Origin of the sequence: Cryobacterium sp. Y50 (assembly GCF_002929805.1) — a bacterium.
Taxonomy (GTDB): domain Bacteria; phylum Actinomycetota; class Actinomycetes; order Actinomycetales; family Microbacteriaceae; genus Cryobacterium.
Map to the genome: position 1 here is coordinate 1 of NZ_PJJM01000105.1, position 56,445 is coordinate 56,445.

55 protein-coding genes, 3 tRNA genes and 5 pseudogenes (1 of these 63 only partly in view) are annotated in these 56,445 nt (G+C 60.9%); 30 read left to right on the plus strand and 33 right to left on the minus strand.

Annotation, left to right across the window (positions count from 1 at the left end; translation table 11 throughout):
- Positions 1-222: 222 nt before the first annotated feature.
- Positions 223-345 (plus strand): annotated as a pseudogene (locus CXY73_RS19960) (transposase); the annotation flags it as partial.
- A gap of 246 nt (positions 346-591) precedes the next feature.
- Here CXY73_RS19960 and CXY73_RS19965 read toward each other — a convergent pair.
- From CXY73_RS19965 to CXY73_RS19980, 4 genes and pseudogenes are all read right to left on the minus strand, one after another.
- Positions 592-1,137: pseudogene (locus tag CXY73_RS19965) on the minus strand (recombinase family protein); the annotation flags it as partial.
- Between the two features lie 75 nt (positions 1,138-1,212).
- Positions 1,213-1,533 (minus strand): multidrug efflux SMR transporter, encoded by a 321-nt coding sequence (locus tag CXY73_RS19970; RefSeq protein ID WP_104178701.1) that lies wholly within the window; start codon positions 1,531-1,533, stop codon positions 1,213-1,215.
- Complete coding sequence (locus CXY73_RS19975) at positions 1,533-1,877, minus strand: multidrug efflux SMR transporter (protein WP_104178702.1); 345 nt, start codon at positions 1,875-1,877, stop codon at positions 1,533-1,535. Before CXY73_RS19975 ends, CXY73_RS19970 begins: the two co-directional genes overlap by 1 nt.
- A gap of 2 nt (positions 1,878-1,879) precedes the next feature.
- Positions 1,880-2,401: a TetR/AcrR family transcriptional regulator gene (locus tag CXY73_RS19980; protein WP_104178703.1), complete on the minus strand. Its 522-nt coding sequence runs from the start codon at positions 2,399-2,401 to the stop codon at positions 1,880-1,882.
- Between the two features lie 454 nt (positions 2,402-2,855).
- On the opposite strand from CXY73_RS19980, the gene CXY73_RS19985 reads away from it, so the two are divergent.
- The 6 genes and pseudogenes from CXY73_RS19985 (at position 2,856) to CXY73_RS20010 (ending at position 7,503) form a co-directional block, all read left to right on the plus strand.
- Entirely contained in the window at positions 2,856-3,041 is a 186-nt protein-coding gene (locus tag CXY73_RS19985) for a transposase (RefSeq protein WP_104178704.1), read from the plus strand.
- A 39-nt stretch (positions 3,042-3,080) separates the two neighbouring features.
- Positions 3,081-3,471 (plus strand): annotated as a pseudogene (locus CXY73_RS23060) (hypothetical protein); the annotation flags it as partial.
- 466 nt (positions 3,472-3,937) lie between these two features.
- A pseudogene (gene trpS / locus CXY73_RS19995) lies at positions 3,938-4,978 on the plus strand (tryptophan--tRNA ligase).
- A 615-nt stretch (positions 4,979-5,593) separates the two neighbouring features.
- Entirely contained in the window at positions 5,594-5,824 is a 231-nt protein-coding gene (locus tag CXY73_RS20000; protein WP_199185438.1) for a 3'-5' exonuclease, read from the plus strand.
- Positions 5,825-6,052: 228 nt separating this feature from the next.
- On the plus strand, positions 6,053-6,841 hold the full coding sequence (locus CXY73_RS20005) for a metallophosphoesterase (RefSeq protein WP_158254171.1): 789 nt from the start codon (positions 6,053-6,055) through the stop codon (positions 6,839-6,841).
- A gap of 323 nt (positions 6,842-7,164) precedes the next feature.
- Positions 7,165-7,503, plus strand: coding sequence for a hypothetical protein (locus CXY73_RS20010; RefSeq protein ID WP_158254172.1), 339 nt, complete (start codon positions 7,165-7,167; stop codon positions 7,501-7,503).
- 531 nt (positions 7,504-8,034) lie between these two features.
- Here CXY73_RS20010 and CXY73_RS20015 read toward each other — a convergent pair.
- The 9 genes from CXY73_RS20015 to CXY73_RS20055 form a co-directional block, all read right to left on the minus strand.
- Positions 8,035-8,298: a type II toxin-antitoxin system RelE/ParE family toxin gene (locus CXY73_RS20015; RefSeq protein ID WP_104178708.1), complete on the minus strand. Its 264-nt coding sequence runs from the start codon at positions 8,296-8,298 to the stop codon at positions 8,035-8,037.
- 9 nt (positions 8,299-8,307) lie between these two features.
- Positions 8,308-8,535, minus strand: coding sequence for a ribbon-helix-helix protein, CopG family (locus CXY73_RS20020; protein WP_104178815.1), 228 nt, complete (start codon positions 8,533-8,535; stop codon positions 8,308-8,310).
- A gap of 146 nt (positions 8,536-8,681) precedes the next feature.
- Positions 8,682-9,221, minus strand: a complete 540-nt coding sequence (locus CXY73_RS20025) for a hypothetical protein (protein ID WP_104178709.1) — start codon at positions 9,219-9,221, stop codon at positions 8,682-8,684.
- A complete protein-coding gene (locus tag CXY73_RS20030; RefSeq protein WP_146071829.1) occupies positions 9,218-9,658 on the minus strand; it encodes a hypothetical protein in 441 nt (146 codons plus the stop codon). Before CXY73_RS20030 ends, CXY73_RS20025 begins: the two co-directional genes overlap by 4 nt.
- Positions 9,659-9,769: 111 nt before the next feature.
- Positions 9,770-10,000, minus strand: a complete 231-nt coding sequence (locus tag CXY73_RS20035; protein ID WP_104178711.1) for a hypothetical protein — start codon at positions 9,998-10,000, stop codon at positions 9,770-9,772.
- Between the two features lie 102 nt (positions 10,001-10,102).
- Positions 10,103-10,486 carry a hypothetical protein gene (locus tag CXY73_RS20040; protein WP_104178712.1) on the minus strand — a complete coding sequence of 128 codons (384 nt, stop codon included), beginning with the start codon at positions 10,484-10,486 and terminating at the stop codon, positions 10,103-10,105.
- 110 nt (positions 10,487-10,596) lie between these two features.
- Positions 10,597-11,229 (minus strand): helicase associated domain-containing protein, encoded by a 633-nt coding sequence (locus CXY73_RS20045; protein ID WP_104178713.1) that lies wholly within the window; start codon positions 11,227-11,229, stop codon positions 10,597-10,599.
- Positions 11,230-11,472: 243 nt separating this feature from the next.
- On the minus strand, positions 11,473-11,883 hold the full coding sequence (locus CXY73_RS20050; RefSeq protein WP_146071830.1) for a hypothetical protein: 411 nt from the start codon (positions 11,881-11,883) through the stop codon (positions 11,473-11,475).
- Positions 11,884-12,050: 167 nt separating this feature from the next.
- Positions 12,051-12,338 carry a helix-turn-helix transcriptional regulator gene (locus tag CXY73_RS20055; RefSeq protein WP_146071831.1) on the minus strand — a complete coding sequence of 96 codons (288 nt, stop codon included), beginning with the start codon at positions 12,336-12,338 and terminating at the stop codon, positions 12,051-12,053.
- A 114-nt stretch (positions 12,339-12,452) separates the two neighbouring features.
- Here CXY73_RS20055 and CXY73_RS20060 point away from each other — a divergent pair, with 114 nt between their 5' ends.
- Together CXY73_RS20060 and CXY73_RS20065 are read left to right on the plus strand one after the other, a co-directional pair.
- Positions 12,453-13,340 (plus strand): site-specific integrase, encoded by an 888-nt coding sequence (locus CXY73_RS20060; protein WP_146071832.1) that lies wholly within the window; start codon positions 12,453-12,455, stop codon positions 13,338-13,340.
- On the plus strand, positions 13,337-15,091 hold the full coding sequence (locus CXY73_RS20065) for a hypothetical protein (protein WP_104178717.1): 1,755 nt from the start codon (positions 13,337-13,339) through the stop codon (positions 15,089-15,091). The genes CXY73_RS20060 and CXY73_RS20065 overlap by 4 nt, the downstream gene beginning before the upstream one ends.
- A 224-nt stretch (positions 15,092-15,315) precedes the next feature.
- On the opposite strand, the gene CXY73_RS20070 is transcribed toward CXY73_RS20065, so the two are convergent.
- A tRNA-Leu gene (locus tag CXY73_RS20070) sits at positions 15,316-15,399 on the minus strand.
- Between the two features lie 407 nt (positions 15,400-15,806).
- Between CXY73_RS20070 and CXY73_RS20075 the strand changes: the two genes are divergently transcribed.
- From CXY73_RS20075 to pknB, 7 genes are all read left to right on the plus strand, one after another.
- The gene (locus CXY73_RS20075; RefSeq protein WP_104134391.1) at positions 15,807-16,556 is read left to right on the plus strand and encodes a DUF3662 and FHA domain-containing protein; all 750 of its coding nucleotides are present in this window, start codon (positions 15,807-15,809) and stop codon (positions 16,554-16,556) included.
- Positions 16,553-17,110 (plus strand): FHA domain-containing protein, encoded by a 558-nt coding sequence (locus CXY73_RS20080; protein WP_104134392.1) that lies wholly within the window; start codon positions 16,553-16,555, stop codon positions 17,108-17,110. Before CXY73_RS20075 ends, CXY73_RS20080 begins: the two co-directional genes overlap by 4 nt.
- Before the next feature lie 3 nt (positions 17,111-17,113).
- Positions 17,114-18,349: a PP2C family serine/threonine-protein phosphatase gene (locus CXY73_RS20085; RefSeq protein WP_104178718.1), complete on the plus strand. Its 1,236-nt coding sequence runs from the start codon at positions 17,114-17,116 to the stop codon at positions 18,347-18,349.
- Entirely contained in the window at positions 18,342-19,733 is a 1,392-nt protein-coding gene (locus CXY73_RS20090) for an FtsW/RodA/SpoVE family cell cycle protein (RefSeq protein ID WP_233198496.1), read from the plus strand. Before CXY73_RS20085 ends, CXY73_RS20090 begins: the two co-directional genes overlap by 8 nt.
- Positions 19,733-21,184, plus strand: coding sequence for a penicillin-binding protein 2 (locus tag CXY73_RS20095; protein ID WP_104134394.1), 1,452 nt, complete (start codon positions 19,733-19,735; stop codon positions 21,182-21,184). The genes CXY73_RS20090 and CXY73_RS20095 overlap by 1 nt, the downstream gene beginning before the upstream one ends.
- The gene (locus tag CXY73_RS20100; protein ID WP_104178719.1) at positions 21,181-22,902 is read left to right on the plus strand and encodes a protein kinase; all 1,722 of its coding nucleotides are present in this window, start codon (positions 21,181-21,183) and stop codon (positions 22,900-22,902) included. The genes CXY73_RS20095 and CXY73_RS20100 overlap by 4 nt, the downstream gene beginning before the upstream one ends.
- A 77-nt stretch (positions 22,903-22,979) precedes the next feature.
- Positions 22,980-24,674, plus strand: a complete 1,695-nt coding sequence (gene pknB, locus CXY73_RS20105) for a Stk1 family PASTA domain-containing Ser/Thr kinase (protein ID WP_104178720.1) — start codon at positions 22,980-22,982, stop codon at positions 24,672-24,674.
- Between the two features lie 90 nt (positions 24,675-24,764).
- Here the strand turns inward: pknB and CXY73_RS20110 are convergent, their stop codons facing one another.
- Positions 24,765-25,403 carry an aminodeoxychorismate/anthranilate synthase component II gene (locus CXY73_RS20110; RefSeq protein WP_104134397.1) on the minus strand — a complete coding sequence of 213 codons (639 nt, stop codon included), beginning with the start codon at positions 25,401-25,403 and terminating at the stop codon, positions 24,765-24,767.
- A 167-nt stretch (positions 25,404-25,570) separates the two neighbouring features.
- The gene (locus CXY73_RS20115) at positions 25,571-26,428 is read right to left on the minus strand and encodes a class E sortase (protein ID WP_104134398.1); all 858 of its coding nucleotides are present in this window, start codon (positions 26,426-26,428) and stop codon (positions 25,571-25,573) included.
- A gap of 80 nt (positions 26,429-26,508) precedes the next feature.
- Between CXY73_RS20115 and CXY73_RS20120 the strand changes: the two genes are divergently transcribed.
- Entirely contained in the window at positions 26,509-26,754 is a 246-nt protein-coding gene (locus CXY73_RS20120; protein WP_092448026.1) for a cell division protein CrgA, read from the plus strand.
- Positions 26,755-26,906: 152 nt separating this feature from the next.
- On the opposite strand, the gene CXY73_RS20125 is transcribed toward CXY73_RS20120, so the two are convergent.
- Positions 26,907-27,608 (minus strand): rhomboid family intramembrane serine protease, encoded by a 702-nt coding sequence (locus CXY73_RS20125; protein WP_369831266.1) that lies wholly within the window; start codon positions 27,606-27,608, stop codon positions 26,907-26,909.
- Positions 27,609-27,771: 163 nt separating this feature from the next.
- A complete protein-coding gene (locus CXY73_RS20130) occupies positions 27,772-28,311 on the minus strand; it encodes a peptidylprolyl isomerase (RefSeq protein ID WP_104134400.1) in 540 nt (179 codons plus the stop codon).
- A 179-nt stretch (positions 28,312-28,490) separates the two neighbouring features.
- Between CXY73_RS20130 and CXY73_RS20135 the strand changes: the two genes are divergently transcribed.
- Positions 28,491-29,018 (plus strand): hypothetical protein, encoded by a 528-nt coding sequence (locus CXY73_RS20135; protein ID WP_104134401.1) that lies wholly within the window; start codon positions 28,491-28,493, stop codon positions 29,016-29,018.
- A 179-nt stretch (positions 29,019-29,197) separates the two neighbouring features.
- On the opposite strand, the gene CXY73_RS20140 is transcribed toward CXY73_RS20135, so the two are convergent.
- The 9 genes from CXY73_RS20140 to dnaA form a co-directional block, all read right to left on the minus strand.
- Positions 29,198-29,270 (minus strand) — tRNA-Ala (locus CXY73_RS20140).
- Between the two features lie 51 nt (positions 29,271-29,321).
- Positions 29,322-29,395 (minus strand) — tRNA-Ile (locus CXY73_RS20145).
- A 149-nt stretch (positions 29,396-29,544) separates the two neighbouring features.
- A complete protein-coding gene (locus CXY73_RS20150; protein WP_104134402.1) occupies positions 29,545-29,949 on the minus strand; it encodes a DUF3566 domain-containing protein in 405 nt (134 codons plus the stop codon).
- Positions 29,942-32,557: a DNA gyrase subunit A gene (gyrA, locus tag CXY73_RS20155; protein WP_233198518.1), complete on the minus strand. Its 2,616-nt coding sequence runs from the start codon at positions 32,555-32,557 to the stop codon at positions 29,942-29,944. The genes CXY73_RS20150 and gyrA overlap by 8 nt, the downstream gene beginning before the upstream one ends.
- Positions 32,558-32,594: 37 nt before the next feature.
- Positions 32,595-34,613 (minus strand): DNA topoisomerase (ATP-hydrolyzing) subunit B, encoded by a 2,019-nt coding sequence (gene gyrB, locus CXY73_RS20160; protein ID WP_104178722.1) that lies wholly within the window; start codon positions 34,611-34,613, stop codon positions 32,595-32,597.
- A gap of 121 nt (positions 34,614-34,734) precedes the next feature.
- On the minus strand, positions 34,735-35,274 hold the full coding sequence (locus CXY73_RS20165; RefSeq protein ID WP_104134405.1) for a DUF721 domain-containing protein: 540 nt from the start codon (positions 35,272-35,274) through the stop codon (positions 34,735-34,737).
- The gene (recF, locus tag CXY73_RS20170; RefSeq protein WP_104134406.1) at positions 35,267-36,436 is read right to left on the minus strand and encodes a DNA replication/repair protein RecF; all 1,170 of its coding nucleotides are present in this window, start codon (positions 36,434-36,436) and stop codon (positions 35,267-35,269) included. The genes CXY73_RS20165 and recF overlap by 8 nt, the downstream gene beginning before the upstream one ends.
- 5 nt (positions 36,437-36,441) lie before the next feature.
- The gene (gene dnaN / locus CXY73_RS20175) at positions 36,442-37,590 is read right to left on the minus strand and encodes a DNA polymerase III subunit beta (protein ID WP_104178723.1); all 1,149 of its coding nucleotides are present in this window, start codon (positions 37,588-37,590) and stop codon (positions 36,442-36,444) included.
- Positions 37,591-38,085: 495 nt separating this feature from the next.
- Positions 38,086-39,504, minus strand: a complete 1,419-nt coding sequence (gene dnaA / locus CXY73_RS20180) for a chromosomal replication initiator protein DnaA (protein WP_104134408.1) — start codon at positions 39,502-39,504, stop codon at positions 38,086-38,088.
- 420 nt (positions 39,505-39,924) lie between these two features.
- Here dnaA and rpmH point away from each other — a divergent pair, with 420 nt between their 5' ends.
- The 8 genes from rpmH (at position 39,925) to CXY73_RS20220 (ending at position 45,093) form a co-directional block, all read left to right on the plus strand.
- Entirely contained in the window at positions 39,925-40,062 is a 138-nt protein-coding gene (gene rpmH, locus CXY73_RS20185) for a 50S ribosomal protein L34 (RefSeq protein ID WP_010204566.1), read from the plus strand.
- Positions 40,063-40,104: 42 nt separating this feature from the next.
- The gene (rnpA, locus tag CXY73_RS20190) at positions 40,105-40,473 is read left to right on the plus strand and encodes a ribonuclease P protein component (RefSeq protein WP_104134409.1); all 369 of its coding nucleotides are present in this window, start codon (positions 40,105-40,107) and stop codon (positions 40,471-40,473) included.
- Positions 40,473-40,784 (plus strand): membrane protein insertion efficiency factor YidD, encoded by a 312-nt coding sequence (gene yidD, locus CXY73_RS20195; RefSeq protein WP_104134410.1) that lies wholly within the window; start codon positions 40,473-40,475, stop codon positions 40,782-40,784. The genes rnpA and yidD overlap by 1 nt, the downstream gene beginning before the upstream one ends.
- An 8-nt stretch (positions 40,785-40,792) precedes the next feature.
- Positions 40,793-41,767 carry a membrane protein insertase YidC gene (gene yidC / locus CXY73_RS20200; RefSeq protein ID WP_104134411.1) on the plus strand — a complete coding sequence of 325 codons (975 nt, stop codon included), beginning with the start codon at positions 40,793-40,795 and terminating at the stop codon, positions 41,765-41,767.
- Between the two features lie 122 nt (positions 41,768-41,889).
- Entirely contained in the window at positions 41,890-42,405 is a 516-nt protein-coding gene (locus CXY73_RS20205) for a R3H domain-containing nucleic acid-binding protein (protein ID WP_104134416.1), read from the plus strand.
- Positions 42,406-42,417: 12 nt separating this feature from the next.
- Positions 42,418-43,113, plus strand: coding sequence for a 16S rRNA (guanine(527)-N(7))-methyltransferase RsmG (gene rsmG, locus CXY73_RS20210; RefSeq protein WP_104178724.1), 696 nt, complete (start codon positions 42,418-42,420; stop codon positions 43,111-43,113).
- 76 nt (positions 43,114-43,189) lie between these two features.
- Positions 43,190-44,143: a ParA family protein gene (locus tag CXY73_RS20215; protein WP_199185439.1), complete on the plus strand. Its 954-nt coding sequence runs from the start codon at positions 43,190-43,192 to the stop codon at positions 44,141-44,143.
- Positions 44,143-45,093 carry a ParB/RepB/Spo0J family partition protein gene (locus CXY73_RS20220; protein ID WP_104134414.1) on the plus strand — a complete coding sequence of 317 codons (951 nt, stop codon included), beginning with the start codon at positions 44,143-44,145 and terminating at the stop codon, positions 45,091-45,093. The genes CXY73_RS20215 and CXY73_RS20220 overlap by 1 nt, the downstream gene beginning before the upstream one ends.
- A 558-nt stretch (positions 45,094-45,651) precedes the next feature.
- Here CXY73_RS20220 and CXY73_RS20225 read toward each other — a convergent pair.
- The 6 genes from CXY73_RS20225 to CXY73_RS20250 form a co-directional block, all read right to left on the minus strand.
- Complete coding sequence (locus CXY73_RS20225) at positions 45,652-46,608, minus strand: D-alanine--D-alanine ligase (protein WP_104178725.1); 957 nt, start codon at positions 46,606-46,608, stop codon at positions 45,652-45,654.
- A gap of 42 nt (positions 46,609-46,650) precedes the next feature.
- Positions 46,651-48,015: a PLP-dependent aminotransferase family protein gene (locus tag CXY73_RS20230; protein WP_233198497.1), complete on the minus strand. Its 1,365-nt coding sequence runs from the start codon at positions 48,013-48,015 to the stop codon at positions 46,651-46,653.
- 102 nt (positions 48,016-48,117) lie between these two features.
- Positions 48,118-48,441, minus strand: coding sequence for a thioredoxin (trxA, locus tag CXY73_RS20235; protein ID WP_104136020.1), 324 nt, complete (start codon positions 48,439-48,441; stop codon positions 48,118-48,120).
- Between the two features lie 22 nt (positions 48,442-48,463).
- Positions 48,464-49,426 (minus strand): thioredoxin-disulfide reductase, encoded by a 963-nt coding sequence (gene trxB / locus CXY73_RS20240; protein ID WP_104136019.1) that lies wholly within the window; start codon positions 49,424-49,426, stop codon positions 48,464-48,466.
- Positions 49,427-49,606: 180 nt separating this feature from the next.
- Positions 49,607-51,235 (minus strand): murein biosynthesis integral membrane protein MurJ, encoded by a 1,629-nt coding sequence (murJ, locus tag CXY73_RS20245; RefSeq protein ID WP_104136018.1) that lies wholly within the window; start codon positions 51,233-51,235, stop codon positions 49,607-49,609.
- Entirely contained in the window at positions 51,228-53,546 is a 2,319-nt protein-coding gene (locus CXY73_RS20250; RefSeq protein ID WP_104136017.1) for a DUF6049 family protein, read from the minus strand. Before CXY73_RS20250 ends, murJ begins: the two co-directional genes overlap by 8 nt.
- Before the next feature lie 79 nt (positions 53,547-53,625).
- Here CXY73_RS20250 and CXY73_RS20255 point away from each other — a divergent pair, with 79 nt between their 5' ends.
- The 4 genes and pseudogenes from CXY73_RS20255 to rpsR form a co-directional block, all read left to right on the plus strand.
- On the plus strand, positions 53,626-55,056 hold the full coding sequence (locus CXY73_RS20255; protein ID WP_104136016.1) for a CCA tRNA nucleotidyltransferase: 1,431 nt from the start codon (positions 53,626-53,628) through the stop codon (positions 55,054-55,056).
- Positions 55,057-55,204: 148 nt separating this feature from the next.
- Positions 55,205-55,573 (plus strand): annotated as a pseudogene (gene rpsF, locus CXY73_RS20260) (30S ribosomal protein S6); the annotation flags it as partial.
- 183 nt (positions 55,574-55,756) lie between these two features.
- Entirely contained in the window at positions 55,757-56,275 is a 519-nt protein-coding gene (locus CXY73_RS20265; protein WP_092448003.1) for a single-stranded DNA-binding protein, read from the plus strand.
- Positions 56,276-56,324: 49 nt separating this feature from the next.
- Positions 56,325-56,445 carry the beginning of a 30S ribosomal protein S18 gene (gene rpsR, locus CXY73_RS20270; protein WP_035835236.1) on the plus strand. It continues 143 nt past the right edge of the window, so the window shows 121 of its 264 coding nt (coding positions 1-121); it begins with the start codon at positions 56,325-56,327; the stop codon falls past the right edge of the window.

Sequence of the window (56,445 nt, forward strand, 5' to 3'; positions counted from 1 at the left end):
CTGAGACGACGCTATCCGAACAAACTAACCTGGCATGTCTGTCCTGAGACTATCTACGACGGTGTGTATCGCGGGCTGATCGTCGTGGCGACGCCGGCGAGCCTGCGCACGGGACGCACGTACAGGCACCGTCGCGGGCGTGGCAGGTCCAAGTGAGCTGCTGCGGATATCTCGGACAGTGGGCCCTCTTAAAATGAGGGTTCACTGAAAGTAGAGATCAGCATGACCGCAGCGCGGAGAAAATTTACCCAGGAGTTCAAGGACGAGCTGTGTCGCGAGGTGATCAATACCTCGAAGCCGATCAAGGACGTCGCCACCGCGTATCGCGTCGGCCCCGAGACTCTCTCCTTCGTTATCGACAGAGCGCCGCGGTGCGCCGCGTTCCCGTGTCGGCGCGCGGGGCAAGCGCCACGATGCCGCCGACCTGGCAGATCTGGTGCCAGCGTTGCAGCGTCCGCACACTGATCCCAGAATCCCGAACGAGAGACGCAAGAGGCACCTGGTCCTCGACGTGAAGTCGACGAACCCGCCACCGCTCATCGCCGTCCACGGCGGGCTACATCGCTGGCCCTCGCGGGCGGCGAGAACATGTTGATGGCGGTACAGAGTCGCACGGCTGCAGCCGACGAGGCGTGCGGCATCGGCGGCAGTACGTCCACGCTGTCGGGCGGCAGTGACGATCCCGAGCTTCTCGGCGATCACCGTCGAATCCACGGCTGGCCGGCCGAAGCGGGTGCCAGCAGTGCGTGCGGCGGCGATGCCAGCATTGACGCGTTCGACGATGAGTTCGCGCTCATACTCCGCCAGTGTCGCGAGCATATTCAGCATCAGCCGACCGTTCGTCGTCCCGGGGTCGATCCCATCCGAAATAGAACGCACGAGCACACCACGCTCCCGCAGTAGGTTCACCGTGTTAAGGACATCGATGAGAGACCGGCCGAGCCGGTCCACCCGGCACACAACAATAACGTCGCCCGGCTCGGCGTAACCAAGGAGCTTCTTCATCCCCGAGCGCTCACTGGCCGTCTTGCTCCCCGAGGTGATATCCGCAAACACGTCCCGCTTTTGCACCCCAGCGGTAACCAGCGCATGAAGCCTAACCGCCGAAATCCGCGAGCATCGTGATGGAGGATCCAGCCGCGTGACACGCCGCAGCGATGGCAGAAGTGGCCCCCTGCCTGAAAGCCGCTTTTATCTCGTCGCGTGGTGTATTTAGAGAGTGGCGCCGATCTCGATGAGGAGAACGCCGCCACCGATAAGCGCGATGCCGACTCCCATGATGAGGGTGAGTGGTTCTTTGAAAAGGAACTTGCTGAGCACTACGGTGAGAGCAACGCCAGCCGCGACCCAGATGCCATACGCGACGCCGAGGGCCATACCCGTGGATAGAGTAAGCACGAGCATGCCGAACGCGATGAGGTAGCCGATCCCCACGCCGACGAACCAGTTCTTCTTACCGGTGGACGCCATACGTAGAGAGATAGTGCCGAACACTTCGAAGATGATCGCGCCGGCCAGGTATAGCCCACCCATCAGACCACCTCGGTTTTCGTGTGTGCAGCTTGAGAACCGATTTCAACGCACAGCACTCCGCCGATTACGAGCACAATGCCGATACTCATGAGGACGGTGAGCGGCTCACCGAACAAAAGCGTCGAAAAGATCGCGGTGAGCGCGACCCCGGATGCTCCCCAGATGCCATAGGCAACACCAAGCGCCATGCCGGCTCGCAAGACGAAAGAGAGGGCAACGAACGATCCGAGGTAGCCGACCACTACAACGACGTACAACCCGGGCAATTCCATCGCTCCCTTGAGCGACAGCGTGGCTGTCACTTCAAGGGCTATCGCCCCGGCGAGGAAAAGCCATTTGTTCATGGTTATGCCTTTGATGAGATGAGGTGTTGGGCAACCGCGAGAATCGCGGCGCGTTCGGGTTCGGTAAAGTTCACGGTGCCGAGAGCCCGATCAAACCAAGCGCCGTCGGCTAACAGCCGGGCCGCACGGATGGACGCAAGCGCGACACGATCAGCCGTGATGCTCTCCCCAAACCACGGCGTGAGCCGTTCCACCCACAGCTCATTGAGCTTGCCCCGCAACCGGGCGTCAGCGAGCAGAGCGAGGTCACTCAGGTCCATCTCTGCAGTAAACGCGAAGTCGATATACGCGCGAAGACGAGCGCGACTGTCGCCGCCCTCGTCGACGCGGGAAGTGAGATCCAGCTCCCAACGATCCATCAGTCGCTCAACAACTGCGATCGTCAAAACCTCTTTCGTCGCGAAGTGGTGCACCACCCCCGGCTTCGTCAGTCCCGCGTGCCGGGCGACCGCATCAAGCGTAAGCAGCTCTCCCTGACGCAACGCGACGAGTGCTGCATCCAAAATTTCCGTCTTCGTGGCCACAAAAACAACTTACCATACGGTTGGTAAGGAACAATCTAGTCCTAACCCTCCCGCCGCAGCGATGAACTACCTCCCGGGTTGCGACCCCGCGAATCAATTGACGAAAGGGCAATAGCGGCAACGTCAAGCGCCGCAAAAACACCGCCCTCTAAAGTTGTGATATTTAATAAATATGACTTATGCCTAGTTGGGGTCCACCCTAATTAGGCGTCTCGCTCGGAGGCACCCCCGAGGGAGCGTTGAGTTGCAAGCCTGATCGCCTCCATCCATTAGGCATTCTCAACGTCCGTCCAGCCGATCCAGAATTTCTCAACTTCACCCTCACTGGTTTCGCGAGAGAGATAGCCCTTCATCGCCAGCGAATTCTTGCGCCTGAAGACGGCAGCGATACCGAGACGTTCTGGCCTAGCTTCCTTCGCTCGCTGAAGACCCGCGGCTTCGAGGGTATCTCGTTATCTCCGACGCGCACACCGGGCTGAAGAAGCCATTTCCCGTGTTCCAAGGCGCCAGCTGGCAACGCTGCCGAGTCCACCAAACGCGCAACATTCTCTCGATCGTGCGGTTTGCCAGCCCGGAGATGGTCGCCAGCGTCATCCGCACTATCTGTGCCCAGCTCAACGAGAAGCGCGTCAAGGCCTAGTTTGCCGACGTCACCCGTACACCCCGCGACGCCCGCGGTGATGGACGTGACAATCCCGACGCCTACCGACTCCTGACCACGATCCGGGATCCGGGATCCTGGATCCTGGCGAGGCATCGGCCGAAGAACTCGCGACCGGGTACTCCCCACGGTGGGAAATCGAGTCGGTGTTTGACGAGTTGAAAACCCACCATCGCGGCCCGCGCATGGTGATGCGATCCAAATCCCCCGACCTGGTCAAACAGGACATCTGGGGCCACCAATGCTGCCACTATGCGATCTGCACCTTCATGGTCGAGGCTGCCCAGCACGCTCACCGAGACCCCGACCGAGTCTCTTTGTTGCCGCATTTCGGATCGCCCGCCGCCCAGTCCGTCAGGGCACCTTCCCCCTCCGCAGCCTGACCGCGCCACACGCCCAGGTCCGCTAGTACTCCGTTCAGCTCGCCTCAGGCGCGTTCGGCCGCATCGAAACGTCACGACTGCTCCGCGATTATTACCTCCCGCAACGGATGGAACGACTGCTTCGAACAACCCTTTCTTCGTGGAACATCGCTGAGGAACGTGTCGGCGACCTCTTCGCAACTTAAACCGCGATTTCACCCGCACGCCTGGCTGTGCGGTATGACGTTGCCTTGGATCTGCAGGGTTTGATCCGGCGCCATTCGGAGAGAACGCGGCCGAGTCCCGCGATCCTGTGATGTGTTGGCAGTTTCAGCTGGGACCATTGATCGCCGCGGCCTCCCGCACGGTGAAGTAGGATTTCTTCATGAACTTCAACCGATCCGCTTGGTGGTGGCTGCGATAGCAGCCGGTTGAAACATTTCTACGGGCTGCACGGCGGCCCGTAGAAAGTTCCGAGGACTTCGTGTAGCTCCTAATTCTCGGGAGAAACAAATGAAGTCTTTCACTGCAACCGTGCGGCGTTCAGCAGAGGTCGCAGCTGATGTTGTTCAGCATCCAGAGCGCTTTTGAGTGCTGACCGGCGAGAGGCCGACGGGGCCTCTGCATCTGGGATATTATTTCGGCACGATTAGAGAACGGGTGCGACTGCAGCAGGCCGGAGTCGAGACGTTCCTCGTGCTGGCGGATTAGCAGGTCATCACCGACCGCGACACCACCGCGCATGTCCGCGAGAATGTTTATGGGGCAGTGCTCGATTACTCAGCAGCAGGCTTGGACCCGGCACTCACAACAATCTTCACTCATTCGTCCGTGCCAGCTTTGAACCAGTTGGTGCTGCCATTTCTGAGCCTCGTCACGGAAGCGGAACTGCATCGGAATCCGACGGTCAAGGCCGAGTTGGCGGCGTCGGGGCGCGCGTTGAGTGCGTTGCTTCTGACCTATCCGGTACATCAGGCCGCCGACATCCTGTTCTGTAAGGGCAACCTGGTGCCTGTCGACAAGGACAATCTTCCCCACGTTGAGATGACTCGCTTGATCTCCCGACGGTTCAACGAGCGTTATGGCACGGTATTCCCAATCCCCGATGCTTTGCTGACGTCGACCCCGGAGGTTCCAGGCCTTGATGGGCGGAAAATGTCGAAAAGCTATGGAAACGCGATCGCTCTGTCGATGACCCCTGATGAGACTGTTGCCGCGATTCGGGGGACCAAGACGGATCAGGACCGCCGAATAACATTTGACCCGGAGCACCGACCCGGCGTGTCTGCTCTGTTGTCCACCGCGGCCTTATGTCTCGGTATCGGATCTGCAGTACTGGCCGATGACATCGGTGATGCGGGCAGCAGCGAGCTGAAGTCCGCGACCGCCACTGCGGTGAATGATTTCTTAGGACCACTGCGTGAGCGACGTCGACAATTGGCAGCCGACGAGGATCTTGTGCGGGCAGTCCTGCGGCAGGGAAACGAAGCGGCGAATCTCGTGGCTGAGGCCACTCTTGATCAGGTGCGCGAGGCGATGGGCACCGTCTATTAGAGTCAACCGTCCTACGATTCGGCCGAGGTCGGAAGATGACAGTGCACTTAAATCCCAGGCGACCGTCACCCCAGCCACAGGGGGGGATGTGATGGGCCAGTTCGACCTTCGCCGACACCCCGCCCGCCGTTGAGTACCCGGGCCTCGACAATATAATTCTCTCCTCACGGTCGGGCCTCGTAGAGGCATGCACGCCGCAGTGGTGATCATGTCGGTCGTCCTCATCAGAATGAGCAAACGTCCGCCAGTCCGGGGTTGGGAAGTAGCGAAAAGACTTAGAGGACGATCAATTGACACCGAAATCACTAGCGTCCGAACTCAACGTTGCATCCGGTTCCATCGTCGTAGTTCGAGACGCAGGTCGCTGGTCACTGCCATCACCCCAGCGCCGAAGGATAGCTCGTACATTACCAAGGCCTGTCCAAGCTCGTGCGCGACAAGATCGTGGCTCGAGACCGGCGGTGAACCCGAGCCCATCGGGATTCTCGTTCGCGATCGTGGTCAGCGAGACCGTGTCGTCTCTGGGCTCGCCGAATGCGGTGCTACGGTGCGCGCACTCGATTCCGACAAGGCCACAACCGGATATCCGCAGGCTCTCACGATGCACGATGCACGATGCACCGGGCAAAGGGGATGGAGTTCGCCCGGGTATTGCTCTTCGGCCTCGGAGACCAAACTCTGCCCAACATCAACTTACTGAAGCAACTCGCCGAGGCGGAATGCCCCGATGCTCTTCTTCGCGAGCGGTCATTGCTCTACGTTGCGGCAACGCGGGCCCGCGACGAGTTGGTCGTGTCGTGGAGTGGGGAGCCGTCGGCGCTGCTGTGCTCTGCGCCAGCCAGCTGAGAGTTGCCGATCGCGCTGAATCCCTGACCAGGGATGGCCCTGACTCGCGGGAAAAACAGGTTGCGGTCATCTGCGTGGCGAAATTTTCCATCATTGGGTCGCTATGGTTCGAGGCATGACGCCTCAGGCAAAATCCCGCCGGGATGGCACGAGGTCTCTCAATGCTCTCGGCAACTTCAAAGGCCCCAGTATTGCCCCGCGCAACTCGCCCAGGACAGGACTCAACCAATGATGGACCGTTCACTCGACACGCTCGTCGGGTTTGCCGGCGACTGGCACGGCAATTCGAGTTGGGCCGCCATGACAATCCCTGCCCTTCGCCGGGCGGGGGTGCGCACACTCTTTCACGTCGGTGACTTTGGAATCTGGCCAGGCGATGCTTCCTTCATCGACACCGTCGAATACTGGGCGAAAACTGCGGACGTGACGATCTGGGTGACTCCCGGAAACCACGAGGATTACGACCAGATCGACGAGTTGTTCACCACAAAACCGGATGCCCCAGCCCAACTCTCCGACCACATCTGGCTGCTGCCACGGGGCTACCGGTGGAGCCAATCCGGCCGGAGCTTCGTGTCGCTGGGCGGGGCCGCATCCATCGACTACCGCGACAGGACTCCCGGCAGGAGCTGGTGGATACAAGAGCAAATTCTTCCCTCTGACGTTGAGCGGACAACCAGGGGTGGGCGCGCCGACATCCTGATCACGCATGAGGCTCCCCTTGAGGGCACCGAGGCCGTCGCAGGTATTCGTCGAACGAACCCTCAGGGGTGGCCAGCCGAGACCGTGGCCTACGCCCGTTCCGGTCAGGAACTTATCACCACTGCAGCCGAGGTGATCAAGCCGGCCCTCCATGTCCACGGGCATTGGCATGCCCCCGATGAGGTGCAGTTTCACGACGGGCGCCGCGTGTATTCCATGGGAATGGATTTCCAGGCCCACAACCTCGCCACACTCGATCTCAACGACATGCAATGGAACTGGATCAGTGACCGCAAGCTTGGCCCTGTGAGATAGTCACTACGAGGCTCGTCAAGTTCACTCCGTTGGACGGCTGGACCCCGTTGAAAACAGCTGGCGTATCTTCGCCCAATCATCCAAATTGATCACCCTCCATAGAGGCTGGTGGCCCTGTTTTCAAGGCAGTACTGGCCCTATTTTCAGTCGGCGTCAACACCAGCGGAGAAACAGCATGCGAGCATCTTCGCGGCGAATTTTTCAACTGCGGAGTCGCTATGGTTCGAAGCATGACATCCATAGCGAAATTGACGCGGTCTGGCCACAGTCACACAAAGTCACCGGTACCCGAAACAGTCCTCGCGGCCCGAAATGCCCTCCCATTGGCCATGATCACGGGGATCACTGACGCTTTGAACGCCGCTGGGGAAGTCGCGGGCCTGGCCCCCTTGACTTGGAAAATCATGTTCGAAGGAGACGTGCTTTTAGAGGGTACGCATGTCGGCGGCGTAACCCACCCCGACGGTCAACTCCTTTGCGAGAATTGGGGCAACTTCTTGGGCATCGATGAGTCCTCCGATTTGACCGGTGATGGCTGCCGGTATTGGTATGGAAACCTCGAAGACTGGACCATCTCTCTTTACTCCATTCACGATGCCGCTCTTTACTCGACGCATTACCCTGACGACCCGGCGGGCTTTCCGGTATCGAACTCAAACTGACCTTTGCGAGCGGGCCGTCCGTTTGGCCGCGGCACGATACTAGGCGTCGCAGAACTGGACCCGTGCCTTGCGTCGAGCTTTTCGTGTTTCGCGGCATTCGCCCCGTACGAGCCACAAACCGTTCAAGGAGTCGAGCCTGCTCGTTCCAGTTGTCAATCTTGCAAGAGGATGCCATTTTCCACTCCTCGGAGGGGGCCAGCTCTCGGACGCGCACCATGCGTCGAGTGTCGTGTCACGGCAGGCCACTGCCATGCCCACGGCGCCGCTCCAGTACTGCCAAGAGCTCAGGGGAACCCCAATCCATTTTCCACTCCAAACTGATGTAAACCTGAAAAGCTATTACCGAAGAGATACGCCTGCTTCCACAGGCGCGCGTATTCTCAGTCAAATATCAGGGTTCAAGTTGGGCCGCGCGGCGTTCATCGGAATCATCAGCGTCAGGCGGTTATGGCGTGGCCTCGGACTGCCGAACTACAGTCGGACGGCGTGGGACACACGATTTCCGGAACTCACGAACAGTTCAAGGGCGCCCTAAATGTAGATTTTCGAGCGGTGCCCGAGGTCCACAGCCACGATGACTAATTCCTGATCATGGAGATCGCAGAGGATTCGGTAGTCGCCCACCCTGTAGCGCCAGAGTCCGGCAAGATGCCCAGTCAGGCCCTTACCCCGGGCGCGCGGGTCATCGAGCGCCGCGACGTCGTCGAGGTAGTCAGCGATGGTGGATGCTACCGATTTGTCTAGCTTCTTGAGGGTCCTGAGCGCATCTCGGTCAAACTCAATTGTCCAGCTCACTCGACGAGCTCACTCGTCCAGGCCAAGTTCGCGCCGCGCTTCTGCGCGTGAAACGGTCGTGCGACGCCCAGCTCGAATGTCTACAGCGTTCTGGGCTACGGAGTATTCCCATTCCAGCTGGTCGAGGCCCGACGTGATCAGCTCTCGCAGGTAGAACGCTTTGGAACGTCCCGTTGCACGGGCCAGCCGGTCCAGGCGTTCTTCGGTTTCTTCGGGCAGCCGAATCGAGGTGGGCATCAGCATCTCCTTGAGTGAGTACGTGTAGTCATTGTAGTACACATCCATGATGTCGGCTGGATGACACCAGGGCCGGTCGATCACGGCGATGAACCGACCCGGCGGCAGCCGCCCGGAGTCAGACTTCAGCGAACGTCACTCACGACCTACGACCCCCGAACTTTCGCTTCGGTATGCTGCTGATCGCGAAGCCATTGGAAAATGCTCCGCTGACTGCTTGTATCCAGAAGTTGGGTGCGGCGTTCATCCGCTGTTGTACCGGGCAGCTCCCGGACCACACCCAAAATCTGCGCGACCCTCACCGCCTTCCCCGGGTTCAAAGCGCCGCCAGCAGCCCAGCCAGCAACGGTTCGCCCCGTCACCCCGAGCAGACTCCCGACCTGATTCACGGTCAGGCCGGAGAGAGTGAGTATTTCGGCGGTGTTCGTGGTCAGGGTCCGGCCGGTGGTGAGCAGCGTGCTGCTCACACTTTCCACGAATGAGCTTGGATGTTCGTATGGTGCACCACCATCAAAGCGGTGAGCAATCCGGTCTAGGGCGGCATCCGCTGTTTCTAGAGCGACCAGCAGCCGGGTGATGAGATCGCGCTGGTGAGTTGCACACACGCAATTGGCGGGAAGGCCCGCGTCGCACAAAGTGCACGGCTGGGCCGCTACCTCCGCTTCCGCTTTCAGGTCAGCGTTCACGCGGCGGACTGCTCGTGCTCGGCGGCATCCACAGCATGCTCCGTGTGCATGTACGCAGAACGAACATCCGTGTTGCGTTCGAACGTGAAGCTGTTCAACGCAGCTGCGGTTTCAGGAGCCAAATCCAAACCACTCGACGATCGGGCCACAACCGACGAGTCGGGCACAACCCGGTTAAGGTCGATCGCATAACGTTCCACGATCAGCTCATCTGCCTTGCCCGCCACCTTCTGAGTTCGAGCTTGAACATCACGAGTGATCGCCTCAAGGACGCTCACAAACGACTTGGGGAAAATGTCTTCACGGCCTTTGTTCGGGAGAGCAGGTGCGGCAGGTTTGGCAGCAAAATCCAATCGTGGCTCCAAGCGCTTTCCTTGGCTAATAACCAACTGGCCGACAGATGCGACAAATGTGACGGACGCCAGCGCACCAGCCACACCATCATGAAACGTGTCCAGGTCACTGGGTCGCGGGACTGACCTCCACGCATGCAGCCCGGCGGTGGGCGCAGCCAAACCAAGGACTCATCTGGTCTGGCTGCGCTCGATTTAGGCGATCTCACCCCGATCAGCGAGGTTCTGCATAGCCTGATCCATAGCGAGGAAGATGCCAGCGATGTTCTCCACTATGTTCTCTTGCTGGTCATGCGTGAGCGCGCCCCACCGCGGGCGCTCCCCACCAGTCACAGCAGATTGCTGATCCGCCAAGCACCCGGCTGTCTCGTCGATGAGCTTCACTCGAAACGGAGACCACTCATCGCGCCATGTTGCTGTGGTCATTTATCTTTCCTCGTTGTCGGTTTATTCTTCGGGCGGGGCGGGTCACGGCCCGTCAGGTGTTGGAGCTATCACGCATCGTGCGTCGGTGAACGGCACTCCTCCTCACCACTGAACCGCGGCCGATGTTCGTGCCCGCTCGAGGACCAGGCTCGGGTCGCCCAAATGTTCAGCCGGCAGACCGCCACGGAAGTACCCCGAGGGTGAGCAGAGCCAGAGGAGGAGTTCCTCTTGGCTCCACCCAGCGTTGACAGAAAACACGATGAGGTCAGCGATGACAGGGAGGATGAGGTGTAATTCGGGATCGAATTGGAAACGCGGATAGATGTATGCGGCTCCACGCTTGACGGAGAAAAGATGACCCTCCACTCGAAGGCGCCGAAGGAGCACATGTCCTCCGGCGTGAACATTGACGATTTCGAGAACTTCGGCGGCCGTATACAGCCCACCAGCCGCGTCAATATCGCGCCACGCACTTTCTGGAATCATGAACAACCTCCGATGCTTGAAACTCTCTCGTTCGACAACCGAGCCCTGGGGAAGACTGCTCACGGTACTTTGCTGCCAGATTAAAATTTCGCCACGGAGATGGCACCCAGCTATCGGAAGTCGGCCCAACCGGGCAAGGAAACAAGTTTGAAGACCCTGTTGGCAGGAAGGGTCTTCCTGGTGAGGGCGCGGCGCTGATTGTTCGCCCAAATTGCCAGGGAGTTTTCTTCTGACTCGGCGCCCGTCACTCGGGAGAAGTGCGGCTCGCGGCCGTGTACTTCGACGAAATCTATGTATCGCTCATAGTTGTTGTCCCAACGGTCCTCGAGCGGCGCCCACGAGAATCCGGGCACTTGGTTCAGCCGGTCAATTTTGAACACGTTAAGCCTGTCGACGGTTCGACGGTTATTCCGCACCCAGTTTTGAAGCCGAACCTCTCCGGCAGAGGGTTCCGTATTCATGAATGCCGTGCGCTGCGGCATCCGGCCCGTGGACTGCACAAAACGTTCGAAAGTTCGAGCCTGCTCGTTCCAGGTCTGAATCCGCTGCGGGAAAACCAACGCCCACATGGCGGACGGGTAGGCCTCTCGGATACCGGCCATGCGTTCGAGTGAAGTGTCGCCTTGCTTCACAGCTATGCAGACGGCACTCAGCCAGTACGTCATCGAGTCCGCGTCGCTCTCGCGCGACGGTGGTGCCAGGATGTTTTTCGTTTGATGAGAAGAAAGTTCGTAGAAGGACACTTGGCGCCGTTTCGGTTTCGGCCACCGGTGGATACCCGGTGATCTAACCCCCTCTATGCGCAGTCCGAAAAAATTCACGATCAACCGTCGCCGAAACGGCTTGAGCGACGAAGCTACCTAGCTTGGCGCTCGAGCAATAGGAATCGCTATAAGAATGACTCCATGGCCACTCCGGGCCATTCCTACCCTTGCACGGGCACGGGCAGAATGCTGGACCAACTGACGAGCCGGCTGATTGAGAACCTAGACGGGTTCCGAAAGACTTGTAGGCCAGCATTGATCGTCGGCCAGCAATTCACGGACTGTCTCAAACTGCTGCGCCCAGCTCATGAGATCGGCGAGCTGCATCAACGTCTCGCCCCTGTTGATTCGAACGGCGCGGTCATAGCTCATCCCGGGCGGCATTGCCGATAACCCCCCGTCTGACGTTAGCTTCGCCAGGAGCGCCTCCAAGCCCAGGCCTTGAGCGAGGACTGCTTCACGGACGCCGTTGGCAACCCTGTGTTGCAACTGGGCGGCCAGAAATCGGGGATCGGATGCGTCTATGCCCGGGGCGGGTTGAAGCAGGGCGGATGACCTCCCGAACTGCTTGCGCACAGCCACCATGCTTCGTGGCTCATATTTAAATCCACCGGCCGCGGCTTGAAATGTCATATTTGCAGGCTAGCAAATTGAGCGGAATTTACCACCTGTTAACGGTATTTATCCGCTTCTAGGAAGCGTAATAATGCCAAACATTAGGGATATTCCCTACTTTTACTCGACACCAGGCCTCCACCTGTGCGCATAGAGCAACCGTGAATCAATACTTTGAACAGTCGTCAGTTCGGGCCCTCAGAATAGGCCGGCCACAGCGAGGCCTTGAGGCCGAGCTCCAACCTGGCGAGGGTGGCCGTGTCCGGCCAGGACATCCCGTTGAGAACGGTGCCGATGCTCGCCCGGTCAACTCCGGTCTCACGGGCGACCTCGCGAATGCTGCGACTGCCCATGGCGTCCCGCAGGTTCAGCACGAATTGCCGCGCTACCTCGGCGACAGGGTCGTCGCTCCGCGTCGTCGGCCAATCGATACACAGCTCGTGTGGGGTGACACGAGATGGGCGCGGACTCATATCAAAAGCATATCCGGCCACATAGGCTCGTTCGCCGATTCCACGAATCCCGACATCTGTGCTTTACTCAATGGCTGCAGTTACTGCCAATTGAGTGAGGAGGTGCGCGCGACCATGACCAACTACCAACCCCAGCGCGCTACCGCCGAGTGGAAACGCAGTGAATCGTTCGTCAAAGACGCCTGCTCCCTCGCCGCACCACACACCACCTACACCGCTTCCATGCTCCTGACCGTCACGAGCGCCTTCGTCCTCTGGTGCGTGAGGGCACAGGGGTGGCCACTTCAGACCGACGTCATCTTCAGCCGCCAAGCCATCGACCTGTACTGCACCCAAGAGAGTCCCGAACGTTCAGAGGGCACCCGCCGCAACTACCGCGCCATTTTGATGCGTGTGTCTGAGGTGGTGGCACCGGAAGAACACCCCGATGCCATGACCCCACTGGCCCGAAAACGAGTCGCTGAACCGTACAGCGCGCGCGAGATGGAAGAATTTTCGCTCTGGGCCCTCGGCCAAGTCACCGCAGAGAAGCGTCGTCGAGCGATGCTTATGCTTGTATTGTGCGCCGGCGCAGGTCTCAGGCCGAGCGACGTCAGCACGATTTATCCCGATGATGTCGTTGTCGATGAACTCGGCATCGTCCTCACCATCCATGGCACCAATCCGCGCACGGTGCCTTTGCTCCGCCCGTGGGAAGAATGGATGGTTGCGATTCTGGCGCAGGCCCCAAGCGATATTCCTGTGTGGGGTAAGACCAACACCACCCGCGCGAGCAACTTGCTGTCGAACTTCAGTCAGTACACCGTGGGTCTTAGGCCCCGCAGCGACAGACTGCGCGCCACGTGGATCGTCGCGCACCTCCGAGCCGGCACCCGCATCAAAGAACTTACCCGTGCCCTCGGAGTGGAGAAGTTTGAACACCTGCCGCGCTATCTGGAACATGTCCAAACACTGGACCCTCCCCATTACCGAGCTGAGCTTCGAGACGCGGTCAGCCAGTGAACGCTCTCACCTCCGACGCCGCCCTCCTGGAAGAACGGATGCAGTCCACGTTCGGCATAACCCAACTGGACTACAAGCGCGAACGCGCCCGCGGCCCCGTCTCACGCGCCTACCTCAACAACGCCATCCGCATCGTCGACAACTCCGGCGTCGTGACCAAACTTATCGAGTGGCGGCACGCACGCCTGAAATCAAACGCCGGCGTCAAACCAACCATCCCCTTCCGCGCCGTCCTTGTACTCTTCCTCCTGCACGTGCAGCTCGGCTACGGCATCAACTATCACCGCATCGCAGAAACCCTCGACGTGCACTTCGGCGCCGAAGAATTCGCCCTGCTCGGCATCCAAAACCACGCCGGTGACCACGATGATTGGTACCAACGCCTCTGGCGCTCAGCCAATCGCATGATGGCCCTCATCGACCCCTACCCCGGCCCCCGCAACAAGCGATTGAAGCCCAAGGCCTACGCCAAACTGCTCGCAAAGCAAGCCACACCGAAGGCCACACGAAAGTCTGAACGCAATCTGGAACGCCTCGACTGGCTGTGCGAACAACTCCTCCACACCAGTGTGCGCATGCTTCCCGCCGACATCTGGGCCAAATACACCGGCAACATCGCCGCCGACGCGACCCTGATACCGGGAACCGGTCGACCCAACCCGACCGACCCCACCCTGCGGCGCGGCAATGCCGACTCCCACTCCGGACGCTACCGCCGAGAAGGAAGCCACGGCGGCCTGGGCGCCAAAACGGATAAGGCCGGCTACGAACTCGAAATCAGCGTCATGGTCTGGGACAAACCCGGACAAAACATGCTGTTCCCCTCACTCATCACCGCCGTCGGTTTTCACCGTCCCGGAGAAATCATCGGGCACGGCGCGAAGCTCGTCGACTCCCACCAACGCCTCGGCTTCACCAGTGGCCTGGTCATCGTCGACCGTGCCTACAACGGGGAGAAAGCCCGCAACTTTCAAATCCCGTTGAGGCTGCGCGGCTGCGAACTCGTCATCGACTACAAGAAGACTGATCTCGGGCTGCAGAACCAATGGGGCGACCTCATCCTCGTCGACGGCAACTGGTATGTCACCTGGATGCCGCAAAACCTCATCGACGCCACCAAGAACTACAACACCCGTGAGCCCGACCCCGCTAACCCGAAAAAGCCCCGGCGCCTCATCGACAAGAAAACCTTCAAGGCCTACTTGGAAAACCGCAACGCCTACCGGATGAAGCCCAAAGGTCGCCCCGACAAAGACGGATTTCAGCGATTCCTCTACCCCACTCCCGGCAGCTATATGGCTATTGACCGTGTCAGCGGCAAACGAGTGGCCAAACCCTCAACACCCGTGAGTGTCACCATCCCCCTCGACGCCGGCGCACCATCCGAACGAAACCAGGACCCCCGGCTCGCCGTCAAACACCTGCAGAAATTCGCCTACAAGTCCGCAGAACACCGCAAGTACTTCGGCATGCGCAGCCTCGTCGAATCCGCCAACAAAACCCTCAAGGGCAAGAACTTCGAAGACCTCGCCAATGTCAGCAAACGCTCCGGCCGCGGCTTCGCCTTCAACTACCTCGCCGCGACACTCGCCGCCGTCTCCTCGAACCTCCGCAAAACCTACGACTTCTACGTCAAAGCCGCCGAAGTCGACCTCGGACATACGCTGTCCCGCGAACGCCGCCGCAAGGAAGCCACCGGAACACCACTGAGCGCGCACAGCGCGCTGCCGGCCCTGGCGCCACCGCAGTAACAACGGCCGCCACCTACTCCAGCATCAACCACCCGCACACCGAAAGCATCAGCCTGCCCACCCGCAGGCTATTTCCCATTTAAAAGGTCAACGCCGACTCAACCGGCCCGATCGGGCCCGCCAACACCCTTAAAAACCGAAGGCCGGTCAAGTATTTCAACTCAACCGGCCCGTTCGCTTGGATTTCATGAAAACGACACTTCAATTTCCTGAAACACCCGCAGTGCGCGAGAGGGGACTTGAACCCCTACGTCCTTTCGAACACTGGCACCTGAAGCCAGCGCGTCTGCCAATTCCGCCACTCGCGCGAACTTAGGAATGCTAACACTGTGAGGGGGGTCAGCGCCATTCGAGGCCGCGCCGCGCGCTCCCGCGGGTCGTTTCGAGCGTGACCCCGCCCGATATCGGTGGCCGCTACTGTCACTCACGTAGCGAGTCCCCACATGCGACGAACCCACAACGGATGCCGCCGCTCGGCTGCACCCGCCGCATCCGCCAGCCAAACCCCATTGCATGCGCTCGCTCACATCGGCACGAACGCGCGCGCCGTATCCGCCCCCGAAAAAGTCCAGAGGAATGCCCATAATGGGCCCCGAATTCGGTCAGGGACCCTCCACAGGTAGTATGACTGTTCGTGCCGTTTGCGCCTCCAAGGCGGGTTGTCCCTCGAGACAAGTAACATGCTCATAGCCAAACGGACCGGATCGGGAGACCTGTGGGCATACTGGATAACTTTGAAAAGGGATTGGAGCGCGCCGTCAACGGAGCGTTCGCCAAGACCTTTCGATCGGGCTTGCAGCCGGTGGAAATTACTTCTGCGCTGCGTCGTGAGCTCGACACCAAGGCCGCTGTAGTCGCGCGGGATCGCATTCTCGCGCCCAATCGCTTCACCGTGCGCATGTCCCATACCGACTACACCCGCATGAGCGCGCTCGGCGTGACCCTCATCGATGAGCTCACCGCCCTGCTGCAAAAACACGGCACCGAGCAGCGCTACCAGTTCACCGGTGGCATCGTGATCACCCTGCAAGACGACGGCAGCCTCAGCGAAGGCCTGGTACAGATCGACTCCAACACGGTCGCGACCACTGTCGCCTGGACACCGGTTCTCGATATCAACGGCACCCGGTACCCGCTGGTCAAGGCACGTACCGTGATCGGTCGCGGCTCCGATGCAGACATCACCATCGACGACACCGGCACCTCCCGCCGCCATGTGGAGATTCTCTGGGACGGTGCCCGCGCCCAGGTGCGCGACCTCGGCTCCACCAACGGCTCGCAACTCAACGGCGCCCCGGTCAGCCAGGCCATCCTCGAACCTGATTCGATCGTTACCATTGGCCGCACCCGCATCGTGTTCCGCGTGCTCGCGCAGGCCTCCCACGAGACTCCGCGTGCAGCCGGACCGACCGACCCCGCCACCGAACGCCATGACATGGGCGGATTCTGGGGGCCGGGCGCATGAACGTCAGCGAGCTCACCCTGCTGGTGCTGCGCATCGGATTCCTCCTCCTGCTCTGGATGTTCATCTTCGGCATCGTCTACGCCCTGCGCAGCGACCTGTTCGGCCAGCGCGTGCGCCGCCTGAAAACGGATGCCGCCGCGCCGGCCTCCGCCGCCGCCTTCCCCGCCGCCGCTGATCCCATTGCAGCCCCCGCACCAGCCCCGGTCACCGTGCCGGTCGCGCGGGCCAGCCCGACCGCCGACGGTTCATTCGCCACCGCCCAAAACACCACGCGTCTCGTCATCACGAGCGGGCCGAAGGCCGGCACGGAGTTTCCACTCAGCACCGAAACCATCACGATCGGCCGCTCGGCTGACTCGAGCCTGGTCATCCGCGATGATTACACTTCAACCCACCACGCCCGGCTCATGCTGTGGCATGACGAGTGGATGCTGCAAGACCTCGATTCCACCAATGGCACCTTCCTGGCCGGCACCCGCGTCACCGTGCCGACCAAAATTTCCCTGAACGCCACAGTGAAGATCGGCGCCACCAGCTTCGAGCTTCGGCGGTAAGTCATGGCGACGGTAAGTCACAGCGCAGCCGCGTCCCACGTCGGTAAGGTTCGCTCCAACAATCAGGACTCCGGTTACGCCGGACACACCCTATTCGTGGTCGCCGACGGCATGGGCGGCCACGCCGGCGGAGACGTCGCGTCGTCGATCGCCACAAAACGCATCATCGAGGCCGACAAGCCCTATCCGAGTGCCCAGGAAGCCGAATTCGCCCTGCAGGCCGCCCTGATCGGCGCCAACGCCCAGCTGGCCGAGACCGTGTTCGAGCATGCCGAACTCACCGGAATGGGCACGACCGTCAGCGCCATCGTGGTGCTCGAGAACGAGGTCGCGATCGCCCACATCGGCGACTCGCGCATCTATCTGCTGCGCGACAACGAACTCTCCCAGATCACCATCGACCACACCTTCGTGCAGCGCCTGGTCGACAGCGGTCGCATCACCGAGGCCGAAGCCATGGTGCATCCGCGCCGCTCAGTACTCATGCGCGTGCTCGGTGACGTCGAGGCGAGCCCCGAAATCGACACGTCGATCTTGGCCACGATCGACGGCGACCGCTGGCTGCTGTGCTCCGATGGCCTCACCGGTGTCGTCTCGCACACCGGCATAGCTTCCGCCCTGGCCAGTGGCGCCAACGCGCAGGATGTCGCCGACCTGCTCGTGAAGGAAAGCCTCGACGGCGGCGCCCCAGACAACGTGACCGTTGTCATCGTCGATATCGGCGCGGGCGACGGCAGCACGCGCACAGACAGCCCCGTCGTCGTGGGTTCGGCGGCCAATCCGCTCGCCTTCGGTGAGGAACCCGGCCGCAACCGCCCTCTGCGCATCCCGGCCCTGCGGCTGCACCCGGTACGTGAGACGCACTTCGAACCCGATTCCCAAGATTACCTCTCTGAACTGATCGAAGAGGATGCCCGCCGCGCGCGCCGCCGCAAGACCACCTGGCTGTTTGGCGTCATTCTGCTGGTGGTCGCGATCGTCGGCACCAGTATCCTGAGCTATCAGTGGACCCAGACGCGCTATTTCGTCGGCTCCGAGGGCTCGACCGTAGCGATCTACCAGGGTGTACAGCAAGACATCGGCCCAATCAAGCTGTCCAGTGTTTACGAGGCCACCGAGATCAGCCTGTCCGATTTGCGCGTCTACGACCGCCAGCAGGTCGAGGAGACCATCAGTGCCGGCTCCCTCGCGGATGCGCAAGCCATCGTCGAACGGCTGAAGGGTGCGCTCGTTGAGTAAAGCATCCGCTCAAAAAATTCGGCCGGCGCCGACCGCCGGGCCGGTACGTCGTCTGTACCTGCCGCAAAAGCTGCGCAACCTTGAACTGTTCCTGCTGCTGATCGCCTGCTTCATCAACGCGAGCGCGGTCGTGCTCGTGCAGCTTGGCGCTCTCGGCTACCTCGACCCGACCCTGGTGCTGCTCGGCACCGGCCTGTCGGTTCTGGTCGTCAGCCTGCACGTGGTGCTGCGATTTGTCGCTCGCGACGCCGATCCCTTCATTTTGCCGATCGCCACGGTGCTCAACGGCATCGGCATAGCCATGATCTACCGCATCGACATTGCCGACCAAGACAGCGGCTGGGAGAGCGCCGCCGTGCGCCAAACGGTGTGGAGCGCCCTGGCCATTTTCAGCGCCATCGTCGTGCTGCTCGTGATCCGCAATCACCGGGTGCTGTTTCGATACACCTATATTTTCGGTCTCGTCGGTGTGGTGTTGCTCTTTCTGCCGCTCGTTCCCGGTCTGGGTAAGGAAATCAGCGGCGCCCGGGTCTGGATCGGCTTTGGCAGTTTCGGCACGTTCCAGCCCGGTGAGATCGCCAAGATCGCCCTCGCCGTGTTCTTCGCCGGCTACCTCGTGCGCAACCGCGACAGTCTCTCCATGGTCGGTAAGAAATTTTTGGGCGCGCGCTTTCCGCGCTTGCGCGACCTCGGTCCGATTCTCGTGGTGTGGGCCCTGTCGATGTCGGTCATCATCTTTCAGCGCGACCTCGGAACCGCCCTGCTCTACTTCGGTCTGTTCCTGGTCATGCTCTACCTCGCGACCGGGCGGGTGAGCTGGGTCATCATGGGCATGGGCCTGTTCCTCGGCGGGGCTCTGCTGGCCAGCCAGACCCTCAACTACGTCAACGGCCGATTCACCAACTGGCTTGATGCGCTCAACCCTAAAGTCTACGAAGCCGAGGGCGGCAGCTTTCAGCTGGTGCAGGGCTTGTTCGGCCTGGCCAAGGGTGGACTGCTCGGCACTGGTTGGGGCCAGGGCCGCCCCGAACTGACCCCGGTACCGCAGAGTGACTACATCATTGCGAGCCTCGGCGAGGAGCTCGGGCTCGCCGGAATCTTCGCCATCCTCGCTCTGTACCTCCTATTCGTGGCCCGCGGATTCCGCATCGGCTTCGCCGGTCAGGATGACTTCGGCAAGCTTCTCGCCGTCGGCTTGGCTTTTGTTGTGGCGCTGCAGTGCTTCATCGTTATCGGCGGTGTCACCCGGGTGATCCCCCTCACCGGTCTGACCACGCCGTTCCTGGCCGCTGGCGGCTCCTCGCTCGTGGCCAACTGGATCATCGTGGCCTTGTTACTGCGGCTCTCCGACACCGTGCGCAATCAACCCAGGCTGGTGGTCTAGTGAACCGCGAACTCAAGCGCGTCAGCATCGTTGTGATGCTGATGTTCATCGCCCTGCTCAGCTCTACGTCGATCGTGCAGGCTTTTCAGGCCGATAATCTGTCGGCCGACCCCCGCAACACCCGCACACTGTACGACAGCTACCAGGTCGAGCGCGGCGCCATTCTCGTGGCCGGCGACCCAATCGCCCAGTCCATGCCGGCCGACGACGACTATAAATTTCTGCGCACCTATGCCAACCCAGAATTGTATGCGCCGATCACCGGATACATTCCGATCAACGGCGAACCGACCGGGCTGGAGTTCGCCCTCAATGCCGAGATGACCGGAACCTCCAACTCACAGTTCTTCGACAAGATCAGCGCCCTCGTCACCGGCCAGGACCCGAAGGGTGCTGCCGTAGAGGTCACCATCGACCCGGTGGCCCAGCAGGCCGCCTGGGACGCCCTCGGTGATTACACCGGATCGGTCGTCGTGACCGAGCCGACGACCGGCCGCATCCTGGCGATGGTCTCCAAGCCGAGCTTCAACCCGAACCTGCTCACCGTGCACAACAACGCCGACGTCACCGCTAGCTACGAGGCCCTTTTGGCCGACGAGAATGACCCGCTGATCAACCGGACGATCAATTCGCTCAACCCACCCGGGTCGATCTTCAAGCTCGTGGTGACGACGGCCGCCCTCGAGTCGGGCGACTACACGCCGGAGAGCACCTTTCCGAACCCGGCCGTGTACACCGCACCGGGCACGACGAGTAAGATTGAAAACTCCAGTGGGTCAACCTGCGGTGCCGGTGAGACGGTCACCCTCGCCACGGCACTGCGCTTGTCCTGCAACATTCCGTTCGCCGAATTGGGCGTTCAGCTCGGCGACACGGCCATTCGGGGGACCGCTGAGAAGTTCGGCTTCAACAGCAGCTATGCCATTCCGATGGCCGTGACTACGAGCGTGTACCCCGACGGGCTCGACGACCCGCAGACCGCTCAGTCAGCTTTCGGCCAGTACGACGTGACCACGACCCCGCTGCAGATGGCCATGGTCAGCGCTGCCATCGCCAATGGTGGCGTCGTGATGGCGCCCAACCTGGTGCAGGAAATTCTCGCGCCCAACCTCAGCGCCATCCAAACTTTCGAACCGGCAGAACTTGGACGGGTGATGAGCGAAAAAACAGCTTCAACACTGACCGCGATGATGATTAACGGCGTTCAGGATGGCGCCGCAAGCAATGCAAGAATAGACGGGGTCGATGTGGCGGGGAAAACCGGCACGGCGCAGAACGGGTCTACCGATCCGTTCACACTGTGGTTCACTGGCTTCGCGCCGGCGGACGACCCACAATTTGCCATCACCGTTCTGATCGAGGACGGCGGAGGAGAAGGACAAACCGGGTTCGGCAACAAACTTGCCGCTCCTGTCGCACAGAAAGTACTAGAGGCGGTGCTTAACAAATGAGACCCACAGCAGGCCTCACCTTCGGGGGACGATACGAGCTGCAATCGCGCATTGCGATTGGCGGCATGGGCGAGGTGTGGAAGTCCACCGACCTCGTCATCGGTCGAAGCGTCGCCATCAAGATTTTGAAGGACGAATATCTCGGCGACCCCGGTTTTCTTGAGCGCTTTCGCGCTGAGGCCCGCCACGCGGCCCTGGTCAATCACGAGGGCATCGCGAATGTCTTCGACTACGGCGAAGAGGACGGCAGTGCCTTCCTGGTCATGGAACTCGTCCCCGGCGAAGCCCTGTCGACCATTCTCGAACGCGAGCACGTTCTTCCGACCGACAAGGTGCTCGACATTGTCGCGCAGACCTCGGCCGCGCTGCACGCCGCCCACGCCGCCGGTCTCGTGCACCGCGATATCAAGCCCGGAAACCTGCTCATCACGCCAGAGGGCCGGGTTAAGATCACCGATTTCGGCATCGCTCGCATCGCCGACCAGGTTCCGCTCACCGCGACCGGCCAGGTCATGGGCACCGTGCAGTATCTCTCGCCGGAACAGGCAAGCGGCCACCCCGCATCGCCGACCACCGACATCTACTCGATCGGCATCGTCGCGTACGAGTCACTGGCCGGACGTCGACCCTTCACGGGCGAGTCGCAGGTCGCGATCGCCATGGCTCAGATCAACGAAATCGCGCCCGACCTGCCGGTGACGGTGTCAGAGCCGGTGCGCAATCTGGTCTTCGCCTGCCTGGCCAAGAACCCAGCCGACCGTCCGGCGTCGGCGGCGCACCTGGCGCGCGCGGCATCCGCTTTGCGTCGCGGTGACGTCGCTGCAGCCGCGGTGGCCGTGCCGTCAGTTTTGGGTGGCCTCTCGGCCACGAGTGCCACCATGCTCATGCCCGGTGCCGGTTCCGACCAGGCTACGACCATTCTTCCGGCCACCGGCGTGCCCGTCACGCGAGCCTCTGCGGCCGCTGCAGAGGTAGAGGCAGAGAAAAAGAAGCGCAGCCCGTGGACCTGGGCACTGATCGCTCTTGTCGCGCTGCTCGTGATCGTGTTGACCGGCACGCTCATCGCCCTGTTCACCCAGAACACCGAGACGCCGGCACCAAACCAGACCACGTCAGCGCCACCCTCGTCAACCCCGTCGGCCACGCCCTCGGCAACCCCGTCCCCCACGCCGACGCCGTCGCCCACCAATGCGAACACTTCGGTCAATCCGGAAGACTTTGTGGGAAAGCCCAGCGCCGATGCCGCCGCCCTGCTTGTTGAGATGGGATTCGTGGCGTTTATCGAAGCCGGAAATGCCGCGGGGTCCGCGGACGACGTTGACAAGGTTTATCAGGTCAACCCGCGGGGACCGGTTCCTGCCGGCACGACCGTGACGCTCACCGTTTACGGCGCGTTCCCCACGCCGAGCACGCCGAGTTCGAAGCCGACGGTGACACCGGTCGCGGTGGCGGAAGACGGCACCGTGACGGTCAGCTGGGGCGCTCAGACCTGTCCCACCGGTCAAACATTGTCGGGCTACAAGGTCGTCGCCGACGGTGGCGGTGCCAGCGTCGCCGCCGATGGCCTCACCTCAGCGGATGTGCTGACGACAACCGTCACGGCCGGGAATGCGAACTTCACAGTGACGTTCAGCTACTTCTGTGGCCAGGTCAGCTCGGATTCCTCGCCGCCCTCTGACACGGTCGTGGTTACCCCTGCCGCCGTCGTCGTCGAGTAATTCCCCGATGCCGTGCGGTAATGTAGCGCTCACTGTGCCCAACTCGGGCATTCGTTTTATTGTGGGGGAGTTCGCTCGTGCCTGACTCTGGCCGTTTGATCGCGGGCCGCTATCGCGTCGGGGCGCTCCTCGGCCGTGGCGGCATGTCCGACGTACATATCGGCACCGATTCCCGGCTCGGTCGCACGGTGGCCATCAAGTTGCTCAAATCGAGCCTGGCCTCCGACCCGGCGTTTCGCACCCGCTTTCGGCAAGAGGCCCAGGCTGCAGCTCGCATGGCCCACCCGACCATCGTGCGTGTGTTCGATGCCGGCGAAGAGACCGTCACCGACGACGCCGGTCACGATTCCCAGGTTCCGTTCATCGTCATGGAACACGTCGACGGTCGACTGCTCAAGGACATCATTCGTGAGGGTCCAATCGAGGCGACCGAGGCCGTACGCATCATCGACGGAGTCCTGACCGCGCTCGAATACTCGCATCGCGCCGGTGTGGTGCATCGCGACATCAAGCCCGGCAACATCATGATCACCAAGTCCGGCCAGGTCAAGGTGATGGATTTCGGTATCGCTCGTGCCATCTCCGACTCCGCCACGACCGTCGCCCAGACCACCGCCATCCTCGGTACCGCCGCCTACTTCTCGCCAGAGCAGGCGAAGGGTGAGTCCGTCGATGCGCGCACCGACCTGTATTCCACGGGCGTGGTGCTGTTTGAGATGCTCACCGGGCGGCCGCCGTTCCGCGGCGACACGCCCGTGGCCGTCGCCTACCAACACGTGAGTGAACTGCCGCCAAAGCCCTCAGCGCTTAATCCCAAGGTGTCGCCGGCACTGGACACGGTCGTGCTGCACGCCCTGGCTAAGGACCGCTTCGCCCGCTATCAAAGTGCCGTCGAGTTTCGCAATGACGTCGAGACCGCCGGATCCGGCCAGATTCCCGTTCATCGGGCCGGCGACGAGGTCGGTGCCGGCCTGTTCGGGGCTGCGCCGACGGCGATCACCGGTTCAGCACTCGCCCTCAAGCAGCTGTCCGAAGACCAGACAATGGTGCGCACTCAGCGTCGCCCTCCGGTGATCTGGGTCTGGGCCGGAATCGTCTGCGTCGTGGTCATCGTCGTCGCGGTCATGATCTGGGTAGCCAATCTGCAGCCCTCGGTGGAACTGCCCGACAGTTCACGCCAGATTCCAGCACTCACCGGGCAAACCTATGACGAGGCCCAAAATACCCTCCTCGACCTCGACCTCGGGGCCACGCGTGCCGAGGAGTCGAGCACGACCGTTCCGGCCGACGAGGTCATTCGCACCGACCCTCCCGTCGACACCATCGTCAATCCCTCTGACGTGATCAAGGTCTTCATCTCTACCGGTCCAGTGCCCGTCGTGGTTCCCGACGTCACCAATCAGCCCATAACGGATGCCCAGGCCGCGATCGAAGCGCTCGGTTTCGTTTCCGGGTCGGTCACTACCGAGAACTCACCGACCGTGGCGGCCGATATCGTTCTGCGGACCGATCCGGCCGCGGCGTCCTCCGAATTCGCCGGCGATACCATCAACTACATCGTGTCGAGTGGCCTGATCACCCTCGGGGACCTCACCGGTCAGTCCCTGGTTGCCGCGATCGATCTGGTCAGCGCCGACGGCCTCACGCCGAGCTCCAAGCCTGATGACACCTGCGACCAGGAGTCTGGCTCCCCGATCAAGGCACAGTCGCTGGCCCCCGGAGACGTTCCCCAGCGCTCCGAGATCACCCTGATCTACTGCGCCCGCTCCTAGCCCGCACCCCGCCTCTGCGCCGGAGCCGGGCTCGGAATGCGGGTGCATTATAGATCATGGTTCCCATTCCGTTAGGTGAGCCCGGAGAAGTTAGCTGAGGCGCAACAGCGGGTGCAGGCCCTTCGCAGTCTCCTGGGCAGACGGCAGCCCGGTCAGGGCGAGCCAGTTGCCAAGCATCCGGTAGCCGCCTTCGGTCAGGACCGACTCCGGGTGAAACTGCACGCCCAAAATAGGAGCAGTTACGTGCCGCAGACCCATAATGACTCCGCCCTGCGTGCGCGACGTGACGATCAGGTCGCTCGGCACTGTCGACGCGACAACGGCTAGGGAGTGGTAGCGCGTTGCAGTGAACGGTTGCGGCACACCCTCATAAAAGTCACTGCCGTCATGCGTGATGAGCGAGGTTTTGCCATGCATGAGTTCTTCAGCATTGGTCACCGTGGCCCCGAAGGCCTCGGCGATGGCCTGATGGCCGAGGCAGACGCCGAACATGGGCAGGTTGGCCGTTAGCGACGCCTCGACGACGGCGACGGACACACCGGCATCTGAAGGCTTCCCGGGGCCCGGCGAGACGAGCACGCCGTCGTAGTCGGCAATCCGAGCGCCCGCATCGGTCTTCTCGAAGGAATCGTTGCGCACAACATCGGTGTCCGCGCCAAGTTCCATCAGATACCCGTTGAGGGTATAAACGAAGCTGTCATAATTGTCGATAACCAGAATTCGGGTCATGGGCCGTCTACCGTCGCTTCCTCGCTGTTGAGAATTCCATCGATCCACGGATACACCCAGGTGGCCAGCACGGCCAGTACGGCTACCAGCAGAATCAGGACCAGAATGATGCGCACCCAGATCGGTCCGGGTAGAACACGCCACAGTGCTGCGTAAATAAGAGCCTCCTAGCCCTGAGCGGCGATGATCGGTGCGAGCTCGGCGGGAGCGCCGGCCGAAAGTGGCTGCCACGACTCAAGCACGCCGTAGGCGATGATGCGTTCCGCAGTGGAATACAGCGGATTGCAACTAGTGAGCGTGATGATGCGGTCGACCGGGGGCCCGTCTGGATAGTTGGGAACGGATGCCAGTACCTGCACCTGCGACGGTGCCACGTATTCGGTATCGCGGTACCGGTAGGTGTAATAGCCGTCGGCCGTCTGCACGTAGATGGCGTCGCCGAGTTGCAGCTCGTTGATCAGGTGCATGCCACCGCCGAAGGCGCTGCGGTGCGCGGCAACGGCGAAGTTTCCAATCTCGCCAGGCATCTGCGTGCCGGGGTAGTGTCCGATGCCCAAACGGTTACTGTTCAAGACGTCATGGCCGGTGCCTTCGGCAATGCTGCGGTGGTAACTGTCACCAAAACGAGGTACATACAACACCGCAAAGGCAGTGGCATTACCGGGTGCAGCTGCAACGACGGGCTCGCCGTAGTCCACCGCCACGGGGGCCGTATCCGGTTCTACCGGGTCAGCCGTCGATTCGGGGAGCGGCGTCGACGTGTCCTGGGCGATCCAGTCTTGGCTGATTTCACTCGCAGCCGAGGACTGCGAATTGGCCATGATCATGTCATTCCACCACAACTGCCAGCCCAGAAACAGCAGTACGAGCGCGCTGGCCGTGATCAGCAGTTCACCGAGCACGCCCAAGACTGTGACTTTGCCAGACGGGCCTGTACTTGAGCGGTGCCGACCTTTGGTACCAGCGCCGGGCGACTCGGACCCATCGGGCACCGGCGCGGTGCGATCGTCTGCCTGTGGACACATAATTCGATTCTACTGACCTGAGTTGTGCCCGGTCCCCGCGTCACAGCCACGAAAACAGGCGGAGACGCTAGGATCGCAGAATGGCACGTAAGAATTCTCGCACCAAGCCCGCTCGCACCGAAGTTGCCCGCTCGAACGAGGACGCGCCCAACGCCGTCTGGTTCAAGCCGGTCATGTTCGGTTTTATGCTGCTGGGCCTGGCCTGGATCATCGTGTTTTACGTCAGTGGCAGCCAGCTTCCCATCGCGGGTCTCGGCGCCATGAACATACTGGTCGGCTTCGGAATCGCGTTCATCGGCTTTCTGATGACCACCCGCTGGCGTTAGTTCTGTCGCGCCGCCAAGTCCCGAACCGCTCACGCACCGGTGATTAAGCGGATACTGCCCGGCTACCGAAATTCGGAAGCGCAGATAATGACACCGGTGTAATTATCCCCATGTGGATAGACCTGTGGATAACTTTCCGGTACTCCGAGTGGTCAGCCAATCGGGGCGAGCCGGCTCATAATTTTGAGGACTCCGATAACCACGAGAAGTGCGGCGACTCCCGTGATCAAGACCATCTGCAGCCCCTTTTGCGCTGGCCGCCGGGTACGCATGAGAACGAACCCGATGAGTGCGCCCCCGACTATGCCGCCGAGGTGAGCCTGCCAGGCGATCCCCGGAATGAAGCTCACGACCACGTTGATGCCGAGCAGGACCAGGAGCTGCTTCGAATTTCCGCCGAGACCGCGCTGAATGACTAAGAAGGCACCCATAAGCCCGAACAGGGCCCCTGATGCCCCAACGACGTAGGTGTACGGAGTAGCCAGCACCAGAACCCCGACCGACCCGGCAAAACCGCTGATCAGATAGAGCGCAAGGAAACGACCACGGCCGAGTACCCCTTCGAGCATCGGGCCGAAGATCCATAGCATGTACATGTTGAGCAGCACGTGAAACGGCAAGCCGCCTTGCGAATGCAGAAAAACACTGGTCAACATGCGCCACGGCTCAATGAGGGTGAGGGCCGGCGCGTATGCGAATCGTTGGGTGATCCCGAGGCCGGGGATCCATTGCAGGACGAAGACGAAGACGGTGATCGCGATGAGCGCGTAAGTCACCGTGGGTTGGCCGTTCCCGGTCAGCCGGGTGAGCACGGCAGGTTTGGTGCGGGGAGCGTTCTTGCGCTGCAGTTTCATGCATTCGGGGCAGATAACGCCCACAGCAGCCTGAGTCTGGCATTCGGCGCAAATGGTGCGCCCGCAGCGCTGACACAGGATAAAGCTCTGCCGCCCCGGATGGCGGTAACAAAAATTCGCCGCCGAGGCCGGCAGATCACTCATTCTGGTCTGCTTGTATGAGTTAGACGGACTCGACGGAGACGCTCTGAATGATGACGTCTTCCAGCGGGCGGTCGCGACCATCGGTGCCGACGGTCGCGAGCTTCGCGACGATTGCGCGGCTGTCCTCGTCTTCAACGGCGCCGAAGATGGTGTGCTTGCCCTGCAGCCAGGTGGTCGGCACGACGGTTATGAAGAACTGCGAGCCGTTGGTTCCGTGACCACCCTGGATTCCCGCGTTCGCCATGGCGAGCACGTAGGGCTGGGTGAAGTCGAGATCGGGGCTGATTTCATCGTCGAACTGGTAGCCGGGGCCGCCAGTGCCCTGGCCGAGCGGGTCGCCGGCCTGGATCATGAAGTCCTTGATGATGCGGTGAAAAACGGTGCCATCGTAGAGCGGCGTGGTGGAGGCGACGCCTGTGGCAGGGTGCTTCCACTCGATTTCGCCGGTGGCGAGGCCGACGAAGTTCTTGACTGTCTTCGGCGCGTGATTGCCGAAGAGATTGACCTTGATCGGTCCGAGTGTGGTGTTCAGGGTGGCGACGGCGGTGTGCTTAGACATACTCCGATTCTTGCACAGCAACCGTCGCCTACCCTGATCGACCCCGTGCGCTTCCGGGACGTTCCCAGTGCATTCGCTGGCAAGACATCGATTGCGCGCCAAGGTTTCAGTGGCAAGATGGGCACTCAGTGGCAAGATAGATACACATTCGCCACACACGACATCGATGGAGGGTCCAGATGAGCCTGTCACGCAAGCGCCGCAAGGAACTCACTCGGCTGCGCAAAAGCGCAGACGAATTATGGAGCCACCAACAAGAGGTATTGGAGCGAGCGAACGTTCTCGCTCGCCAGGCCGGTCACCAGGCCGGCATTCTCGCCCGCGAAGAAGTTGCTCCGCGCGTTCGCGAGAGCTACGACCACTACGTACGTCCAGGCGTGAACGCCACCCAGGAAGCCGCAGACGGTGTTCGCCGCCGCGTGGTGAACGACGTCCTTCCCGGCATCGGTACCGCCATCGGCACAGTCATGTCGGTTGGTGACGTCGCGCGTGACGCCCGCGTGCGAGCTGCGCTGGGCCGCATCCGCTTGCAGAAGCCCGTCGTGGTCGAACCTAAGGGAGTGGGGGCCGGAACCTACTTCGCCCTCGGTCTAGCCGTCGTAGCCGCTGCAGGCGTCGCCTACGCCGTCTGGCAGACGTTCCGTGCCGATGACGAGCTCTGGGTGGCCGACGATGAGGTTGAACCGGGCGCGTCGCAGGAAGACTAGCGCCGCAACATTACCCGCGGCAGGGTCCGCATCCAACCGGATGCGGACCCTGCCGCGTTAACGGTCGTAACGGACCGCAGCAATCGCTACGATGCCATCTCACCGGATGTCCCGCTTGGTACGGAAAATAATCCCCAGGGGTACAAGAAAAGACCCGTCCGAAGACGAGCCTTGATTTGTGGAGCCACGGGGAATCGAACCCCGGACCTCCTGCTTGCAAAGCAGGCGCTCTACCAATTGAGCTATGGCCCCGTTTTCTCACCCCCGTGATAACGGGTGAGAGCTTATGAAGCTGGTGCTGCGTGGGGATACCGGGATTTGAACCTGGGACCTCTTCATTATCAGTGAAGCGCTCTAACCAACTGAGCTATATCCCCCTGTTGGGCAGATTGAAGACTATCGGAATCTGGCCGGAACCTGAAATCGAGTCATGCCGCGGTGAGGCGGAGTTGCTTGAATTAGGGTGTGAGGGCTGCTTCCGGGGAAAAACAGCCCTCGATTGTGCCTATAAAGCCTTGACGACCGCTTAGTTATTGGTGAATCCGACGAGCAGACCGCCGGTAATTTTGACGCTCAGGTTGTACAGAACGGCGTAAATGGCGCCAAGCGCGGTGATTACGACCAGGTTCAGCACGGCCACAACGACCGCGAAGCCCATAACGTTGCCGATCGAAAGAATAGCGGCAAGGTCGGCTGATTCTCCTGCCACGGTGGCGTACAGCTCATCGACACTGGTCAGCACTTGGGTCTGCACGAGCACGGTGTAGGTGAGGAAGGTAGCGACGATCGTGACGATCGCCAGGCATATCGCCACCAAAAACGACAGTTTCACGCTCGACCAGAAGTCAACGTAGACCAGTTTGAGTCGAACCTGCTTGCTCGTGGTCTTACGAGTGGACTTCTTGGCGAGCTTTTCGGCGACGCTACTCATTCGGTGTCTCTACTTTCCCTGAATCCGGGTGAGGAACAGCGCCGTCTGCGGCACTGCTGTCGACCGCACCAGCTGGCAGGTCGGTATCCGTCACGTCTTCTTCGTCGGTGGTTTCGTCCGTGGCGACCAGATTACGTTCAATGTTTTTCGCGATGGAAATGATTCTGTCTTCACTCGCAAACTTTGCGAAGACAACACCCATCGTGTCCCGACCCTTGGCCGGAACCTCGGCGACGTCAGAGCGTACCACCTTGCCACTGGCAAGTACCACAAGAACCTCGTCCTCGGGGTTGACGATCAACGAGCCGACCAGATCGCCGCGATCGTCGTTGAGCTTGGCCACCTTGATGCCCAGGCCGCCGCGATTCTGCAGACGATACTGGTCCGCCGCGGTGCGCTTGGCGTAGCCACCCTCGGTGACCACGAAGACATAACCGTCATCATTGATAACGGATGCGTCCAGCAGCGTATCCTCACCGCGAAAGTGCATCCCAATCACGCCGGAGGTGCTGCGGCCCATCGGGCGCAGCGCTTCGTCGGTGGCGGTGAAACGAATCGACATCCCCTTGCGGGACACCAGGAGCAGATCGGAATCATCTTCGACCAGCAGCGCGGAGACGAGTTCGTCGCCTTCACGCAGCTTGATCGCGATGATGCCGCCGGTGCGGTTGGTGTCGTATTCATGCAGCGCGGTCTTCTTGATCAGTCCGTCGCGGGTAGCTAGGGTCAGATACTGGGCCACCTCGTAGTCACGAATGTCAAGAATCTGGGCGATTTCCTCGCCCGGCTGCAGCGCGAGCAGGTTGGCAACGTGCTGGCCCTTGGCGTCGCGGCCGGATTCCTGAGCCTCGTAGGCCTTGGCCCGGTAGACCCGGCCGGTGTTGGTGAAAAATAACAGCCAGTGGTGTGTCGTGGTCACGAAAAAGTGTTCGACCACGTCGTCGGCGCGCAGCTGGGCTCCCTTGACTCCCTTGCCACCGCGATGCTGGTTGCGGTAGTTGTCGCTGCGGGTGCGCTTGATGTAGCCACCGCGCGTTACGGTGACCACCATCTCCTCTTCAGGAATGAGGTCCTCGAGCGACATGTCGCCGTCGAAACCAAACATTATTTCGGTGCGCCGGTCGTCGCCGAACTTCGCGGCGATCTCAGCAAGTTCCTCGCTGATTATCGTGCGCTGACGCTCGGGACTGGCCAGGATCGACTTGAATTCGGCGATCTGAAGTTCGAGTTCAGCAGCCTGGTCGATGATCTTCTGGCGCTCGAGGGCGGCCAGACGGCGCAGTTGCATAGTGAGAATTGCGTCAGCCTGAAGCTTGTCCACGTCGAGCAGGGCCATCAGGCCTTCACGAGCGTCGTCGACCGTGTTCGAGCGGCGGATGAGCGCGATAACCTCATCGAGAGCGTCCAGCGCCTTGAGGTAGCCGCGCAGAATGTGGGCATCTGCTTCAGCCTTATTGAGGCGAAACTGGGTCCGCCGAACGATGACCTCGATCTGGTGCGCGACCCAGGCGGAGATGAAACCGTCGAGGGCGAGCGTGCGCGGCACGCCGTCGACAATGGCCAGCATGTTGGCGCCGAAGTTTTCCTGCAGCTGGGTGTGCTTGTACAGGTTGTTCAGCACGACCTTGGCGACGGCGTCGCGCTTGAGCACGATGACAAGGCGCTGGCCGGTTCGACCACTGGTTTCATCGCGGATATCCGCGATTCCGGTGATTTTGGCGTCCTTGACCAGGTCGGCGATCTTGATAGCGAGGTTGTCGGGGTTCACCTGATACGGCAGCTCGGTGATGACGAGGCAGGTACGACCCTGAAGCTCCTCGATGCTGACCACAGCACGCATCGTGATCGAGCCACGACCGGTGCGGTAGGCGTCCTGAATGCCCTTGGTACCCAGGATTTGGGCGCCGGTGGGAAAGTCGGGGCCCTTGATGCGCTGGATCAGTGCTTCGAGCAGCTCGTCGCGGGTGGCGTCGGGGTTGTCGAGGTACCACTGGGCGCCGGCAGCTACCTCGCGCAGGTTGTGCGGCGGAATGTTCGTGGCCATACCAACGGCGATTCCGACCGAGCCATTGACCAACAGGTTCGGAAAACGGGCCGGCAGCACGGTCGGCTCGAGCGTACGGCCATCGTAGTTGTCCTGAAAATCGACGGTGTCTTCGTCGATGTCGCGCACCATTTCGAGGGCGAGCGGCGCCATCTTGGTTTCGGTGTACCGCGGGGCTGCTGCACCGTCATTGCCGGGAGAACCGAAGTTTCCCTGACCCAGCGCGAGCGGATACCGTAGGCTCCACGGCTGAACCAGACGCACGAGCGCGTCGTAAATCGACGAGTCCCCATGCGGGTGAAACTGACCCATCACGTCACCGACGACGCGAGCGCACTTGGAGAAAGCCTTGTCTGGGCGGTAGCCGCCGTCGAACATGGCGTAGATCACGCGACGGTGCACCGGCTTCATGCCGTCGCGCACGTCGGGCAGCGCACGCCCGACGATGACGCTCATCGCGTAGTCGAGGTAGGAGCGCTGCATTTCCAGCTGCAGATCGACCTGGTCGATCTTGCCGTGCTGCACGAGGTGGGCTGCCGCAGCAGCCGCGTTCGCTGCCGTTATTTCGGGCGTATTCGAGTCGGAGTTGCCCGTGGTGTCATCAGATGTCAAGGAAACGCACGTCCTTCGCGTTTTTCTGGATGAAGTTGCGTCGAGATTCGACGTCTTCACCCATCAGGGTGGAGAAGATTTCGTCGGCGGATGCCGCGTCGTCCAGGGTGACCTGCAGCAGGGTGCGGGATTCGGGGGCCATTGTGGTTTCCCACAGCTCCTTGTAGTCCATCTCGCCGAGTCCCTTGTAACGCTGAATGCCGTTGTCCTTCGGGATCCGCTTGCCCGAGGCTGCGCCATCGGCAAGAAGGGCGTCGCGTTCGGCATCGGAGTAAACATATTCGTGCGGCGAGTTGGTCCACTTGAGCCGGTACAACGGCGGCTGCGCCAGATAGACGTAGCCGAGGTCGATCAACGGACGCATGTAGCGGAACAGCAGGGTCAACAGCAGGGTCGTGATGTGCTGACCGTCGACATCAGCGTCGGCCATCAACACGATCTTGTGGTACCGCACCTTGTCCGGGTTGAATTCTTCGCCCATCCCAGCACCGAACGCCGTGATCATGGCCTGAACCTCTGCGTTACCGAGGGCACGGTCGAGGCGAGCCTTTTCAACGTTGAGGATCTTGCCGCGCAGTGGCAAGATCGCCTGGAACTCAGGATTACGTCCCTGCACGGCGGAGCCGCCGGCTGAGTCGCCCTCAACAATGAAGATCTCGGACAAGGAGGGATCTTTGCTTTGGCAGTCCTTGAGCTTGCCCGGCATGCCGCCGCCCTCGAGCAGTCCCTTACGCCTGGCAGTTTCGCGGGCCTTGCGGGCCGCCATGCGGGCGTTCGATGCTTGCAGGGACTTGCGAATGATTTCTCGGGCCGAGTTGGGGTTGCGGTTGAACCAGTCGGTGAGCTGATCGTTGGCGACTTTTTGCACGAACGACTTCGCCTCGGTGTTGCCCAGTTTGGTCTTGGTTTGGCCTTCGAACTGCGGTTCGGCGAGCTTGATCGATACGACCGCGGTCAGTCCTTCACGCACGTCATCGCCGGTGAGGTTGTCATCCTTTTCTTTCAGGATGCCCTTCTCGCGGGCGTACTTGTTCACGAGCGTGGTCAGCGCGGCGCGGAAACCCTCTTCGTGGGTGCCGCCCTCGTGGGTGTTGATCGTGTTCGCGTAGGTGTGCACGCTCTCGGTGTAGGCCGTGGTCCACTGCATGGCCACTTCCAGCGCCATCTTGCGTTCGTGATCTTCCCACTCGAACGAAATGATTTCCTCGTTGACGAGGTCGGCCTTCTTGGTGCGGTTGAGGTATTCGACATAGTCGACGAGTCCCTGATCATATTTGAAGGTAGTACTGACGACCGTGCCATCGTCATTGCGGTGGGCTTCACGCTCGTCGGTGAGAGTGAGTCGCAGGCCTTTGTTCAAAAAGCCCATCTGCTGAAAACGAGCGCGCAGCGTTTCGTAGTCGAAATCGATCGTCTCGAAGGTTTCAGCACTCGGCCAGAAGGTAATCGTGGTGCCGGTTTCATCGTTCGCTTCGCCCCGTTCCAGGGGAGCGTTGGGAACACCGTTGGAGAAACTCTGGCGCCAAATATAACCCTGTCGGCGAACCTCGACCTCGAGGCGGCTCGACAGGGCGTTCACCACGGAGCTGCCAACACCGTGCAGGCCACCGGAAACGGAATAGCCACCTCCGCCGAACTTTCCACCGGCGTGCAGGACCGTCAGGACGACCTCAACGGTCGAACGGCCCTCGGCTTTGTGAATGTCGACCGGGATTCCACGACCGTTGTCTTCGACGCGAATGGCACCGTCGGCCAGGATGCGAATATCAATTGTGTCGCAGTGCCCCGCCAGAGCTTCGTCGACGGAGTTATCAACGATCTCATAAACGAGATGGTGTAGTCCGCGCGGTCCGGTGGATCCGATATACATTCCGGGTCGCTTGCGAACGGCTTCCAGGCCCTCGAGCACTTGGATATCGTCTGCACCGTATTCGTGCTCCGGCTCCCGCTCCGCCACTATCGGGGATATATCTGGGGAGGTGCGTTCGGGTGTCGGTTCAACTGTCATCTGAAAATAGGCTCCTGACCATCGCACGGGCGACCATTTAGTCTACCAAATGGGGCGCGACCAACCGGCCATAATCGCCGTTTGACGCCTTTCGTTCAAGGGGTTGACCTTATTTGCTGAATCACCCGTAGGTATCGCGTGGACCACGCCCTGGAATTGATCTGGGACCCTTTTTCCAGGATGGGGCGTTGGGCCCCTGAAAACGAATCGATTGGATGCCGGCATCGGGGTAGCGGGTTGTGATGTGTTCCATGATAACGTTCCGCATCAGACGTAACTGGGTCGCCCAGGCAGTCGACTCGCAGTGCACAGTGAGAACGCCATCATCAATGCCCGCCGGGGTGGAATGCTTGGCGGTTTCTTCACCGGCCAACAGTATCCAGGAGGCGAGCAGTTCCGATTGAGCCAGTGGTGAATTCCAGCCGAGTTGCATGGTGAGGGAGTTGATGGTGTCGCCGAGGCCGCGGGGATCGCGCCCGATTCCAAAGGGCACACTCGAGCTGGCGGCAAGCGCAATGCGCTTACGGCCGCGGGTACGGCGTGCATTCGGATCGCCGAAGATACTCTTGAATCGCAGGTAGACCTGGCTGGCTTCACTGCCATCGGATTCCAGTGAATCACTGCTCTCGGGTGTTTCACGTGGAACATTCAGGTCAGTCATCGATGACCGCGCCGGCGTGAATGTGGATGGTGTGCGCCACCAGCGCTGGCGGAACGTCTTCCAATACAGCGGCCGTGATCAGAACCTGCTCAAACGACCCGATCGCCGCAGCCAGTCGGGCTCGACGGTCCAAATCCAGCTCGGCGAAAACGTCATCGAGAATCAGCACGGGATCCCCGCTCGCTGAATCCTGGCGTAATAGCTGAGCGGATGCCAACTTTAGCGACAGCGCAAACGACCACGATTCCCCATGGCTCGCGTAACCCTTGGCCGGTAGGTCGTTGAGTATGAAGACGAGGTCGTCCCGGTGCGGCCCAGCGAGGGTGATACCGCGTTCGAGCTCACGCTTGCGCAGTCCAATCAAAGCGGTACGAAAGATTTCACTGGTGGAGGACTCCATCGAACCCGGCTCGTCCGTCGAACCGGAGCCACCGAGCGCTGTGCCGTCGACGTCTTCGTCGGCGCCGAAAATACTCAAATTAGCCACCAGGGACGGTCCATGGTCCTCATTCACCACGGCACGATAGGCGGCGCGCAATGGATTGCCGAGCAGATGCACAAGTTTGGCACGTTCATCGATGATTTCTGATCCGAACTCGACGAGTCGTTCATCCCAGATGTCGAGAGTGGACAGCTGATTTCCACGCACACCGGAAGAGCGAGCCGACTTGAGCAAAGTATTGCGCTGCTTGAGTACGCGGTCGTAATCGCTGAGTACCGCAGCCAACCGCGGGGTCCGCAGCACCAGAAGTTGATCGAGAAACCTGCGCCGTCCAGAGGGATCTCCGCGCACGAGCGCGAGGTCCTCCGGAGCGAACACCACACTGGAGAAATAGCGAGGCAGGTCACGGGTCTTGATTATCGAACGATTGACCTGCGCCCGATTCTGTCCAGTGCGGTTGAGCTGTACCTCGGCCAGGATGTCGCGACCGTTGTATTCGAGTCGCGCCCGGATGATGCTGGCGTCCTGCCCGGCCCTAATCATGGCCTTATCGGTCGAAACCCGATGCGAGCCCAGGGTACTCAGAAAACCGAGAGCTTCGACCAGGTTCGTTTTTCCCTGGCCGTTACGACCAACGATGAGATTGGGCCCGGCGTTGAATGAAACCTCAGCCGTCGCATAGTTGCGAAAGTCGGTAAGTGAAAGATGGGTGACCCGCACCGGCGTTAGCGCAACAGGAGGTTGGGCTGAAGCAGATACTTGTAGCTGTCAGCTCCGGCCTGCTCGCGCGAGGTTTGGCTAGTGATCAGTACGGGTCCGGGCTTGTTCGGGTTTTCCGTTTTGGTGAACGAAATCCGCACGAATTCGGAGTGCACTGCGCTGAGCCCATCGAGTAGAAACTGTGGCTTGAGCGACACAACGGTTTCCGTGCCGGAGAGAATCGCGTCGATTGTCTCCGAAGCCTGGGCTTGTTCGGAACCGACGGCTTCGAGGGTGACTCCATCGGTGGCGAAGGTGAAACGCAGCGCAGCTTCACGCTCAAGCACGAGCTGTACCCGGCGAGTGGCCTCGATCAAATCGGCCGTATTCATGACCGCGTAGTTGTCGACCGTCTCGGGGAACAACCGACGAACCGGGGGAAAGTTGCCCTTGATCAGCAACGACGTGACGGTTTTCTTGTTGGCTGTGAAGGCGATAAGTTCGCGGTCGTCGCTGTTGGTAATCGACACCGAAATGACTCCGCTATGGCCAAATGTCTTTCCGACTTCCTGCAGGGTGCGTGCGGGAACGAGCGCCGTGATGGTCTCTTTAGCCGTGTTGCTGCCCGGATCCCAGTCGATTTCACGAACGGCCACACGATAACGGTCAGTGGCAACGAGGCTCAGACTGTTTTCGTTGATTTCCAGTTGCACTCCGGTGATGACGGGCGTGACATCATCACGGGACGCGGCGACAGCCACTTGGGCGACAGCAGCGGCAAATTCTTCGGCCGGCACGAGACCGGACTGGGTACTCACCTGCGGAATGCTGGGATATTCCTCAACCGGCATAGAGAGGAGGGTGAAGCTGGCTGAGCCGCAACTGACTTTGATCCGTGAATTTTCCGTGGAAAAACGTACCGGTGCGTTAGGCAGGCGGCTGGCAATCTCGGCCAGGAGACGTCCGGAGACGAGTACCTTGCCCGGTTCTTCGATTTCGGCAACGATCTCGGTCTGAGCAGAAACTTCGTAGTCGAAGGACGAGAGGATCAGGCCCGTTGCCGTTGCTTCGATGAGGACACCGCTGAGGATTGGCAGGGTCGTTCGCTGGGGTAGAAGTTTGACGGCGAAGGAAACTGCTTCGCTGAAGACATCCCGATTTGCCTGAAATCTCACGATGTCATTCCTTAGCATTGCGAAAGCGGAAGGGTGGGCCTCAATGCTAGCTGGGTTCACCGACGGGTTCGTTACCGTGCGCAATCGGTGGCCTCGGCAGTGAAGGTTGTCGGCGAGAGAAAGGTTAAAGAATTCTTGTTAATCTTCTTAACCATTGTGGAAACTGTGGATAACTCTGTGAAAACGGCTCAGGCACTGGAAACTACACATTTGTAACTTGTGGGCGACCTGTGGAGGTTTGTGATTCGTATGCGCAAGCGCAACCCTTGATAATTACAAGTTTCTACAGGCAGGCCGCGAGTTTCTACAGGCGGCGACCGGTTGTGTGAGTTGATTCCACAGGGTTATCCACAGGTGTGAAAACTAAGAAAAATTCGACCCCTGCGGGTCATACTCAGTTGAGTCCGCCGCGAGGGGCAGAAAAACATACCGTTGGGGCTTCCTTGTAGCGGTGATCCTGCTTCCGCGAGGGGTCACTGTTCTTGGTGTGGAGACCTACTTGTAGCGGTGATCCTGCTTGATGCGGTTGGTTAATTCGGTGACCTGGTTATAGATTGACCGCCGCTCCTTCATGAGCTCACTGATCTTTTTATTGGCGTACATCACGGTCGTATGGTCACGATTGCCGAACAGCTGCCCGATTTTGGGCAGGGAGAGGTTCGTGAGCTCACGACACAGGTACATGGCGATTTGGCGAGCCGTGGCGATCGCCTGGGAACGACTCGAACCGTACAGGTCGTCGACCGAGAGCTTAAAGTAGTTAGCCGTGTTGGTGATGATGTCGACCGGGGCAATGACGTTGTCTTCGTCCAAAGTGATGAGGTCTTTCAAGACCGTTTGAACGAGGTCCATGTCCACTGGAGTCCTGTTCAGGCTGGCGAACGCGGTGACCCGAATCAGGGTTCCCTCCAATTCGCGAATGTTGGACGATACCTTCGACGCCATGAACTCAAGGATGTCGTGGGGCACCTGTAGTTTCTCGCTCTGGGCCTTTTTGCGCAGAATGGCGATACGAGTCTCGAGGTCTGGGGCCTGGACATCCGTTATCAAACCCCATTCGAACCGGCTACGCATGCGGTCTTCAAAACCGGTGAGGTGCTTCGGCGGCAAGTCACTCGTGATGACCACCTGCTTGTTGTGGTCATGCAGGGTGTTGAAGGTATGGAAGAAAGCCTCCTGGGTCTCCGCCTTGTTCTGCAGAAACTGGATGTCGTCAATCATCAGAATGTCGATATTGCGGTATCGAGCTTGGAATGCCGAACCACGGTTGTTGGCGATTGAGTTAATGAAGTCGTTGGTGAACTCTTCGGAGCTGACATAACGTACGCGGATGCCCGGATACAGGCTCATGGCGTAGTGACCGATCGCGTGCAGAAGGTGGGTCTTACCCAGCCCGGATGATCCGTAGATGAACAGCGGGTTGTAAGCCTTGGCCGGCGCTTCAGCCACGGCAACGGCTGCCGCATGAGCGAAGCGGTTGGATTGCCCGATGACGAAGTTGTCAAAACTGTACTTGGGGTTGAGTCGGGTCTCGTGCGGTTGAGCGGGTACGGCACCCTCAAACACCGATTGCGGCGGCGCCGGCGTAATGACGTCGGGTGGTGTCATCGTCTGCTGAACCGGACGCAATGACTCCTGCTCAAGTTCGGGATTCACGACCACGTAGAACGTAGACACCGCAGTGGCCTCGTCAAGCTGGCCCATTGCGGTCAGCAGGGGAACCCGCATCCGCTGATTCAGCATGCTGGCCGTGAATTCGTTGGGTACCTCCAGATAAAAGGTGCCAGCGGCGATACCTTTCGGCTCGACCAGACTGAGGAAGCCATAGAGCATGGGCGTGATCGTGGCGTCGGACTCCAAGCTGGTCAGAACGGACCGCCAGGTTTCGGCTATTGGCGCTTCGATGTCTGCCATGGTTCCTACAATCTGTGTGGTTCGGGATATCGCTATTCAACTGTGACGGCCGGTGTCCCTTCGCTCGGGTGGTACCGGTACGTTCGTCAGGACTGCATCAAAGTTATTCACCGCTTGTGTACAAAATCAGCCGAATTCTCAGGTTTGCGTCACCAACCTGTGGATAACTTGTCTTTACGGTAGTCAATCCCGGTCGTCGAGGCTAATTTTGCCTTTCCTACACCCGGCCATTTGGTTTCTGCGTTGCAGTCATTATTCTGGAGAATCCCTCGATTCGCGCGCTGAGTTTGACCAGACGTTGCCAAGGCCGTAGTTTTAATCAGTTGACCCCATCCCGCGGGCTTCCAACTTCTGTGCGCGCTGCTTTTCTGGCCGAAGGGAAATTGGCCAGCGGTGATTCAAATACGTGGAGATTGAACTATGAGCAAGAGAACCTTCCAGCCGAACAACCGCCGTCGCGCCAAGGTGCACGGCTTCCGTCTGCGCATGCGCACCCGTGCGGGCCGCGCCATTCTCGGTGCTCGCCGTCGTAAGGGTCGCACCGAACTTTCCGCGTAGGCCAAAGTCTCCGTGTAGATTCGTGATGGTCGCCAGGTTCTCGTGCTCGCTCACGTAAATCGCGTCACGAGCGGTAGTGACTATCAGGGCGTTGTTCGACGCGGTGTGCGGATCGTTGGTACGCACACCATTCTTTATGTTCGCTCGAACCCGATTCACACGGATGCTGTTGACCCGGTTCGCTTCGGATTCATCGTCGCAAAGAATGTGGGTGACGCCGTGAGACGCAATCTCGTTCGCCGCCGCCTCAAGGCGGTCACGTTTGAGCTGCTCTCCGCGGTGATACCGGGAACGGATGTCGTCATTCGTGCTTTGCCGACGGCTCGCGATGCCGCGTGGCAGACGCTGCACGATGAGGTTCAACGTTCACTGGCTCGCCCACTTCCGGTTCGGAAGGGCAGTCAGGGCTAATGAGTCCCGTGCTCACAACGATTATTTTGCTGCCCCGTAACGTGGGCGTGCTCGTTCTTCGCGCATATCGCACCGTGATTTCTCCCCTGTACGGGGACGTATGTCGGTTTTATCCGTCTTGCTCGGCCTATGCACTCGGGGCCGTTCAGGAACACGGACTAGCGTGGGGGTCTGCCCTCGCCGCGCGCAGACTGAGCCATTGCCATCCGTGGTCTGAAGGCGGCATTGATGATGTACCGCTCAAAAGTAAACGTCGCTTTCGTGTGACGTCGTTCGGTTTTGTTGTCGCACCTAGCCACGGAAAGGGCTAACCCACAGTATGGACCTCATAGGTACGATCCTCTGGCCTCTGAAATGGGTGGTCGAACTGCTGCTCGTTGCCTTCCATGGGCTGTTTTCCCAGCTGGGAATGGACTACGACGACGGCCTGACCTGGGTGCTCTCCATCGTGGGTCTAGTGATCGTGGTGCGCGCCGCGCTTATTCCCATCTTCGTTCGGCAGATCAAGAGCCAGCGCAAGATGCTTGAAGTTGCTCCGCAACTCAAGAAGATTCAGGACAAGTACAAGGGCAAGAAAGACCAGTTCTCCCGCGAAGCCATGTCCCGCGAGACTATGGCGATGTACAAGAAGACGGGAACCAACCCGCTGAGCTCGTGCCTGCCGCTGTTGCTACAGATGCCGATCTTCTTCGCGTTGTTCTCGGTACTCAATGACGCCCAGCGTTCCAACGCCGGCGTCGGCCCGCTCGACCAGAGCCTGGCCGAGAGCTTCGGTAATGCGAAACTCTTCGGCAATGCCCCGCTGCACGACACCTTTGCCTCGCAGTGGTCGCTGTGGACGGCCGGTGACCCCTTCAACGGCACTGTCATGATTATCGCGGCCACCATGGTCGTGTTGATGACGGCGTCGCAGTTCATCACGCAACTGCAGATCGTCTCCAAGAACATGTCGCCGGAAACCAAGGCGAGCCCCATGTTCAAGCAGCAGCGCATTATGCTCTACCTGCTCCCCCTCGTCTTCGCCTTCTCCGGTGTCGCGTTCCCGCTCGGCGTCATGTTCTACTGGCTCACCTCCAACTTCTGGACCATGATTCAGCAGTTCTTGGTCATCCGAAATATGCCGACCCCCGGCAGTGAGGCCGCCAAGGCTCGTGAAGAGCGCATGGCCCGCAAGGGCAAGCTCATCGGGACCGATGGTGACATCATTGTGGTAGACGAACCCGCCAAGCCTGTGCAGCGTCAACAGCCGGTCGGCAAGGCTCGCGCCAAGAAGCAAACCGGCCCGAAAAAGTAGTGGAGATCACCGTGACGGAAAAGATCAGCCTCACCGAGGTTAACAACAGTGAGTTCGATATCGCTGCGGCCACTGCTGTCGAAGGCGACAGCGCGCTCCCCTCACATAGTGCCACAACGGATGTGTCCGCCGACGTTCCAGAAACGGGTTCCGTCACGACCACCGAGGCTCCCCTCACGACCGATCAACTCGAACGTGAGGGCGACATCGCTGCGGACTATATCGAGGAATTCCTTGACATTTGCGACCTCGACGGAGATATCGACATTGATGCTCGCAATGGTCGGGCCTACCTCTCGGTCAAGGCGTCCGACGCGGACAACCTACGGGTGTTGTCCAAGCCAGAAACAGTCACCGCGTTGCAAGAACTAACCCGCCTGGCGGTACAGAACAAGACGGGATCATTCTCCCGTCTCATTCTCGACATCGGCGGATCTCGTGAGGCTCGTGAAGTTGAGCTCGCGGCGCTCGTTACCCGGGCCATCGCCCGCATCGAGGCCGGCGCGACCGAGGCCGCCCTGCCTGCCATGTCGTCCTACGAGCGCAAACTCGTGCACGACCTCGTGTCGACGAGCGGATACCGATCCGAGTCATCCGGCGAGGGTCGCGACCGCCATACCGTCATTACCGCAGCGTAGTCCGCGCGCCTTATGTCGGAGTCAGCTACACCGGGACCGAGCGCATCAGAACCGCTAATACCGGGGGCCATCGAGCCTGAGCTTGTTGAACTCGAGAAAGAACCGGCGGCGGCTGCGGAACTGTTCGGAGCCCAGCTCGACCTGGTCCGGGCTTTTACGCATAATTTAGCTGATCAGGGCGAAATACTGGGTTTAATTGGTCCGCTGGAACTCCCCCGGCTGTGGTCGCGCCATATTCTCAATTGCGCCATCGTTGCGCCCTTGCTGCGCCCTGGGATCGTAGGCGACGTCGGGTCCGGCGCCGGCCTTCCCGGCCTCGTTCTGGCCATTGCCCGCCCCGATATAACGTTCTTTCTCATCGAACCGATGGAACGGCGGGTTGTCTGGCTGAAAGATCAGGTAGCGGCATTGGACTTGGATAATGTCACCGTGCTGCGGGCGCGTGCGGAGGAAGCTCGACTGGAACACCCGCTTGACCAAGTCACAGCAAGAGCCGTGAGCGCTTTCGGTAAGCTGATTCCATTGACTGCACCCTTGCTGCGCTCTGGCGGGGAGTTCATTCTCATGAAGGGCGAAGGCGCTCAGCGAGAAATCGACGCTGCAGCGAAACCCATTCGCAAGTACGGGCTGCGCGACGTCGAGGTCATCACCCTCGGTGCTGGCATACTACCGGAGGTAACCCGGGTCATCCGGGCTACAGTGGACTAGTCTCGAATGCCGCGAGCATTGGTGTTCGGGAGTCCCTTTCGGGTGGCTCATCAACCGTCGAACGTAAAGGTTTCACGTGAAACATCCTGCTGAAGATCAGCGCGTTGCCAAGGCGGCCGGGATCGACGCCGCACCGCCGCTCGCCCGTGAAATTGCTGAGCTGACTCGGCGGCGGCAGGTGATTGCCGCTGGGGAACTACCCAAACCCGAAAAGACCCGGGTGCTGACCATCTCTAATCAGAAGGGTGGTGTTGGCAAGACTACGACGGCCGTCAATCTTGCCGCGGCCCTTGCTCGTCAAGGAGCCCGGGTGCTGGTCATTGATCTGGACCCGCAGGGCAATGCTTCGACCGCTCTGGGTGTTGAGCATCGTGCCGAAACGCCCAGCGTGTACGACGTCATCATCAACGACATGCCCATGATCGAGGTAGTCCAGAAGAGCCCTGAATTCGGTGCCCTGTTCTGCGTGCCGGCGACGATTCACCTGGCCGGTGCCGAGATTGAACTGGTCTCCCTCGTCGCGCGCGAACAGCGTTTGCGTCGCGCCCTCGATCTATACCTCGCCGAGATGACCGAGCCCTATGATTATGTCTTCATTGACTGCCCACCGTCCTTGGGACTGCTCACCATCAATGCGTTTGTGGCGGCGCGAGAAGTGCTCATTCCCATTCAGTGTGAGTATTACGCACTCGAGGGGTTGAGTCAGTTGCTCAAGAACATCAAACTGATTGAGAAACACCTCAACCCGGATCTGGTCGTGTCGACGATTCTGCTGACCATGTACGACAGTCGCACTAATTTGGCGACACAGGTAGCCAAGGAAGTGCGTGATCACTTTCCCAACGAGGTGCTCAGTACGGCAATTCCGCGCTCTGTGCGGGTTTCTGAGGCCCCGAGCTACGGTCAGAGCGTCGTCAGCTATGACCTGAACTCCGCAGGATCGCTCTCCTACCTTGAAGCAGCTGCTGAAATGGCCCATCGAGGGGCACCGAGACCAGCAGGTCAGCCCCAAACGAAAGAAAAGTACTAATGGCGAAAAGAACCGGTCTTGGTCGCGGTATTGGTGCACTCATTCCGGTACAGGATGACGCTTCGGCTCCGCGTCCGGTCGACGTTTTCTTTCCCCGCGCCGTGAACATTGAAGCGGATGCGTCCCCCGTGCTGGTTCCCGTGCCGGGAGCGCGACTCGCGCACCTCAACCCGCGAGACATCGTTCCCAACCGGGCCCAGCCGCGCACCATCTTCGATGAGGACGACCTCGCCGAACTCGTGCACAGCATTCGTGAAGTCGGAGTACTGCAGCCCATTGTTGTGCGGCCATTGCCCGATGAACCCGGCAAGTATGAGCTCGTCATGGGTGAACGCCGGTTACGCGCTACCAAAGAGGTGGGGCTCGACATTATTCCGGCCGTCGTTCGCGACACGGCCGACGTGGACATGCTGCGCGACGCACTGCTGGAAAATCTGCACCGAGCGCAGCTGAATCCGCTCGAAGAAGCATCCGCTTATCAGCAGTTGCTGGCGGATTTCGGCATCACGCAGGAAGAATTGGCAAGTCGGATCGGTCGCTCGCGTCCGCAGATCACCAATACTCTGCGCTTGCTTAAACTACCGGAAGGGGTTCAGCTGCGTGTCGCAGCCGGGGTGCTGTCGGCCGGCCACGCTCGAGCGATTCTCTCCGTCGGGGACCAGGCCGGTATGCTGCGCCTGGCCGAAAAAATTGTCGAGGAGGACCTATCGGTTCGTGCGGCGGAGGCAGCAGCAGCGGCTAGTCCCAAGAAAGTTCTTGCGAAGCCGTTGCCTGGACGACGCCAAGGACACCTCGATGAGATCGCTGAACACCTCGGAGACCGGCTTGATACTCGAGTCAAGATCAAGCTGGGCGCAAGAAAAGGCCAGATCACGGTTGATTTCGCGACAATCGGTGACTTGAACCGTATTCTAACCGTTCTGGGAGAGCCCGGATTCAGCGCGAGCTAGGCAGCTTTTTTCGTCGTACCGTTTCACGTGAAACGTCGACGGATCGGGCCCCCAGCCGATCACAGCAGCTCGGTGCACGGTTGAGGCTGCGCCGGCTTCTGTTCTGGCTTATTTTGCAGCGGGCTACGCACTTCTCAACTGAGACGTCGAGTGTCTTCCTGGGGATACCGCGAAGAGTGTTCGTAGTCTCCCCAAGAAATCATTGAAACTGGCATCCCTCGAATAGCTCGTCGTCATTAGCGCTCGTTGAGCCGAAGTTTGTCCGGCTTTAAATGCGCTCGTATCTGCTGACCTGGACCCGCCGATGATGTTTCACGTGAAACGAGCCTATTCCCCCCGCCGGAAGGTCCCTTGGCAGTCTCGACGAACCGCCTGTGGCCGGCGCCGCGCGTTGTTACCACGTGTGGAGCCATACCCTTGTTATTGGTCGGTCTTGTCGAAATCGCCATTGTCTTACTGGGTCCACTGGGGTTATTTGCAAAAGGCGTGCCGCGCTGTTTCACGTGAAACAGTGCCGGTGGCTTGAGCCTGGTGATGTTTCACGTGAAACAGGGTTGGCTACTGGGCGGTGCGGGCGTGGGTGGCCAGGACGGAGTATGTGGCGCCGAGGGTCTGGTTGGCGGCCTCGATGGCCTGGGGGACTAGGGATGTCTCGGTGAGTCCGGGGAGTACATTGGCCTCGAGAAACCACGGGGTGCCCGCCGCGTCGACGATGAGGTCGACGCGGCTCAGGTGGCGCAGACCGAGCAGGATATGAATTGCCACCGCGGTGTCGGATACGACGAGTGAGACCGCGTTTGCGAGGCGGGCGGGGGTGTAGAAGTCGGTTTCACCGGCGTTGTAGCGCGCTTCGAAGCTGTAGACGCCGTCGACGGGCACGATTTCAACGATGGGCAGTGCGGTCGGGCCCTCGCCGGAGTCGATCACGGCCACGGTGACCTCGGTGCCGTCAATATACGCCTCAACCAGGGCGGTATCGGCGTAGGTGTAGGCGTCAACCATGGCGCGTGGCAGGTCAGTGGGCGTGCGCACGATCGTGACGCCCTGTGAGGAGCCACCCTGTGCTGGTTTGACGACCAGGGGTAGGCCGATCGCGCTGACCAAGTGATCGAGCACGCTCGTGGCACCGAGGTCGCGAAAGGTCTCGGTCGAGAGTGCTATAGCGGGGGGAGTGGCAAAGCCAGCGCGGAGCACGAGTTCCTTGGCGGTGGCTTTGTTCCAGGCGAGGGCTGCGGCTGGCCCACGGGAGCCGAGAAACGGAATGCCGGTTGTTTCTAGCAAGGAGAGCAGGGCACCGTCTTCGCCGGTGGCGCCGTGCAGGGTGGGCCAGATCAAGTCGGGGGATTGGTCCATGAGGGTTGTGAGCAGGTTAGCGCCGGGGTCCAGCACGGTGACTATGTGACCTTCGTTAGTTAGGGCATCCGCTACCCGCCGCCCGGAGCGGAGTGAAACGTCGCGCTCGTGCGAGATGCCGCCGGCTAGGACGGTAATGTTTAGGGGGGTGAATTCGCTCATGATCAGGACTTTTCCTAGCTGAGTGTGGGTGGGGTGGCGAATTTAGGAGATGTTTGCCGGCGGGCCTGCGAAGCGCTGGTTCTTAGCTCCGGGCCGATCGGGTACTGCGCTGAGCGCGCCCGTTCCGGCGAAAGTATCGAGTAGGTCGAGCTCGCCGCGAATCACGGTGGCTAGACGACGGATGCCCACCCGAATGTTGTCCGGCGTGGGATAACAAAATGCGAGCCGCATGTTCTGGCGACCTTGACCGTTGCCATAGAAGGCTGTTCCGGGCGTGTAGGCCACGAGCTCCTTCACAGCGCGGGGCAGCATGGCTTTCGAATCAAGCTGTTCGGGCAGGGTAACCCAGACGTAGAAGCCGCCGGTGGGGTCGGTCCAGGTGAGGTCGGGGAGGTACTCGTCGAGCGCCGCGAGCATGGCGTTCTTGCGCTCGTGGTAAACGCCGCGGAAGGTGTTGATCTGGCCCTTCCAATCGGCCGTCGAGAGGTACTCAGAGATGACCATCTGCGTGAAGGAGCTGGGAGAGAGAACGGCGGCCTCGTTGGCGAGCACAAGTTTTTCGCGGATGGCGTGTGGAGCCAGCGCCCAGCCGACCCGAAAGCCGGGGGCGAGGGTTTTCGAGAAGGTACCCAGGTAGACGACGCCGTCGCGTTCGAGTGAGCGGATCGCATCCGGTGCCGGCTGGTCGAAATAGAGCAGGCCGTATGGATTGTCCTCGAGGACCAGGATGTTGTTCGTCCGGCAAATCTCCAGAATCTCCAGGCGGCGCTCCCAACTGAGGGTGACTCCGGCTGGATTATGAAAGCTCGGGATCGTGTAGAGAAACTTGATCGTGCGCCCGGCCGCCTTGAGGGCCGCGATGTGTTCGATCAGCGCGGCCGGGATGAGGCCATTTTCGTCCATCGGAACGTGGTCGACCTCGGCCTGGTAAGACTTGAAGATCACCATGGCGGTGACGTAGCTCGGCCCCTCGGAGATGACGACATCGCCGGGGTCGAGAAACAGTTTACTGACCAGTTCGAGGGCGTGCTGAGAGCCTGTAGTCACGACGATATCATCGGCGTTGGCCTTGATTCCTTCGAGCGCCATGACGTCGAGAATCTGCTCGCGCAACAGGGGAACCCCCTGGCCAGAGCCATATTGCAGGGCTGTTGCACCCTTCTGGCGCATGACCCGGTCCATGGCATTGATGACGAGTTCCTCGGGCAGTGCTGCAACGTACGGCATGCCGCCGGCCAGTGACACCACCTCGGGGCGCGAGGCTACGGCGAAAAGGGCACGCACCTCGGAGGCCTTCAAGCCTGCGGCTCGTTCGGCGTAGTGGTGGTACCACGGGTCGAGGTTGTTTCCGGCCTGTACAGTACTCGACTGCACAGCGCTGACGTCAGTGGAACCCTGATTTGTCACGTCACATCCGTTCTGCTGTTCACTTCATCGTATGGGGTGGCGCCGGGCAGAAAAAAACCCGCCCGGTGGAAGCCGGGCGGGTCGGGTGGTGCGGTGGATCAGTTATACGAGGTACGCGGCCAGGTCCTTCTCCAGCTGCGGCTTCGGCTTGGCGCCGATGACGGTCTTGACGACCTCGCCCTTCTGGAAGACCTTCATCGCGGGGATAGAGGTGATCTGGTACTTGGCGGCGAGGGCCGGGTGCTCGTCAACGTTGAGCTTGACGATGTCGATCTTGTCCGAGTTCTCGGCTGCGATCTGGTCGAGGATCGGGCTGACGGCGCGGCAGGGGCCACACCACTCTGCCCAGAAATCCACCAGCACGGTCTTCTCGTTGTTGATGACTTCCTGGTCGAAGTTAGCCTCAGTTACGGCGCGTGCAGTCATGTGTATCTCCTTCTTGAGTAATTTAAACGAGTTCGGGCTCGCTGGCCGAGGCCAGCAGGTTCTGGGGAAGTGTGCTGAGGTAGTGCTCGGCGTCGAGAGCGGCCGCGCAGCCGGAACCGGCCGCGGTGATGGCCTGCCGGTAGCTGGAGTCGATGACATCACCGGCCGCGAACACTCCGGGCTGGCTGGTCAATGATGACCGGCCGGCGACGGCGATGGTTCCCTCGGGAGTGAGATCGAGCTGCTTGTGCACGAGGTGCGTGCGGGGGTCGTTGCCGATCGCCACGAACACGCCGCCTACTGGGAGGCTGGTCTCGGTGCCGGAGACAGTATCGCGCAGAGTCAGGCCATCGACGGCGTCCACCCCCGTGATGCCGACGACTTCGGAGTTCCAGATGAACTCGATCTTGTCGTTGGCGAAGGCGCGCTCCTGCATGATTTTGGAGGCGCGCAACTCACCCTTGCGGTGGATGACGTGCACCTTGGAAGCGAACCGGGTGAGAAACGTTGCTTCTTCCATGGCCGAGTCCCCGCCGCCGATGACGGCGATTTCTTTACCCTTAAAGAAGAAGCCGTCACAGGTGGCACACCAGGAGACGCCGCGGCCGGACAAACGCTCTTCGTCGCTGAGGCCGAGCTTGCGGTAGGCGGAACCAGTGGCGAAAATGACCGTGAGGGCCTGTTCAACATCGCCATTGCCGAGGGCGACCGTCTTGATCGGCCCAGACAAGTCGACCGAGTCGACGTCGTCGTAGACCACCTCGGTGCCGAATCGTTCGGCCTGTTCCTGCATCTTGGTCATCAAGTCGGGGCCCTGCACGCCCTCCGGGAAACCCGGGAAGTTTTCAACATCGGTCGTGTTCATCAATTCGCCGCCGGCCTCAACCGAACTGGCGATCAGAAGCGGTTTGAGGTTGGCTCTGGCGGCATAAATCGCCGCGGTGTAACCGGCCGGTCCTGAACCGATAATGATGATCTGACGCACGCGCACGCTCCTTGAAGTGGTGGGGAGACGGACAATATCCCGCCTTACGTTCCGATACAACACATCCTAATCGGATGCTATTCCATGCTCTCCCAGCTTGTGAGGCGGTGTTCAGCTGGCGGAAGACTATCTTGAAGCGCTCACGGGAGCGCTGAGCTGCTCGTCAGGTTCGAAGTACTTTTACCGGCCCAGGCGTCTCTGCAGGGGCGCGAGAAAGGCCGTCAGCTCGGCACTGCGCATGACCAGGAGCAGACCGAAGTACGCCGCGGCCATGACGACCCCGATCAGGAGCATGGAGAGGATGGCGCTCAGTCGGGACGCGACGGCAAAACCGTCCCCGACGTTTCCGCCGAGAATGAACAACAACGTGATTCCCAGGCCGACCGGAATGATCACTGCGGTGAGATACTTCACGAGGCTGCGCACGATGCGGCGGCCATCGATCCCGCCGAGGCGTCGGCGCAGCAGCGCGGCGGCCAGCAGGCACTGGAGCGCGCCGGAGATGGTGATGACCAGGGCGATTCCGACCGCGATCCACTCCACCGGCAGTTGAGCGCAGCCCATGACCCCGAGCACGGTCAGCACGACCTGAAACAGGGTGAAGAAGAACGGCGTGCGGGTATCTCCGAGGGCGTAGAAGGTACGTTGCAGCACGAACAGGATGCAGAAGGCGATCAGTCCGAGAATGAAGGCGATGATGACGTTTCCGATGCCTTGGATCTGCTCGAACGGTGCCACGAATACCGCGGCGAACGGATACGCGCACACGGCGATCACGGCCGCCGCGAGCACGATGATCAGGGTGGTGCCGCGGATCGCGGAGGAGGCATCCGCTCGCACCAGATCAAACTTTTCCAACGCAGCATGCTCGCTCATGCGGGTGAAATAGGCGGTGGCCACCGAGACGGTGATGACCGAGTGTGGCAGCATGAAGATGAGCCAGGCGGTGGCGAGCACCGCGATGGACGCTTTGCCGGTGGCGAGCGACACGACCTGTGTCTCGACAATGCCGGCGATGGTCGTCAGGATAAGCATGCCGAAGGTCCAGGTCGCCATTTTGCCGGCCGCTCCGAGGCCCACACCGCGAAAGTGAAAGTCGGGGTGAAAGCGCAGGCCGATGCGTTTCCAGAAGTAGAACAACACCACGGCCTGCACGATGACGCCGAGGGTGGCGCTGCCGGCCAGGACTGCGATCATGGCCGGGGTGAATTCATCGGCTGCCCGGTCGCCGGTGGCATCGGCACCGTACATGGCGCCGAACACCAGCAGACCGGCGATCGCCACTACGTTGTTGAGCACCGGAACCCAGGTGAACGGTCCGAACATTTTGCGCGCGTTGAGTACCTCCCCGAGCAACGTGTACAGACCGTAGAAGAACATTTGCGGCAGGCACCAGTAGGCGAACGCGATGGCGAGGTTTTTTTGGTCGGCTGGCAGGTTGATGCCGATGAATCCGGTGATGGCCGGCGCGAACAGCGTGCCGAGGATCGTTGTCACCGCGAGAATCGACAGGGCGAGGGTGAGGAGCTTGTTGATGTAGGCGGTGCCGCCGTCGAGGTGCTGGCTGGCGCGCACGATCTGCGGCACCAGAACGGCCGTGAGGATTCCACCGGCGACGATGACGTAGACGGTGTTGGGCAGCTGATTGGCCAGCGCGAACGCGTCAGCGCTGTCGCCGAGCTGGCCGATCATTCCGGCCAGCACGATGAGCTTGATGAAGCCAAGAATGCGCGACACGATCGTGCCGGAGGCCAGGAAGGCGCTGGCCCGGCCGATGCTGCCGCCCGTGCTGGTCGGGGTCTCAGACATCGGGGGTCACCGTCAGCCTCACGGTGTTTTCACCAGCGGATGCCGCAGTATTCGACTCAGTGAAGCGTTCCCGACGACGGCTGATGATATTGCGCCAAATGCCGAATCCGAAGAAACCCACGACCAGAATCGCAAAAATGCTCGCGCCGACGCCTTCCCAGTCGGCGCGCACGCTGACGTCGATGGGAGCGGGCTGGCCGAGGGGGGTACCGTTCAGGGTGAACAGGGTGACCCGAAGAATGACGTCACCGTTTCCGACGGCAGCGCTTAGCGGCACAGACACCGCCTGCGCGGAGTTGGGCTGGATGATCGTCTCGAGTGTGTCCCCCACGACGAGGCGCCCATTCGACGGTACGACCTCGGTGCGCACGGTCACGGCCTGATCCAGGGCGTTGTTGAGGGTGATGCGGAGGTCGACCTGGCTGCCGACGACGATGATCGGTCCGCGCGTAGTCACGGTGACGGCATGCATGAGGTCGAAGGATGACGCCAGACTCGCCGCCACGTGGTCAGCCCAGGCCGATGACTGCGCGGTCCACGAGGTATCCAGCAGTGCGAGCAAGTCGAGGCGCAGGGGCGCTGTCACCACGACCGGATCGGCCAGGATCGTGGCAAAATCAGCGACAGCGGCCTCACGATCGAGCAGGGAACGGGCTAGCGTGACCCGGGCGGGGTCGATGGCCTCGTCCTGGAACGTCACGGTGGTGGCCGGCGTGGACTCCTGCGCGGCCGCCAGGGAGACGGCATTCGCCCAGGAAAAACCAGCCAGAGCGGCCATGGTTTGCCCGACCCGATTGGCGGAGGTCGGACCGCCGCGTTCAAACGTGGTCAACAGCGTGCGCGCCGAGTTCGGGTTCTCGGCCGAAACGATTGCCAGCAGCGAGGCGGCTTCTGACACGCTGACCCGCCAGTCATGGTCGGTCGCGGCATCGGCGGCAGCACGAATGGCCGAGGACAGCGCGCTGTCGCTGACCAGGCCGAGCCCGGTGGGGAGGGTAACCGCGGCGTTCGGGGTGAAGCCGTCAGACTGTTTTACGTTGCCGCTGGAGAGAATGGTGGTGGTCAGCCCACTCGCGGCGAACACGTCGAGGTCGGTGCTGGCGACCTGGCCGGCGATGGGCCAGCCGATAGTTGTGCTGGAATAGTTCCAAGCCAGCAGGTCACTGGTTGTGGGAATGACCGTCTCGCCCGGCGTCACCGTCGGGCCGGGCGTCGGAGTCGGTGACGGCGTGGTCTGAGTAGATGTGCGGGAGATGACGCTCGGCACATCGGTGGTTGTCTCGGGAACGGGAGTGTTCGAGGGGACGACGAACAGACTCGGATCGATGGCCTGCGCGAAGGACGTTGGCGCGAGCAGGGCGGACGCACCGGTCTGGGCCTGCAGGGAGATATCGGCATCGGCATAGCTAAGAGGGAAGATGTCGTTGCTCGCCGTGGCAAGGCGATCGAGCCAGGCCACGGCGGAGGCGGGAGCGGCGGTGCCCAGAACTCGAATGGACGCGATGATCTGCGGGTCGATGGCGATCGCCATCGTGGGCAGGTCGATCACCGAATCAAGCTGGCGTGAGAGCAAGCCGACCGAGCTCGTATAAGACTCGAGCGCCTTGGCTGTAATCAGGCCGGTCGCGCTCTCCGGGGTTGTGATCGGCATGATCGATGCCAGCCCGACCGGGGTGGTGGCGCTCCCGGGGGACCAGACGAATGTTCCCCGGCCCTCGGCGCGAACGACATCATCGACGGTGAGAATGGCCGCAACTCCGCGCGCTCCCCAGGCGTTCTGGTCGGTCAAGCCGACGGACGCAGCGGGAACGGTGATTGACAGGTTCGTGTTCGCACCGGCCGCAATAGCTTGTGTAGTCGGTACGCTCAGCATCTGATCGCCCGAATTGGCGTCAGCGTCAGGGCGCAGCCAGGACTCGAGGGCCGCTCGGGTTGTGAGGGCGAGATCGGCGAGATACACATCGACCCGGCCGATCGGAATCGCCGCGTCGGTATTGTTCTGCACGGCAACCGTCAGGAGCAGATCCTGGCCGGGCGATAGCTCGGAGGAATTCGTGCCGGAGACGGTGATCCCGACTGAATCAGCCGAGGTTATGGCGGTGCCGACAGCAGTCTGTGGGGCCTGGGCCAAGGCTGCAGAGAGCCCCGCGACCGGCGTGAGAATCAGCGCAGCCAGAGTGAGGACGCCCGCCACTAACCCCGCCGTCGGCCGCAAGCGCCCTGCCCTGCTGGTGCGCTGGGCCGAACGCACGGCAGTGCGTGCGGCAGCCGGGAGCGCGGGCCGATGCGCGGAATCTGACTCGGCGACCATAGGGGGATTCTACGGCGTGCCAGCCGGAAGCCACCTGCACCGAGTCTGCGCGCCGTGCTCTGACAACTAATATGGATATATGCAGAGCGTCGCGGCAGCCCTCGCACGACTGGGCGACCTGGCTGCCTCTCCCACGGTATCCCGTCTGGCGAACGCATTTGCGGCGGCCGGCCATGAGCTGGCTTTGGTCGGCGGTCCGGTGCGAGATGCGTTCCTCGATCGGCCGCTTCATGACCTCGATTTCACCACGGATGCGATGCCGGACGAAATTCTCGCGCTCGTCAAACCACTTTCTGAAGCGCAGTGGGACATCGGTCGGAACTATGGCACGATCGGGGCGAGCCTGGCCGGTGAAACCGTGGAGATCACCACATATCGCGCCGACAGCTACGACGGGACCACCCGCAAACCAGACGTGGTGTTCGGACGCGAGCTCGAACCCGACCTGCTCCGCCGTGACTTCACGGTCAATGCCATGGCGCTGCGCCTGCCGCAGCTGACTCTGGTCGACCCGGCCGGCGGCATCGATGACCTGCTGGCCGGGCGCCTGCGCACTCCAAGCACCCCGGAGATCTCCTTTGGAGATGATCCATTACGAATGCTGCGCGCGGCCCGGTTTACCGGACAGCTGGGTTTCACGCTGGATCTGGATACCGCACTCGCGATGGAAAAGATGCGCGATAGCATCCGCATCGTGTCGGCCGAGCGCATCGGTGACGAGATCTCGAAGATGCTCGTGTCGGCGGACCCGCGCGCCGGTATCGAAGTGCTGATGGAGTCGGGTTTGGCCGAGATCGTGCTGCCAGAAATTCCCGGCCTGCGGCTGGAAATTGACGAGCATCACCACCACAAAGACGTTTACCAGCACACCCTCACCGTGCTGGAGCAGGCGATGGGCTACGAGAAATCACGCGGGAACTTTGAGGCGCCCGACCTGATCGTGCGCCTCGCCGCACTGCTGCACGACATTGGAAAGCCGGCCACCCGAAGGCTCGAACCCGGCGGGGTTGTCAGTTTTTACCACCACGACGTGGTCGGGGCGAAGCTGGCCAGGAAGCGACTGCGCGCGCTGCGCTTCGACAACGACACCATTAATGCCGTAGCCCAGCTGATCGAACTGCACCTGCGGTTCTTCGGTTACACCGAGGGTGCCTGGACCGACTCGGCCGTGCGCCGCTACGTGCGCGATGCCGGTGACCAGCTGGAGCGACTGCACATTCTGACCAGGGCGGACGTGACGACCCGTAACCGGCGCAAGGCCGACCGGCTCGGTTTCGCATACGACGACCTGGAACAGCGCATTGCCGAGCTCAACGAGAAGGAAGAGCTCGGTGCCGTGCGTCCCGACCTTGACGGCGAGCAGATCATGGCCGTGCTCGGGTTGAAGCCAGGGCGTGAGGTGGGCGAGGCCTACCGGTATCTGCTCGAACAACGACTCGACGACGGTCCGCTGGGCCAAGCGGAAGCCACTCACCGACTGCAGGAGTGGTGGGCGGGGTGGAGCCGCTAGGGGTGCAGTGGCTTAAGCTGGCGGCATCCGGTAGCATGGGTAGGTTGCCTGCGTGCCGGATTCCCCGGACTAGCGCAAGCAGCACATGCACAACCCTCCTGTTGCAGAAAGTCTGCAGCCGTTTTAGTCCGAAGGAGGTGGGTTAGTCATGCATCAGTACGAACTTATGGTTATCCTCGATCCCGAGATCGATGAGCGCACCGTAGCTCCCAGCCTTGACAAGTTCCTCAACGTTGTTCGCAACGATGGCGGAACCATTGACAAGGTTGATGTCTGGGGTCGTCGTCGTCTCGCTTACGAGATCAACAAGAAGACCGAAGGCATTTATGCCGTCGTGGACTTCACCGCTAACGCTTCAGCAACGGTCGAGCTCGACCGCCAGCTGAGCCTGTCCGAAGCCGTTATGCGCACCAAGGTGCTCCGTGCAGAAGAGGGCATCGCCCAGGTCGTCGTCGCGAGCAAGCTGGCCGCCGAGAAGGCTGCCCGCAAGGCTGCCAACCCGAAGGTTATCGCTGCCAAAGCTGACGCTGCAGCTGCTGCAGCTGCAGCACCGGCCGCCAAGGTTGCCGCTGCCGCGAAGCCGGTCGTTGCCGAGGCCGTTGTGGCCGAGGTCCCGGCCGCGAAGGTTGCTGGCGCTAAGCCTGCTGCTGCCAAGGCCGCTCCGACCGCCGTTGCCGACAAGGCAAGCGACAAGTAGCCCATGGCTGGCGAGACCGTAATTACCGTGGTGGGCAACCTCACCAGCGATCCGGAGCTGCGTTACACGCAGAACGGCCTGGCGGTTGCCAACTTCACCATCGCTTCCACTCCGCGTACGTTCGATCGTGCGGCCAACGAGTGGAAAGATGGCGACGCGCTGTTCCTGCGTGCGAGCGTTTGGCGTGAATTCGCCGAGCACGTGGCAGGTTCACTGACCAAGGGTTCGCGTGTCATCGCTTCCGGTCGTCTCAAGCAGCGTTCGTATGAGACGAAGGAAGGTGAAAAGCGCACGAGCATGGAACTCGAGATCGACGAAATTGGTCCTTCGCTGCGCTACGCCACCGCTTCCCTCACTCGCGCGCAGTCGTCCGGCCCCCGTAGCAGCGCTCCCGCTGCCGGTGGCCAGGGCAATGATGAGCCGTGGGCTCCCAGCGCACCCGCCAAGACTGCGTCGCCCGCAGCATCCGGCGGGGACGTTTGGAATAGCCCAGGCAACTTCAGTGACGAGACCCCCTTCTAAGCCTCGCCTCGCGCGGAGCTAACGTCTTCTTTTAGAAAGTAAGGAAATCATGGCTGGAAAGTCGAGCGGCGACCGCCGCAAGCCGCTTCGCGGAGCAAAGGGTGGCAAGAACGCCGCTCCCGCGAAGTCGATTCGGGTTGGTGTCATCGATTACAAAGATGTCCCCACCC

Excerpts from the sequence above, each read along its gene's own strand:
- CXY73_RS19970 (WP_104178701.1), bottom strand. The coding sequence starts at position 1,533 with ATGGGTGGGCTATACCTGGCCGGCGCGATCATCTTCGAAGTGTTCGGC.
- CXY73_RS19975 (WP_104178702.1), bottom strand. The coding sequence starts at position 1,877 with ATGAACAAATGGCTTTTCCTCGCCGGGGCGATAGCCCTTGAAGTGACA.
- CXY73_RS20000 (WP_199185438.1), top strand. The coding sequence starts at position 5,594 with ATGCACCGGGCAAAGGGGATGGAGTTCGCCCGGGTATTGCTCTTCGGC.
- CXY73_RS20005 (WP_158254171.1), top strand. The coding sequence starts at position 6,053 with ATGATGGACCGTTCACTCGACACGCTCGTCGGGTTTGCCGGCGACTGG.
- CXY73_RS20020 (WP_104178815.1), bottom strand. The coding sequence starts at position 8,535 with ATGCCCACCTCGATTCGGCTGCCCGAAGAAACCGAAGAACGCCTGGAC.
- CXY73_RS20035 (WP_104178711.1), bottom strand. The coding sequence starts at position 10,000 with ATGACCACAGCAACATGGCGCGATGAGTGGTCTCCGTTTCGAGTGAAG.
- CXY73_RS20040 (WP_104178712.1), bottom strand. The coding sequence starts at position 10,486 with ATGATTCCAGAAAGTGCGTGGCGCGATATTGACGCGGCTGGTGGGCTG.
- CXY73_RS20050 (WP_146071830.1), bottom strand. The coding sequence starts at position 11,883 with ATGACATTTCAAGCCGCGGCCGGTGGATTTAAATATGAGCCACGAAGC.
- CXY73_RS20055 (WP_146071831.1), bottom strand. The coding sequence starts at position 12,338 with ATGAGTCCGCGCCCATCTCGTGTCACCCCACACGAGCTGTGTATCGAT.
- CXY73_RS20060 (WP_146071832.1), top strand. The coding sequence starts at position 12,453 with ATGACCAACTACCAACCCCAGCGCGCTACCGCCGAGTGGAAACGCAGT.
- CXY73_RS20080 (WP_104134392.1), top strand. The coding sequence starts at position 16,553 with ATGAACGTCAGCGAGCTCACCCTGCTGGTGCTGCGCATCGGATTCCTC.
- CXY73_RS20085 (WP_104178718.1), top strand. The coding sequence starts at position 17,114 with ATGGCGACGGTAAGTCACAGCGCAGCCGCGTCCCACGTCGGTAAGGTT.
- CXY73_RS20100 (WP_104178719.1), top strand. The coding sequence starts at position 21,181 with ATGAGACCCACAGCAGGCCTCACCTTCGGGGGACGATACGAGCTGCAA.
- CXY73_RS20110 (WP_104134397.1), bottom strand. The coding sequence starts at position 25,403 with ATGACCCGAATTCTGGTTATCGACAATTATGACAGCTTCGTTTATACC.
- CXY73_RS20115 (WP_104134398.1), bottom strand. The coding sequence starts at position 26,428 with ATGTGTCCACAGGCAGACGATCGCACCGCGCCGGTGCCCGATGGGTCC.
- CXY73_RS20120 (WP_092448026.1), top strand. The coding sequence starts at position 26,509 with ATGGCACGTAAGAATTCTCGCACCAAGCCCGCTCGCACCGAAGTTGCC.
- CXY73_RS20125 (WP_369831266.1), bottom strand. The coding sequence starts at position 27,608 with ATGAAACTGCAGCGCAAGAACGCTCCCCGCACCAAACCTGCCGTGCTC.
- CXY73_RS20130 (WP_104134400.1), bottom strand. The coding sequence starts at position 28,311 with ATGTCTAAGCACACCGCCGTCGCCACCCTGAACACCACACTCGGACCG.
- CXY73_RS20135 (WP_104134401.1), top strand. The coding sequence starts at position 28,491 with ATGAGCCTGTCACGCAAGCGCCGCAAGGAACTCACTCGGCTGCGCAAA.
- CXY73_RS20150 (WP_104134402.1), bottom strand. The coding sequence starts at position 29,949 with ATGAGTAGCGTCGCCGAAAAGCTCGCCAAGAAGTCCACTCGTAAGACC.
- gyrB (WP_104178722.1), bottom strand. The coding sequence starts at position 34,613 with ATGACAGTTGAACCGACACCCGAACGCACCTCCCCAGATATATCCCCG.
- CXY73_RS20165 (WP_104134405.1), bottom strand. The coding sequence starts at position 35,274 with ATGACTGACCTGAATGTTCCACGTGAAACACCCGAGAGCAGTGATTCA.
- dnaA (WP_104134408.1), bottom strand. The coding sequence starts at position 39,504 with ATGGCAGACATCGAAGCGCCAATAGCCGAAACCTGGCGGTCCGTTCTG.
- rpmH (WP_010204566.1), top strand. The coding sequence starts at position 39,925 with ATGAGCAAGAGAACCTTCCAGCCGAACAACCGCCGTCGCGCCAAGGTG.
- yidD (WP_104134410.1), top strand. The coding sequence starts at position 40,473 with ATGAGTCCCGTGCTCACAACGATTATTTTGCTGCCCCGTAACGTGGGC.
- yidC (WP_104134411.1), top strand. The coding sequence starts at position 40,793 with ATGGACCTCATAGGTACGATCCTCTGGCCTCTGAAATGGGTGGTCGAA.
- rsmG (WP_104178724.1), top strand. The coding sequence starts at position 42,418 with ATGTCGGAGTCAGCTACACCGGGACCGAGCGCATCAGAACCGCTAATA.
- CXY73_RS20220 (WP_104134414.1), top strand. The coding sequence starts at position 44,143 with ATGGCGAAAAGAACCGGTCTTGGTCGCGGTATTGGTGCACTCATTCCG.
- CXY73_RS20225 (WP_104178725.1), bottom strand. The coding sequence starts at position 46,608 with ATGAGCGAATTCACCCCCCTAAACATTACCGTCCTAGCCGGCGGCATC.
- trxA (WP_104136020.1), bottom strand. The coding sequence starts at position 48,441 with ATGACTGCACGCGCCGTAACTGAGGCTAACTTCGACCAGGAAGTCATC.
- murJ (WP_104136018.1), bottom strand. The coding sequence starts at position 51,235 with ATGTCTGAGACCCCGACCAGCACGGGCGGCAGCATCGGCCGGGCCAGC.
- CXY73_RS20250 (WP_104136017.1), bottom strand. The coding sequence starts at position 53,546 with ATGGTCGCCGAGTCAGATTCCGCGCATCGGCCCGCGCTCCCGGCTGCC.
- CXY73_RS20255 (WP_104136016.1), top strand. The coding sequence starts at position 53,626 with ATGCAGAGCGTCGCGGCAGCCCTCGCACGACTGGGCGACCTGGCTGCC.
- CXY73_RS20265 (WP_092448003.1), top strand. The coding sequence starts at position 55,757 with ATGGCTGGCGAGACCGTAATTACCGTGGTGGGCAACCTCACCAGCGAT.